This window comes from Kitasatospora sp. NPDC086791 (genome assembly GCF_040685975.1).
Classification (GTDB): Bacteria; Actinomycetota; Actinomycetes; order Streptomycetales; family Streptomycetaceae; genus Kitasatospora.
Window position 1 is genome coordinate 149,689 of sequence record NZ_JBFBOC010000009.1, and the last position, 57,671, is coordinate 207,359.

Here is a 57,671-nt window from a genome sequence, read left to right on the forward strand (position 1 = left end):
ACCAGCGGAAGTGTTTGAGGGTGGCCGGCCCGGCCCAGGAGAAGTAGCGGCTGGCGAGATCGACGGCGTCCCCCGCGACCGGCTGGTCCCAGCCGACGTAGCCGTAACGCTGTTGGTCCAGGCGGCCGTTGACGGGCACCCGGCGGATCCGGCCGCGCGACTGCAGCAGCCCGAGGGCGAGCGGCAGGGTGCTGGTGAGGCCGCGCTTGCGGCCCGCCTCGCCGAGCGGGCGGACGGCATCGCCGACCGACTCCCGGATCGTGGTCGGGTCCAGCGGTTCGTCCCGCGACAGCACGCGCTCGATGGCCAGGCAGAGCTTCTCCACCTCGTCCCGGCCGACCCCCAGGTGCTTCTCCGCCGCGGCCAGTTCGCCCGCGGACGAGGCCGCGCCGACGGCCAGGCCGAGCGCGAAGTCGGCGGCCGGCAGCACGTAGGTGCAGCCCCGCGCGGACGGCAGCTCGTGCACCTCCAGCCCGGCCACCGCCGCGTCCACCGCCGTCCGTCCGAGCCCGGCCCGGGCGAACAGGCCCAGGTACGGCGCCGCGCCGCCCACCGAACGGGCCCAGCCGGTGGCCGCCAGCACCTCGGCGGCGGACCGGCCGGTGTGCGGGCGGTCCAGCCACTGCCGGTGCGCCCACCAGGCCCGCAGCTTCTCGACACCGACGGCTGCCACCGCTTCCACGTGGGGATCGTGCTCCATGGGGCCCAGTATCGGCGGCCGGGCGGACCCCGGAGCGGAATTGGCTCGCCCGGCGCGGCCGGTTCCGGAGAGGATGCCGGTACCCGTTCCGCAGCCCGTCCGGACGCCTTCCGGGAGGAGACCACCCGTGCCCGCAGCCACGCCCGGCGCCGTCCTGCTCTCCGGCATCGTCGGATCCACCGCGTACGGCTTCGCCCACGCCGGCTCCGACCTCGACCGGCTGGGCCTGTTCGCCACCCCCACCGAGGAGTTGCACGGCCTGCACCGCCCGGCCGAGTCGCACGTCAGCACCGCGCCCGACCTCACCCTGCACGAGGCCGCCAAATGGTGCCGGCTCGCGCTGACCTGCAACCCGACCGCCTCCGAACTCGTCTGGCTGCCCGACGACCTGTACGAGACCCGCACCCCGCTCGGCGAGGAACTGATCGGCATCCGCACAGCCTTCCTCAGCGCACCGGGCGTGCGGAAGGCCTATCTCGGCTACGCCGACCAGCAGTTCCGCAAACTGCTGACCCGCGACACCACCGACCAGGCCACCCGCCGCCGGGCCGCCAAGCACGCCCGGCACCTGGTCCGGCTGGTCGAGCAGGCCGTGCGCCTGCACGAGACCGGCCGCAACCTGATCCGGCTGCCCGACCCCGAACGGATCCGCGACCTCGGCGAACGCATCGCCGACCGCCCGTCCGTCGCCGAGTCCCTGCTCGCCGACGCCGCCGACCGCCTGACCGGCCCCGGAGTCCTGCCCGCCGCCCCCGACCCGCGCCCCGCCGAGGCCTGGCTCCGCCGCGTCCGCGCCGCCCACTACACCCCGCCTCAAGGACCGCTGCACAGCCCCGGCGCGCCCGCGCAATCCACTGGCGGAGCCCTGGGCCCCACCGGGTAGGATCGCCGTGGCTCTCCCCGCCAGGCACCACAGGGGACCAAGAGCCTCGGGGCACTAGCTCAATTGGCAGAGCTGCGGACTTTTAATCCGTAGGTTCAGGGTTCGAGCCCCTGGTGCCCCACCGCGAACAGCAAGGCCCCCACCAGGCAGGACGCCGCTGGTGGGGGCTTTGCTGTTGGCGTGCGTGCCGGAGTCGGCCGCCTGTGCCGGCTCGCTGCCGGCCCGAAGGCGCGGACGCAACTGCCGACCGCACCGCCGTGCGGCCGGTCGGGGAGCCGCGCTACTCGCTCTGCGGGTTCGGCGGCGGCTGTGGGCCGCCGATGCCTCCCGACCCGCCGGACGTCGGGGTCCGAGCGTCGTCGCTCATGGTCTCCTCCATCTCCTCGACCGCCGGGGCCTCGTCCGGCAGGGGCATCACGGGGTGCATCGGTACCCGGGTCGGGCCTCGGGAACCGCGGCCGCGCTGGCCGCGCCATTGGCCCTGCTCATGTGGGTGGACCGTGCCGCTCATAGGGTCGTCTCCTCTGCTTCGGGACCCACCATCGTTGCGCGGAGGCCGGCCGGGCGGGGCGCATTCGGCCGGCAGTGCTGCACGAGCGCGATACCGGCGGTCAGATCATCGACCCACGGACCCCACCCCCAACCGCCGCACTCAACGCACTTCCCGCGCTCGACCGGGGCGACCGGAATGCCCCCGACCGCGGTCACCGGGTGGCCGGGACGTACGGCATGACGCGGTACCCGGCGAGATTGACCCGACCGCGGATCCACGCGTCGGCGGACTCCCGGATCGCGAACTCCAACGGGCGCACCCCGCTGGTACCGGCGGACACCAGGCCGCCGGTCTCGGCGTCGCGGATCACCCACGGACGCCTACCCCGGTCGTCGGCCGGCAGCTCCTCGACGGAGTAACGGGATGCGACGCGCTGGGCGGCCGTCAGGCCGTCGGCGTAAGACACCCGCACGATGGCGCGACTGCCGTCGGCCAGGCCGACCGTGATCGTGGTGGCACTGTCGTCGCCCATCCACCGTTCGAGGTCGGCGGTCGAGCCGCTGCCCAGCATCAGCGCCATGCCGCGCCGCTGGCAATCGTCCATCGGCAGCGCGCGCACGGTCTGCCAGAGGGTGTCGAGCGCGGTCCGGGGCGTTTGGGTGACGGGCTCCAGGTAGCCGTCCACCGATACCGTCAGGTCAGTGCGCAGCATGCGTCGTCTCCTCGATGCACTGCGGGTGGGCGACGACGGGCCAGCCGAGCGGGGCTTGGCCCTCGCCGGTCGGCGTGTATACGTGGCCCGCGGGGATCAACTCGCTGCCTTCGCGATCACAACGGATACAGGCCGTGGCCTGCAGCTGGTTGCGGGTGTACCGGGCAAGTGTCACAAGACCAGAGTCGTCTGATTGACCATCACAGCCGATCCCCGGTCGGTAATCTCACTGTGAGATACATCGCCAAGTGCGAAGGAGCTGACCGTGGGTACCGCCCTGCAGCCGATCAGACTTCCGGATCTCGCATGGCAGAACGCCGAGGTGCGCGACGCACTCCGCCGCCGGGACGTGGCTACGTTGTTCCGCTACGTCCAGCACCACAGCGGCGCCAGCCAGGCCCGCATCGGGGCCCAGACTGGTATGACCCAGAGTCGCGTCAACGAGATCATCAACGGCAGGAGAGGCGTCACCCAGCTGGACGTCTTCGAGCGCATCGCCGACGGCCTCCAGATGCCTGACCCCGCCCGCCGCCTGCTCGGCCTCGCCCCACGCGCCGAGGGCCAGCGCACCGTCGGAGCGGCTTTCGATCTGGCCGCGTTCCCGGAGATCGTCCGGGTCTACAACGACCAGGCTTCGGCGACGGCTGAGATCCAACGCGCGGCCCGGTCCGCGGGGGAGCTGGACGTGCTGGCCGTACGCGGGCTCGGCCTGCTCGCCCTTCGGGACTCGTTGCTGCGGCAACATCTCGACCGCGACGGAGACCCCGGGCCGCGGCTGCGGGTGCTCCTCCTCGACCCGGAGTCGCCGGCGGCTGTTCGGCGGGCGGAGGAGATCGGCGAGTCCCCGGAGTCGCTCTTCAACGGAATCCTCCTCGCGGAGGCGCGGCTGCGGGAGCTCGCGGACGTCTGGCCCGTCGAGGTGTATCGGTACACGTCGGTGCCGGTATGGCGGCTCATCAGGCTGGATCGCACCCTGTACGTGGGGGCGTTCGACTCGGATTGGGAAGGCCACAAGTCGGCGACGTATAAGGTGCTGCCCACTCCCAGCGGGCCTCTGTACCGGGGCTGGCTCAGGCAGTTCGAGGTGTTGCTGGACAGCGCGGAACGCGTGATCTGACGGAGGGAACAGGATGGCGATCGAAGCCGAGCTGAAAGCGGTGGTGCGCGACCCCGAGAGCGTCCTCGCGCAGTTGAAGGGCCGGTACGGCACCGGCCGTGCCGAGGTATACCAGGACACCTACTACGACGCGCCGGACGGCAGCCTGATGGGCGCCGACCGGGAGCTGCGGATCAGGACCGTTCACGGCCCGGACGACACCCGTACCGTGCTCACCTACAAGGGCGCCCGGGTCGATGAGGCGTCCGGGTCGAAGCCGGAGGCAGAGACCCGCGTGGAGGATGCGGATGCCGCGCACGCGATCGTCCGGGGCCTCGGCCTTGTCCCGCGCATCCGGTTCGAGAAGCGGTGCCGCAACTACACGTTCGAGCGTGACGGGCGGTCGTTGCTCGCCACGCTCGTCCGGGTCCCCGAGCTCGGCGCGACGTTCATTGAGGTCGAGACATCGGCTCCTGGCCAGGACGATCTCGGACTGGCGCTCACCGTTGTCCGGGCCGTTCTGGCCGACCTCGGGATCGCCGAGGACGACCTGACGACTGAGCTCTACACCGACGCCGTCGCGGCCGCACGGCCCTGACGCGACGAACCGCCCCCGCCCGGGCGCTCGCGATAACGGGCGACCTGCACGAGGCGTGCGACATCGCGCGCGGGGCCCTCGAACTGGCGGCGCCACCGTGGTGCAGCCGCTGGTCCTACGGGCTCAGGTGCTGCAGAAGTCTCTCGCGCCATGGGCCCGGGAGAAGCCCGTGCTGGAGCTCGGCACGCGCGTGAGAGAGTCGGCGGCGCAGCTGGTTCACGCGTGAGGAGGCCGGCCATGGAGTGGGAGACGTTCGGGCGCAGGCAGGTGTACGGCAGCCCGTGGGTGGAGGTGTGGCTCGACGACGTCGAGGTGCCCGGCCTCGGCCGGATCGATCACCACGTCGTCCGCTACCCCCGGGCCTCGACCACATCCGTCGTGACCAACGAGCGCGGCGAGTACCTCCTACTGCATCGGCACCGGTTCATCACCGGCCGCTGGGGCTGGGAGGTGCCGGCCGGGTGGGCCGAGCCCGGCGAAGACCCGGCTGTCGCGATCGCCCGCGAGGTCGAGGAAGAGACCGGTTGGAGGGCCGGCTACATCGAGCTGCTGACCGAGTACGACGCCATGGCCGGCATCTCGGACGCGCACTTCCGCTGTTTCCACATCACCGGTTGCACGCAGGTCGGCGCCCCGGAGGACGTGGCCGAGTCGACGCGTATCGAGTGGCTGTCCGAGGCCGAGGTGGTCAAGCTGCTGACGGGCGGCGAGATCAACGACGGTCCCTCGCACGCGGCGCTCTCCTACTACCTCGGCCCGCACCGCCTCTCCCGGAAGCCCTGACTCCTGATCCGACGAAACGCCCCCGCTCGGCTGAAGCCGAGCGCGGGCGTCGGGGGGTCAGGGGTGGGTGGGGAGGAGTTCGACGCCGGGGGTGAGGTGGAAGGGGGTGGGGTCCTCGATGGGGTGGCGTTCGGTGGCGGGTAGTTGGTCGCGGCGGTCCAGCCAGGTGGTGAGGCGGGTGAGGGCGCTGCGGTCGCGGGCGGCCGGGTCGGCGTCGGTGGGGCCGGACTCGCGGAGCAGGACGCGGGCCGGACGTCCGGTGGGGTCGGCCGGGGTGGTGGCGAGGACGGTGAAGGTGGTGCCCGGGGTGAAGGTCACCCGGGGCTCCTCGGTGGTGCCGGAGCCGAAGACGGCGGTGCGCCGGGCGGTGGCCGACCAGATGAAGAACTCGACCGTGGCGCCCGGGAGTTCGACGGCGGTGGCGGCCAGGCCGGTGACCGGGGCTGGCTCGGTCAGCCGTCGGCCGACGCGGTAGTGGGACAGCAGGTCCGCCGGTTCGGGGCCGGGCGGGGCGCAGAGCAGGACCGCGCCGTGGTGGCTGGGGAGGCGGCGCAGGCCGGAGCCGAGGCAGCGGAGGAAGGGGGCGAGCGCCGGGTCGCCGGAGCGGGCGGCCGCGACCAACTCGGCCCGGGGGACGGGGATTCCGGTGTCGCCGTGGTGGAGGAGGACGGCGGCGAGGTCGGGCTTGATGTCGTCCTTGGCGGTGGAGCGCAGGGCCGGCAGCCGGGTGGCGACCTGGTCGACCCGGGCCGAGCAGCGCTGGTAGTGCTCGCCGAGCAGGGCCCGGACGGCGTCGCGGTCGTCGGGGCCGCTGACGGGGACGGGGACGGGGGCGGGGGAGGACTCCGGGTCCGGGGTGAGCAGGCGGGTTTGGGGGCGGGCGGGGGGCGCCTCGGTGGTGTCGGGGGCGTCGCCGGTCGGGTCCGGGTCGAGGGGCGGGGCGGGGTCGCCGGTCGGGTCCGGGTCGAGGGGCGGGGCGGGGTCTTCGTCGGGGGTTTCGGCGGGGACGGGGAGGAGTTCCTCGGTCGGTTCCTCGTCCGGGGGTAGGTCCGGGGTCAGGGCCGGGGCCGTCTGGGTGGGCGGGGTGGGGGGTGCGGTGGTCGGCTCGGCGGGTTCGGCGGGCGGTTCGGGTCGGTGGCCGCCCTCGGCAGCGGTGCGGGCGGGTGTCGAACCGTACGTGGCCGGGGCGGTCGGCCTGCGGGGCCCCGCGATGGGTTCGTCCGGTCCGCCGCTGGTCGAGGTCCGGACGGGTGGGCCCACGGCGGCGGGTACCGGCCTGGGGATCGGGTCGGGGAGGGGTGCGGGGAGCGGGTCGGTGGCGGGGGTGGTCGGCACCCCGGCTTCGGCTTCGGCGTCCGGCGCGGGTTCGTCCGGGGCGGCGCCCAGGGACCCGGCGGTGACGGCCGGGGCCGCCGGGGCCGTCGGGGCCGCGATGGCCGCGGGCGTGGCGGCGGGCGTGACCTGGGCGGGGGCCGGCACGGCGGTGGGCATGCCCTGCGGCACCACCCCGGGCCGGGCCGCCGGGCCGATCCCGTACGCCACCGGCGCCACGCCCGGTACGGCTCCGGCGGGCTGTTCGGGGCCGAGCCAGTCCAGACCGTGCATCCGGGCGACGAAGCGGGCGATCCGTTCGGTCGCGGGCTCCAGCAGCCCGTGGACGAGGAGCCCGAATCCCTGGGCGCCGGCCGCCGGGAGCCGGTCGAGCAGGGTGCCCAGCTCTTCGAAGACCTCGGCGTCGACCGGGCGGTCCCGCTCGCCGACGATCAGCAGGGGGCGGGCCGACTCGGGCCGGCGGAAGCGCGGGGTGAGCACGTGCGGGGGCTCCGGCCGCAGCCAGAGGCCGGCCGGGACGGCCTCCAGCGCCCAGTACGGGAACGCGTCGAAGACGGCGGGACCGGCGGTGTGCCAGGCCGCCCCGCCGTTGCGCCAGGCGGAGGGGACGGTGCCCTGGCCGGGTGCGGCGGCGAGGCGCAGCAGGTAGGGCTCCCAGCAGGCGTGGCCTCGGGAGTCGAGGACGTAGGAGGTGGGGCCGCCCGGCCCGATCACCGGCAGGCCGATCGCGGCGTTCACCGGGTGGGCCAGCCGGGCGGACAACGCGCCGGTGAGAGTGGAGAGTTCGGCGGGGGTGGCCCAGGGCGCGCTGACCAGCAGCCGGGCCGAGCCGACGGGCAGGGCGGCCACGACGTCCGCGAAGTCCTCGGGCAGCAGGACCGGCAGCGCGGGTGTCCCGACGACCAGGACGACGGTGCCGGGCGGGGCGCCGGCCAGCGCGAGGTCGGGGAGCGGGTCGGCGGGCCGGGCGGCCGGGTGGGTGAGCCAGTAGCCGACCGGCAGCCGGTGCACCTGGACGGCGGGCGCGCCGGACACGCCGGACACGGCGGGTACGGCAGGAACGACAGGGACGGTGGAAACCGCAGGGACCGCAGGGACCGCAGGGACCACGGGCACGATGGCGGTGGTCGGCGCGGCGGCGTGGTGCGGATCGATCGGGGCGGTGGCGCCGATGGTCTCGCGCACCCGGCGCGGCGCGGCCCCGGGGGCACAGTGCCACCAGGAGGCCCCCTCGGGGGCGCCGACGGGGGTGGTGACCTTGAGGTTGCCGTCCTGGGTGATCTCCACCAGGCCGTCCGGCGCGACCACCGGCAGGCCCGCCCGGTCGGCGACGACCTCGGCCGGCCGGCGGCCGTTGGGGGCGAGGGCGGCGAGGCCGGAGGCGGCGAGCACCAGGCTGCCGGCGCCGCGGGAGCGGGCGATCACGCCGAGGTCGGCCATCCGGTCGCGCAGGACGGGGGCCGAGTCGGGAGCGGCGGCGACCACGATGATGCTGTCGGGCACCGGGCGCAGCGCCCCGACGGCGGCGGACAGTTCGTCCTCCCCGGCGGTGGCCGGCGCGATGACGAAGTGCGGTCCGACCGGCCGCAGTTCGGACCGGACGGCGGTCGGGGCGGTGCCCCCGGGCCCGGCGCCCCGGGGCCCGGCGGCTGCGGGTCCGGCGAGCGCGGGCACCGGGGCGTTCGGGTCGGCGCCGTTCGGGCCGGGGGGCAGCGCGGCGGCCGCGCCGCGCCGGCGGCCGAACCGGCGGCGGGGCGCGGCGGGCGACTCGGGATCGCCGGTGGGGCGGCCGCTGCGGGAAGGACTCATCGCCGGGGTAAACGGACCCGGCTCGGCCACGGGTTCAGCCGCCCGGTGGTCGGTGCGGCCGGAGGTCGGCCCGCTTGGCCCGCCCGGCCCGGTCGGTGTGCCCGGCCCGCCCGGCCCGCCCGGCCCGCCCGGTGCGGCAGGCAGGCCCGCCCGGCCCCGGTCACCCCGCCGAGCCGCCGTCCGGCTCCTCCGGCCCCGGCATCAGGCCCGTCTGCACCTGGACCGTCCGGCGCCGGGTGATGTGCAGGGCGCGCCCCGGCGGCAGTTGGCGCGGCTTGACGCTGCCGAACAGGGTGCCCTCGCTCGGCGGACAGGACAGCAGGGTGACCGGCGTGTTGACGTCCTGGAGCCGGCGCAGCAGCTGGTCGGAGTAGGCGCGGCCGATGCCGTTGGCCGAACGGGCGACGATCAGGTGCAGGCCGAGTTCGGTGCCCTGGGCGAGGTGGTCGAGGATCGGGCCGAACGGGCTGGCGCCGGACTGTCCGGGGATGAGGTCGTAGTCGTCGACGACGATGAACAGCTCCGGCCCGGTCCACCAGTCGCGCAGCCGCAGCCGGGCCGGGGTGATCTCCTCGCCGGGGAGCCGGGCCTCCATGGCGCGGGCGGCCCCGTTGACCACCTGCCGGAGCACGTCCACCGCGACGGCGTAGCCGAGCCGGTACTCCTCCGGGACGCTGTCGTACAGCCCGCGTCGGAAGTCGACGAGCATGATCCGGGCCTCGGCCGGGGTGTAGGCGGTGGTGATGGCGTCGACCATCAGGCGCAGCAGGTTGGTCTTGCCGCTCTCGCTGTCGCCGACCACGAGCAGGTGGGGGGACTCCTCGAAGTCGTGCCAGAGCGGCGAGATCGCGGTGTCCTCCAGTCCGATGGCGACCCGCAGCCGGCCCTCGGGCGCGGGCAGCGACGCGGCGTCGAGCTGGAGCGGCAGCATCCGCACCTCGGGGGCGCGCGGGCCGGTCCAGTGCTCGTTGACGGCGTCGACCAGGTCGGCGACGCCGTCGGCCAGGCTGTCGCCGTCGCCCTGGCCGTCGATCCGGGGGAGGGCGGTGAGGAAGTGCAGCCGGTCCTGGGTGAGGCCGCGACCGGGGACGCGGGGGACGGTGTCGGCGGCCCGCATGTTGATCATGGAGTCGATCGGGTCGCCGAGCCGCAGCTCGAACTTGGTGCCGAGCTGGTCGCGCAGCCCGCTGGAGAGTTCGCCCCAGCGGGCGGCGGTGACGACCAGGTGGACGCCGTAGTTGAGGCCGCGTCCGGCGATCAGGGTCAGGGCGGGCAGGTAGTCCATGAACTCCTGGCGCAGGGTGCCCCAGCCGTCGACCACCAGGAAGACGTCGCCGTGGCGCTCGTCGGCGAGTGCCGGGTCCCCGGCGGCCCGGCGGCGGCGGAAGGTGGTGACGGAGTCGATGCCGAGCTGGGCGAAGCTCTGTTCGCGGCGGGCGATGATGCCGTTGATCTCGGCGAGGGTGCGGCCGACCCGCTCCGGCTCGTGGCGCCCGGCGACGCCGCCCAGGTGCGGCAGCCCGCGCAGCGCGGAGAGCGTCCCGCCGCCGAAGTCCAGGCAGTAGAACTGCACCTCGCGCGGGGTGTGGGTGAGCGCCAGGCCGGTGATGAGGGTGCGCACCAGGGTGCTCTTGCCGCTCTGCGGGCCGCCCGCGATGCCGACGTGGCCGCCCGCGGCCGAGAGGTCGGCGGTGAGGAGCTCGCGCAGCTGCTGGAAGGGGCGGTCCACCACGCCCACCGGGACGGTCAGGGTGCCGACCGCCGCGCGGTCGTCGGGGGCCAGGCCGTGCCGGGGGGTGGGCGCGAGCGGCGGCAGCAGCTCGTCCAGGGTGGGCGGGGTCTCCAGCGGCGGCAGCCAGACCCGGTGGGCGGGCGGGCCGACGTCGAGCATCCGGGCGGCCGCCAGCTCCAGCAGGGTGACGGTGTTCTCCTCCTCCTCGGCGCGCCGGGCCTCCTCGGCGGCCACCGCCTCCGGGTCGGGACGGCGCGGCGCGGTGTACTCGGTCTCGTAGCGGACGATCTGCCCGGCCACCGCCGCCTGTCGGGCCGCCCCGCGGCGGCGCCGGTACGGCCCGGAGACGTACGCCGCCTTGAAGCGGGTGAGGGTGGCGATGTCGCTGCGCAGGATGCCGTTGCCGGGCTGGGAGGGCAGTTGGTAGGCGTCCGGGACGCCGAGGACGCCGCGGCTCTCCATCGCGGAGAAGGTGCGCAGGCCGACCCGGTAGGACAGGTGGGACTCCAGGGCGTGCATCCGGCCCTCGTCCAGGCGTTGCGAGGCGAGCAGCAGGTGCACGCCGAGCGAGCGGCCGAGCCGGCCGATCATGATGAACAGCTCCATGAAGTCCCGGTGCGCGGACAGCAGTTCGGAGAACTCGTCGACCACGATGAAGAGCGTCGGCATCGGGTCGAGCTGGGCGCCGGCGGCCCGGGCGGTCTCGTAGTCCAGCAGCGAGCTGTAGTTGCCGGCCGAGCGCAGCAGCTCCTGGCGGCGGTTCAGTTCGCCGTGCAGGGCGTCGCGCATCCGGTCGACCAGGGCGGCCTCGTCGGCCAGGTTGGTGATCACCGCCGAGGTGTGCGGGAGTTCGTCCAGACCGAGGAAGGTCGCGCCGCCCTTGAAGTCGACCAGGACGAAGTTCAGCGTCTCGGAGGAGTGGGTCAGCGCGAGTGCCAGCACCAGGGTGCGCAGCAGTTCGGACTTGCCGGAGCCGGTCGCGCCGATCAGCATGCCGTGCGGGCCCATGCCGCCCTGCGCGGACTCCTTGAGGTCCAGCTCCACCGGGTTGCCGTCCGCGCCGACGCCGATCGGCACCCGCAGCCGCTGCCCGCGCGGGCGGTCCGCCCAGCTGCGGCCGACGTCGTGTTGGTGCAGGTCGTTGATGCCCAGCAGGGCGGTGAGGTCGAAGTCGGTGCTGAGCGGCTCGGCGGTGTCCAGCGAGTCGCCCAGCCGGTACGGGGCCATCACGGTGGCGAGCCGGCGGGCGGCCGGGACGGCCAGGGCGTCCGGGCGGCCGAGCGGGGTGGCCTCGTCGCGGCGGTTGCGGTCGGCGGCGACGAGGTCGAGCCGGTCGCCGCTGATCCGCAGCCGCAGCCGGAACGGTGCGTGCTGCCACTCCACGGCCCCGGAGAGGTCCAGCAGGACGGCGTTGCGGTAGCCGGCCAGCAGGGCCCGGCTGCCGGCGGGCAGCTTCACCCCGTCCAGGACGATCACGGTGTACGGCTCGTCGCGGCCCGGCTGGGCGTCCGGCTCGTACGGCGGTCGGTCGGTGAACTCCGGCCCCAGCAGCTGCTCCAGCTCCAGGACGGACTCGGCGACCAGGCGCACCGGCCCGGCGCCGTCGGTGTCGGTCGGGTGCAGGGCGTGCGGCAGCCACTTCAGCCAGGCCCAGTCGGCGCGCCGCTCGGGGGCGACGGCGGCGGCGATGCGCAGCTCGTCCGGGGCGTGGAAGAAGGCGAGCTGGGCGAGCATCGCGCGGGCCAGGGCGCGGGCCGGCTCGGGGTCGGCGGCCGGGTCGTCCTGGCCGGGGGGCCGGGTCCGCGCCGCGGCGGTGCCGTCCTCGTCCTCGGGGTGCTCGCAGCGCAGCAGCACGTGGGCGTAGCCGCGCACGTGGACCGCGATCGGCTGGTCCGCGATCGAGCCGTAGGCGTGGATGAACCGGCGCAGCGCGTGCGCGCACAGCGGTTCCAGGTCCTCCACCGGCTGGGTGGACAGCGGCGCCAGCTTCACGGCGAGGCGCTGGGTGCCGGTGGCGATCCGCACGTCGCCGAAGTCCGGGTGGGCGGTGCGCCGCTCCCACAGCCGCGAGGTGCGCACCAGCGAGGCGAGCGTGCCCGGGCCCGGGTGGCGCCAGGCCAGGGCCTGCCGCTGGTCGACGATGTGGCGGCGGACCTGGCGGCGCATCTGGGAGAGGTAGCGCAGGTAGTCGCGGCGCTCGCCGCGCAGTTGGCGCTTGCGGTCGCTGGCGCCGCGGATCAGCTGGGTCACCAGCATCCCGACGGCGGACAGGCCCATCATGCCCATCGCCACGTAGGTGAGCGGCCCGCCGGAGGACTGCGGGTTGAGGAAGATCATCACCATCGAGAGCGAGCTCAGCGCCATCGGCGCCATGGCGATCATGTTGGACATGCCGTTCTGCTGCTCCGGCAGCACCGGCGGCTCCTGCAACTGGAGCTCGCCGTCCGGCATCACCGGTCCCGGACGCCGGGGCGGGCGGTCGACCACGACCACGCTCAACGGGCTTCTCCTCTCACGGCGCCGGCGGGGTCGCCGGTGGCGGTGCGGGCCCGGCGGCCCGGGCCGGTCGCCGGTGGCGGTGCGGGCCCGGCGGCCCGGGCCGGTCGCCGGTGGCGGTGCGCCCGGCGGCCCGGACCCGCGTCGCACCCGGACGTACGGCCCGCGGGGGGCCGCGGGTTCAGCGGGGGCGGCCGCGGGCGCGTTCCTTCGGACGGGCCCCGGGCCCGGACGCCCGGGGGCGACGCCGCCGGCCGGCTGAACCGCCCGCGCGCCGCCGCCCGTTCCTGGAACGGGAGACCGGGAAGTCCGGCCGCAGCGGAGGGGCGCGACAGGTGAGCGGTACCACGGTGGCGTCAGGGCTGGTCCGGCTGCGGTTCCGCGCCCCCGAGGCCGCGTTCGAACTGGCCCTTCCCGGTGACGTCGTGCTGGCCGACCTGCTGGGCGCCGTCCTCGACTACGCCGGTGCCGCCGTCGAGGAGAACGGCACCGAGCACTCCGGCTGGGTCCTCCAGCGCGCCGGCGGTGCGCCCCTCGACGAGGAGCGCACCCTGGAGGGCCTCGGCCTGCGCGACGGCGAGGAGCTGTTCCTCCGCCCGGGCCAGGAGGCGCTGCCCGAGGTCCACTTCGACGACCTGGTGGACGGCGTGCGGGCCGGCACCACCGCCCGCGGCGACTCCTGGCGGCCCGCCGTCACCCACCACCTCGCGCTGGCCCTCGCCCTGGTGGCGCTGGCCGGCGGCCTGCTGCTGCTCGCCCTGCCCGGCCCGGCGGGCCCCCGCTGCGCCGGGGCGGCCGTCGTCGCGGCCCTGCTGCTCGCGGCCGGGGGCACGGTGACCAGGCTGGTCGCCGACCCGCCGGCCGGGATCGCGCTGGGCGCCGCCGGGGTGGGCTACGCGGCCGCGGCGGCCGCCCTGCTGCCCGGCGTCACCGGGCCGGCCCGGCTGCTGGCGGGCGGTTCGGCGGCGGTCGGGGCGACCGTGCTGGCGCTGGTCGTGGTCGGGGCCGGACCGTTCTTCGCCGGGCTGGCGGCGGCGGCCGTCCTCGCGCTCGGCGCGGGCGTGCTGGCCGTGTACGGGGTGCCCACGACCCACTCGGCCGCGGTGATCGCCGCCGCGGCGGTGCTGTTCGGCGCGTTCGTGCCCGGCCTGGCCTTCAAGCTGGCCGGTCTGCGACTGCCCGCGCTGCCCCGCAACGCGGACGAACTCCAGGAGGAGATCGAGCCGTTCCCGGCCGAGGACGTGTTCGCCCGCAGCCTCGTCGCGGACGGCTACCTGTCCGGCTTCTTCCTCGCCGTCGGCGCCGTGTGCGCGGGCGCCCTCGCCCTGCTGGCCACCGCGCGGGACGGCGGCTGGGGCGCCACCGCGATGTCCGCCGACCTGTCGTTGCTGCTCCTGCTGCACGCCCGGGACATCGGCGGCATCCGCCAGCGGCTGGCCCTGCTGCTGCCGGGCGCGCTGGGCCTCGTCCTGCTGGCCTGGCGGACCGGGCAGGACGCCGGACCCGTCGGCCGGTTCGCGCTGTTCGCGGTGCTGATCGCCGCCGCGGCCGGGCTCGCCGTCGCCGCCTGGACGGTGCCGGGCCGCCGGCTGCTGCCGTACTGGGGCCGGGCCGGGGACCTGCTGCACTCGCTCGCCGCGCTCGCCCTGCTGCCGTTCGCGCTCCAGGTGCTCGGCTTCTACCAGATGATGCGCGGCCTGGCGGGCTGAACCGCCCGGCCGGCGCGACCGCGTCCGACGGCCGGCCGGCCGGCCGGCCCGCCCGTCCGCCCGCAGGCAGCCTGCTCGCGGGCAGCCCGCCCGCTCCGCACCCCGCTCCGAGGAGGACCACCGTCATGCAGTCCCGACGCGACCAGGTCCAGGCCCACCTGTTCGTGATGAGCCGGGTCGCCGCGGGCATCCTGCGCGCCGAGCCGGACGCCCCCGACACGCCCGTCGGCCGGACCAACCGGGGCGCCGTGCTCGGCCTGGCCGTCGCCCTGCTGATCGGGGCCGGCGCCGGCGTCTACGGCCTGATCAAGCCCGGCGGCGCGACCGGCTGGCAGAAGCCCGGCACCCTGGTCGTGGTCAAGGAGAGCGGCGCCCGGTACGTCTTCGCCGACGGCCTGCTCCACCCGGTGCTCAACGAGGCCAGCGCCAGGCTGCTGGCCGGGGACCAGTTGAAGGTCGACCAGGTCTCCGCCCGCTCGCTGGACGGCGCCGCGCGCGGCACCCCGATCGGCATCGTCGGCGCCCCGGACGGGCTGCCCGGCCCGGCCGCCGTCGGGGCCGCCGACTGGCTGGTCTGCACCGTCCAGACCGCCAGTGCCGCCGCGGGCCCGGGTGCGGCCGGCTCGGGCGCCGCCCGCAAGGCCCCGCAGCTGTCGGTCGCCGTCGGCACCCGCCCGGGCGGCCGCGCCGCCGGCGACCAGGCCGTCCTGGTCGGCACGCCCGACGGCGCCACGAGCCTGCTCTGGCACGGCCGCCGGTTCACGGTGGACACCGCCGGCGGTGCCGTCCGCGCCCTCGGCTACACCGCCGCCACGCCCGTCCCGGTTCCCGCCGCCTTCCTCGCGGCCTTCCCCGCCGGGCCGGACCTGCGCGCCCCCGAGGTGCCCGGGCGCGGCGGGCCGGGCCCGGTGCTGAGCGGCACCCCCACCCGGATCGGCCAGCTGTTCACCGGCACCGGCGAGGAGCGCTACCTGCTCGCCGAGCAGGGCCTCGTGCCCGTCAGCGCCACCCAACTCGCCCTGCTCCAGGGGGATCCGCTCACCCAGCAGGAGGCGTACGGCGGCGGCCGGGTGACGCCCGCCCAGATCGGCGCGGCCGACCTCGCCGCGCACTCCGCGCCCGCCGCCGCGGCGGCGGCCTTCGGCCAGACCGGCCTGCCCGGCCGGGTGCCGGCGCTGCTCGCGCCCAGGGGCGAGCAGGCGCTCTGCGCGGCCCTGCGCCCCGGCTCCGACGGCGGCGAACTCGACGTCGTGGTGCCGGACACCACGGCCGTGCTCGGCCTGCCGCCGACCCTCCAGCCCGGTGTCGTCCCCAGCTGCACCCCGGCCGACCGGATCGCCGTCAGCCCGGGCGGCGGCGCCCTGGTGCGGGCCCTGTCCGGAGGGGGCTTCGGCACCACCCTCTACCTGGTCACCGACACCGGGGTGAAGTACCCGCTCGCCTCCGCCGCGGTCGCCGACCGGCTGGGCTACGGCAAGGCCGTCCCGGCGGCGGTGCCCGGGCGGCTGCTCTCGCTGCTGCCCACCGGCCCCAGCCTCGACCCGGCCCCGCTGGCGGGCGGCGTCGTCCAGCCGCAGGCCGCCGCGGAGGGCCGCTGCGCACGCTGATCCACGGCCGCCCGGGACGGTGAACCGCCGTCCGGCAGAGGCCCGTTCCACCTGAGGGGCCGACTCCCGTCGGCCCGCGGCAACCCTCGCCGGCCGGGCCCGGCCGGTGCTACCGGAGGAGGTACTCGCGGTGACCCAGCAGACGACGATCGACCAGAACGTCCTGGCCGGCATCAGGACCCAGGTCGAGGAGCGGTACGCCCAGATGACGGCGACCGCGGCCTACATCGAGGACATCAACACGGCCGTCCGGGACAGCTTCTCCGGCGCGGCCAGCACCACCTTCCAGAACCAGATCGGCGCCTGGCTGGAGCAGTACGCGCTGGTCAAGCGGGACTACGAGTCCTTCCACGCGAAGCTCGGCGACGGCGGCACCATCTTCAACACGGCCGACGACCACACCAACACCATCGCCACGGGCGCCCTGGGCGGCGGCCCCGGGCAGCACGTCGAGGCCGTCCTGAACCCCCGCTGACCGACGCCCGTCTCCGTACCGCCACTCCTCCCGAAGGGATCGCACCATGGGCAGCATGTCGCTCCACTACGCGGGCATCGACAGTGCCATCACCGACCTCGAAGCACACTCCAAGACCATGCACGACGCGATGACCTCGCTGGCGGAGTACCTCAAGGGCAAGATCAACGTCGAGCTCCAGGGTGACTTCTCGGTCGCGGCCGGCCAGCTCGCGACCACGCTCCAGAACGCCGACGGCCAGATGACCGGGAAGATCGTCGCGGCCCACCAGGCCCTCACCGAGATCCGCAACGTCATCAAGGACGCGGACATGCGGGCCAGCAGCCACTTCGACCACGTGCAGGGCTGACCGTCGTGGGAACGCCGAACGACGGCGAGAACGGCGGTGACCACGGCGGCGGCAACGTCACGATCACCGACAACTACCTGAACGACTTCGCCACCAAGAAGATCGAAGAGCTCATCCGCACCATCAACAAGGAACCGACGGTGGTGAAGCTCCGGCAGTTCGGAACGGGCGCGGTCCCGTTCCTCGCCGGGACCGACTCCGAGCGGTTCAAGAGCCCCGGCGCCCTGTCCGAGGCGGTCAAGGCCTACAGCGCCGCGATCGACGGGATCCTGACCGCCTTCAGCAAGCAGCTGAACACGCTGTCCACCGATCTCCACATGGCGGACCTGTACCTGAACAACGCGAAGGACCAGGCCCTGGAGTACGCGCAGTTCATGAAGCTCGCCGAACGGACCCTGAACCCCGGTACCACCGGCAAGCCCTGACGCTTCGTCGGGAAACGCTCGTCACCACCGCGGAGCCGGTCCGGCCACGGGCCGGCCCCGCCTCACGTCCGGTCGTGCCCGGCCGAAGAAGGGTCCGTCATGGGCTACACATGGGAAGACGCGATCACGTTCATCGGTTCGGCGGACGGCAAGACGCCGACCACCGCGACGGACGTGCACAAGGACGAGAAGCCGTGGTTCAAGAAGGACGGCCGGCAGGCCGGAGCCATGTGGGAGTGGCAGACGAAGGACTACAACCCCCAGGGGCTCGACGCCTGGGTCGCCTGGTACTTCAAGTTCCAGACCGCGAACGACCACGTCACCGCGAAGGGCAGCTACGTGGTGGGTTGCCACATCGACTACCCGAACCTCGACGGCGCGGGTGCCAAGCTCGGCGGGTTCACCGGGAGCGTGGGGCCGCTCAAGGCCCTCAAGGCGGCCACGACGAAGAAGTACGGCCGGATCGACGCCACCCAGTTCACCGAGGTGTCGGCCCTCCTGACCGACGTGGTGACCAAGCTCGACACCTGGCTGAAAGATGTCGAGGGCTGGGCGAACGAGGTCGCCACGAAGGACAGCGACTGGCAGGGCAGCGCGGCGGGGGCCTTCCGCGCGGTGCTGATGGCGCTGCGGAACGAACTCGACGGCGGCAAGCGCAACATCGCCCAGGGCGACCTCGGCTCGTACCTGCTGACCTGCAAGACGCAGCTCGAAGGGGCGATCGACGACCTGGACAAGGGCTGGGAGGCCTGGTTCAACTCGTACCGGGCCTGGCCGACGAACTGCACGAACGACGCGCTCATGGAGGGGCTCAAGGGCGCGACGCTGGAGGTGAGCCAGGCCGCCAACAACGTCTCGTTCAGAAGGGAGGTCGACGAGACCCAGCTGGGGGGAATCGCCGGCAACGTCAGCAGCCTGGGCGGCCTGACGTTCACCCTCAAAGGGGCGGCGTTCGGGGATCCGTCCGCGAACCCGGACGGCTTCTGGGCGGCCGTGGAGAAGCGGTCGCGTGACATCTGGCTCCAGCACGTCGTCGACGTCCTGGACGCCGCTGCCGACACGGCGCTCGGGAAGATCGCCACGGCCTACGGCACCGCCGCCGGGGTGCTCAAGCCGGATCCCTTCCCGCTGATCATGCCGACGCCCAAGGCCCCCGGCACGGGCGACCCGGGCGGCAAGGACGACCCGAACAAGAAGGACGAGAAGGCCCCGGACCCGAAGATCGACAACCTGGGCCTGGGCGGTGGCGGCGGCGGCCCCCAGAACAAGGGCCTGGGCGGCGGCCCGGACCTCAAGAGCCTGGGCCTGGACGGGAACGGCAGCGGCACCGGCGGCAAGGGCGGCAAGGGCGGCCTGGACCTGACCGGCGCCGGGGGCGGAGCGGGCGGCTCCGGCAGCCACAGCGGGACCAACGGGAACGGCGGGCTCGACCTCATCGGCGGCCCCGGCCTCGGCGGCGGCGGGCTGAACGACCTCTTCCCGGGCGGCACCGGCTCCAGCCGCCCGGTCACCGTGCCGCCGGGGTCCGTGATCACCAAGGACGGCCGGGTCGTCGACGAGAACGGCAAGCCCGTCCTCGACGCCAACGGCAACCCCATGGTGGCCGGCCCCGGCTACACCGTCGGCCCGGACGGCACCCTGCGCGACGAGAAGGGCAACACCGTCTCCCAGTACCGGCAGCTGCTGGCCGACCGGTTCGCCGACGGAGGGGACGGAAGCAGTGGCGGCAGCGGGGACGACCTGCTGACGCCCGGCCACTTCGGGGCCGGCGGCTTCTCCTACAGCACGATGGGCCTCGGAGGCTCCTCCGGGGAGGGCTCGGGAGGCCTGCTCACCCCCGGCGGCGCTCCGCTGATCACCGGCATGGGCGGCGGCATGAGCAGCCGGGCCCTGGCCTCCGGCGGCGACCCGAACGTCATGAAGGCCGCGGTCGACCAGGCCAACGCCGAGCGCGTCGCCGCCGAGAAGGCCGCCCGGGCCGCGGCCCAGGAGCAGTCCCTGCTGACCGGCCGGCAGACGGCCACCAGCTCCGGTGGCATGCCCCCGATGATGCCGCCGGGCGGTGCCGGCATGGGCGGTCAGGGCGGCCCCAACGACAAGGACCGCCGCCGCACCACTTGGCTCGCGGAGGACGAAGAGGTGTGGGGCACCGAGACCGGTGCCGTGCACGGCGTCATCGGACGCTGACCGCGCCCGGGTGCCGCCGCCGGGCCGGCGGCGGCACCCGGATGGTGCCGCAGGAACACGAAGAGACGGGAACCGCACATGAGCAACTTCTTCGCCGAACAGATCGCCCAGGCGATGACGGAGATGCAGAGCGAGCTGGCCAGGGCCGAGGAGCTGCAGAAGGAGATGTTCGAGCTCACCGCCTCGGTCACCTCCAAGGACCGGATGGTGACCGTCAAGGTCGGCTCGCAGGGCCAGGTCGTCTCGATGACCTTCCACACCGACGCCTACCGCGAGATGGCCCCCGCCGGGCTCGCCAAGGTGCTCACCGACATCCTCAACGAGGCCAGGGCGAAGGTGGGCGAGGACATCGCCGAGCGGCTCGGCCGCTTCGACGGCCTCGGCGAGACGCTGCGGCTCAACATGACGGGCGGCACCGAGCTGGACGAGATCCTCGCGCCGCTCTGGGAGATGAAGCCGGACCACCAGCCCGAGGACCAGAAGAAGAAGGCCGAGCGTCAGGAGGAGTTCCGTGGCTGACCACGGCACCACCGCGAAGACGGATCAGCTCAAGGCGAGCTTCGGCAAGTTCTTCGACCTGAAGGAGATGGTCGCGACGGTCATGGCGGAGACCGACCACATCAACGATCTGAACCTGAGCGTCGGCGGCAGCGACGAGATCGGCAAGCAGTACCACAGCCAGGTGGACGAGGGGACCAAGAACCTGACGGACCTGATCCTCAAGATCCACACCACCATGGCAGCGGTCGGCGAGAACGGCGAGGCGCTGGCCGACACCCTCGACCAGGCCGACGAGCACGCCGGCAGCATCGCCAAGGGTTTCTGAGCCGGCGCCCCCCGAACCGCCCCCGAACCGCCCCTGGACCGACCGGAAACGGCAGGCAGCACGTGTCCCACTCGTCGATCGAGGTCAGCGCCTCGACAGCGCGCTTCTTCACGATCATCACCGGCATGCCCTGGCCGGAGATCAAGGAAGGCGACCTGCGCGACATCCGGGACGCCTACGAGCAGTTGGCCGAGGACCTGCCCAAGCTGCGCGACCTGATCTCGACGGTGGCGGCGAGGTGTTCGAGGGAGTTCCGCGGCCAGGCCGCGCAGACCTTCGCCCTGCGGATGAAGTCGTTCATCGGCGAGGCGGAGGGTGGTGGCGACGACTACGTCTCCGCGGCGACCAGGTCCGCGAAGGAGCTGGCCGACTGCGCCGGCGACGTGGCCAACTCGGTCGAGTACACCAAGTGGATGGCGATCGCCCAGCTGGTGCAGCTGATGATCGAGATCGCCCTCGCGATCTTCTGGTCGCCGTTCAGCTTCGGTGCCAGCCTGTCCGGGCTGGTACTCAAGAAGCTGCTCACCAAGGTCGCGCTCAAGGCCCTGATGCTGTACCTGCTCAAGACCATCCTGATGCACACCTTCTCCGGTGTGGTCGGCGGTGTCGTCCTGGACCAGATCCTCCAGAAGATCCAGATCGACCAGGGCAACCGCAAGAACTTCGACAACGACCTCACCAGGCAGGCGGCGCTCTTCGGTCTCATCGGCGGCGTCCTGGGCGGCCCGCTGGACCTCCTCGGCATGGGCCTCGGCAAGCTGCTCGGCCGGCTGCTCGGCAAGAGCGGCGGCCGGCTGCTGGCGGACAAGCTCAGCAACTTCCTGGTCCACGGCGACCTGGAGGGCCTCAAGGGCCTGCTGGAGGCCGCCGCCAAGGGTGCCGAGAAGACCGAGGCGGGCTCGCTCGGCAAGATCGGCAAGGAGGCGCTGGAGAAGTCCGAGCAGGAACTCGCCAAGCTGCCCTTCGACAAGAAGGAGGCCAAGGCCTTCGCCCGGGAGCTCGGCGGGCTGATGGAGGCGGCCTCGGAGCAGCTGCGGCACGGCTTCGGGAAGACCGGCAAGGGCACGCTCTCCGAGATCTTCGTCAAGGACATGGAGCGGATCTTCGGCAAGCACCTCGCCCAGAGCCTCGGGGGCAAGGAGATCGCCGGGAAGCTGGGGCGGGAGTTCGGCGAGGCCTTCGCAGGTCACTGGGGATCCAACGAAGCCGCGCGGGCCGGGGTCAAGGACGCGCTCTCCGGGGTCTTCTCCAAGGAGGCCGGGGAGAAGCTCTCCGCACGGCGGGTCGCCATGCTCACCGAGCACCTGCCCACGTTGGCAGGGGAGTTGACCGATGGGAACAAGAAGTTCCTGCTCGGCATGGCGCTCGGCAACTACCTCCGCAGCGGTGTGCAGAACATGTTCACCGAGGGGTTCTACAACCTCATCTTCGACGACCGGCACGAGTTCTCGGTCTCGGCGGGCAGTTTCGTCGGCGGGGTGATGACCGGGGCGATGGGGCACCTCATGCACCTCGGCGCGCACCCGGTGATGACGAAGTACCACGCCTGGGTGCAGGAACACCAGGCCAAGCTGGTCTCGGAGGGGGAGTCGAAGTACTTCCCGCTCTACCACCCGATCAACTTCGCGGCCCTGGCCTGCCTGGCGTCCGGCAAGGTGGTCCCGTTCCCGGTGCCGCGGATGGGCCACCCCGGCGCCTTCGAGATCGCCAAGCTGCGCGGCTCCTCGCTGGACGACATCGGCAACACCATCAACAAGTTCGCGGGCGTGGAGCACGAGTCGCCCAAGGCGGATCCCGAGGTCGCCGAGCTGGTGCAGAAGCTGCTGGACCACGTCGACCTGACGCCGGGGGGCCACGGCGACCCCGAGGCGATCGGCCTGGCGGGCCTGCACTTCCTCGGCGAGAACCAGAACACCCACACCGACACCCACGTCGAGCCCGCGCCGCCGCACCGGAAGACCCCCGGCACCGGGGAGCCGGTCCCGCCGAAGACCGAATCCGGCGCGGACGGACACGCCGACAGGCGGACCACGAAGGCCGGTTCGGCCGCCCCGACCCCGCCGGTCCGGGTGCAGTCCGACGATCCGCTGACCGGGCCCAAGCCGGACGCCCCGAAGTCCGGGGCGCCGAAGCAGGAGGCGCCGAAGAGCGGCGAGCCCGGCAGGCCGACCCCCCGCCGCACCCAGTCCGACGACGAGCAGCCGGTCCAGCGGCCGGTCCAGCAGCCCACGTCGCGCGAGAGCACGCAGGAGAGGGCCGCGGCGGCGACCGCGAGCGCCACCGCCGCCCGGGTCCCGACCTCCGCCGACCACCCGTCGGCCTCGAACCCGGCGCCCGTGCCGCCTGCCCCGCGCCGCGAGGGGCCGGACCCGCGCACCGAGCAGCCGCCGTCCGTGAACGTCGCGTCGGTCCTCCTGGGCCAGGAGCACGGCCAGGAGCGCAGTCAGGAGCACACCCGGGACCGCCGCACCCGGGCCCAGGAGGAGCGGGATCCGGAGCTGCAGTACCTGGAGGTCGACGGCGACGACGACGACCTGCCGCTGACGCCGCCGCACCACGACACCGCCCGCAGCACGTCCTCGGCGGACGAGTTCCCCCGGACGCCGCATGACGGAACGGACGGAACGGACGGAACGACGGGCGGCCACACCCAGGCGGACGACACCACGGTGCCGCTGCCGCTCGTCCAGCAGCAGTTCCAGGCGGCGGACCCGGCCAACTTCCCCGGCTGGCAGCCGTACGTGGACGCCAACGGGGCGGCGGCCGCTCCGCTCCGCCCCGACCGCACGCCGCGTCCCGGCCCGGGGCCGCTGACCGACCCCAACGGGGTGGTGCGCGACCACGACGGCTGGCAGCTGAAGCCGGGGGTCGTCCCGGGGTCGCCGATCACGGCGTTCCCGCGGGCCTGGCAGCGCCCGGCGGGCGCGCCGGAGCGGGTGTACTACCCGGAGGGATGGAGCGCCGGCACGGTCGCGCGGCACGTCGCGGAGGTGGTGGGCACCACGCAGGGCCACTGGCGGCCGGACGGCCTGATCGGCGTGGTCGGCCGGGCCGGGGACGTCTGGATCGAGGCGGTCCTCGACCCGCAGGGCCGGCTGCTGTACCACCGCCCGCTCCCCGACGTTCCCGTTCCCCCGGCCCCCCACCAGGCATGGAACGAGTCGGCCGTGGCCGGCCGCGGGGCCGCGACGGAGCTCTTCGGGTACGAGAAGGTGAGCCTCCAGCGGGTGCGGTTCGACACCGGGCAGGAGGGCTTCGAGTTCACCGTCCGGGTGCACCTGGAGCCGTCCGCCGGGATGACCCACGCCGAGCAGGAAGCGGTGCGGCAGAAGGTGCGGACGCTCGCGGCCGACTACACGGCCGGTCAGCAGGTGGGCGCTGATGAGGGTCAACTGCTGAACGTTCGGGTGGAGTTCACCGACCAGGCGGGCGCCGACGCGATCACCCTCCCGGTTGCGCCCGGGACGGAACCGACGCTACGGGACGTGCTGCCGCAGCAGTTCCGGGAGGCGGCGGGCCGGCACGACCTCGACTTCGTGATGGGGACCCAGACCCGCAAGTCCCCGCGGGTGACGGAGGTCCACGTCACCGAGACCGGCCCGGGCGGCCCGCGGTCCTCCTTCACGGACGCCGCCTGGAACAACCCCCGACGTGGCCTGCCCACGGAGTGGAACGACGCCGAAGCCCGCATCGCCGCCCACCACGTGCTGCGGACGGGCACGGCCGAGGTCGTGGGCGAGGCGACCGGGGACCGCACCGCCCCGCGTGTCCACCGCGGCGAGTTCGCCGGAGTGCGGCTCAACGTCCGCGTGGAGGACGGCGTCATCACCGACGTCTGGGGCGAGCCGCACCAGACGCTGCGCCCGCAGACGACCGCCCCGGTGCACGAGCCGGAGGTGGTGCTCGTCCCCACCAAGGAGATCAGGCCGCCCCGGGACGCGTTCACCCGGGCCGTGGCCGACCGGAAGTGGGAGTCCTTCGACGCCCGCCGGGTCCGGCTGGCCGACGGGGACACCGAGACGGTGCTGACCGTCCGGGTCCACCTGAACCCCGCGGCGGACGTGGATCCCGCGGATCCGCAGACCGCCGCGTCCCTGGAGGCGCTCCGGCAGCGGGGCAGGGAAGGGGTCGACAAGGTCTACAACCTCGGGCAGCGGCTGCCCAGCGGCGACCTGCTGCGGGTCGAACTCGAATTCGTCGCCGACGCGGCCACGGCCCACCACACCGTCTCCGTCCTGGAGCACTCGACCCGGGAGAACCTGGGGGAGTGGGGCCTGACGACCGAGTCGCGGGTGATCGCCCACGAGATCGGCCATGCGCTCGGCCTGCCCGACGAGTACCGGGAGGCGAAGTCCAGGCGCCGGGCGGTCCACCCGGACACCGGGATCATGGCGAGTCGCTACACCGACGACTTCGGCCGTCCCTGGCTGGACATGGACCGCCGGCCCGGCGGCCCGATGGAGGCCCTCCCGCACACCCCGCCGGCCGTCCGCAACCTGCGGCAGCTCGGTGGGGTGGTTGACGCGGCCTTCGGCCGGGACCGCGGGCCGGCGCCGGACGGCGACCGGCCGGGCCGGGCCCGGTTCCGCGAGGACGTGCTGCGCCGCGCCCTGTACGGCGGGCCGGACGGACTGGACGGCCACCTGGTGCCGCCGCCGGGCTCCGGGCGGCCCCGGCCGCAGCGGGTGCCCGGGTCGGAGCAGCCCAACGGCACGTTCAAGGTGGTCGGCGGTCCGGCCGCCGCACCGGCGACACACGTCGGGGAACTGGCCGACCACCGGCCGAGGTCGACGGGGAGCCGGACGGTGTTCCCCGAGCACTGGACGGCGGACGACGCCTCCTACGCCGCCGAGCAGGCCTACCACCACGCCCGGCGCACCGGGAAGGTCACCGAGACCGGCATGTACGCCCACCACTGGGTCGGCGAGTACGGCGGCGTGCGGATCGAGGGCGAGATCAAGGCGGGGGAGTTCACCTCCTTCCGTCCGTCCGACGACCAGAGCGGCCTGGACACCCCGGCGTACGTGCCGTGGCGCTCGACCGGCGGCGCCTTCGACCTGAGGGTCGAGGACCTGGTCCGGTACGGCGACCGGCAGACCCTGAGCGGGGTCCACCACGAGCCCACCACGGCGGCCGCCACCGCCCACGGCATCAAGGTGGACGACCAGCCGCTCCTGACCAATGACAACGGCACCTACCGGGCGGGCGTCCGGTTCCTCGACCCGGTCGTGACCGTCGGCGCCCCGATGTCGACGGTCGAGTCCCGCTGGCACCGGCGCGCCGACTGGGAGACGCACACCTTCTACCCCAAGGCGTGGCAGCCGCACGACGTCCTCACCGCGGTGGAGAAGGCGTACGCGGCGCGGCACACCTCCGAGACCCTGGCCTCCGGCGCCGTGCGGTGGGTGGGCGAGGCGGACGGCGTGCGGATCGAGGGGATCACCCGGGACGGCCGCCACCTGACGCACCGGCCGACCGCCGAGCAGCCGCTCACCGGGTGGCGCGAGGTCCCGGTGGAGGCAGGCTCCACCAGGCCGCCGCTGACCGCCCGCAACGTCCGGCTCCTCGACGGCCGGCTGGGCCTCGACCTGAGGGTGCCGGTGCACCTGGCCCTCCCCGACGGGGCGACGGCCGAGCAGATCGCAGCGGCCCGGGCGGCGGTGCGGACGGCCTCCGACCGGTTCTCCGCCGGCGATCCGCCGGTCCGGGTGACGATCGACTTCACCGACCGCGAGGCCGACGCGCACCCGGGCGCCGTGCTCCGGACCGGATCGGTCGACGAGGACGCCGACCTGCCCGCCCTCCTGCCCGGCCTCACCGCCTCCCTGACCCCCGGGTTCACCGAGGCGGTCCGTCGCGCGGCCGGACCGGCCCCGGCCGGGGACGTGTCGTGGACGGCCCCCGGGGGCCGTCGGCTCGTGGAGCCGGCGCTGGTCGAGCCCGGCACCCCGGGGACCGGCACGCGGCCGGCCACGACGCACGAGTTCGACTACGACCCGCTGACCTCGGACTCCTTCTCCGCGAACCTGCGCACCGACGCGGGCCGGAACCTCCCGGACGGGTGGACCGCGGCGGAGGCCCGGCACGCGGCGCTGAAGGGCGCCCAGGTCGGGTCGGAGGTGCGGGACCCGGAGGACAACCTCGTGCTGGTCCAGCGGGTGACGTTCAACGGCGTCACGATCGAGGTCCGGCGGGACTGGCGCGAGTACCGGATCATCGACTTCTACGGGGTCGGCGACAAGGAGGCCTTCCCGGCGCAGTTCAACAAGCCGGTCCCCGCCCCTCGCGAGTCGACGACGCGGCCGGGGCCGTCGGCCGAGGAAGCGCCGGCGACCGCCTCGGACGCGCCGCCGTTCACTTCGGAAACCTCCTCCTCGTCCTCCTCGTCCTCGTCGTCCTCCGCGCAGCCCGAGCCCGTCCCGCACCCCGGGGTGTTCGCGCACCTGGCGCAGGACATGGCGACCGCACTGCAGCCCGGGCACGAATCGGCCGAGGTCGCGCTGGGCAGCGGCACGGCGCCGCAGCGCTTCGAGCTCCGGCGCGGCACCACCACGCCGGACGGCGAGGACGTCACCGTCCTCGTCCTGCGCACCCACCTGGACGCCTCCGGCCTCACCGGGCCGGACGCCCAGGACGGGGTGGCCGCGCTGCAGGCGCGGATCAGGGACGCCGCCGCCCTGTTCGACACCGGCAGCAGGCTCCCGGACGGCAGCCTGCTGCGGGTCCGGGTGGAGTTCGTGGACGCCACCGGCGACCCGCACCGGACGGTGCGCCTGCACGAGCGCAGCGTCAGCCAGAACGGTGAGAACTGGCACCTGTCCATCTCCCGGGACGCGCTGGTCCACCAGCTGGGCCAGGCCTTCACCATCTCCTCCGCCGAGCACACCGGCGGCGGCACGGACCGGGTCGTCCCGGTGTTGTCGCCGCACGTCCTGGACTTCCTCGGGGGACTCGCGGACGACGCGCTGGGCCCCCTCGGCCACGACACCGGGAACGGGCTCGTGGCAGCCCCCGTCCGGGAGCCGGGCGTCATCCTCGAAGAGGGCGGCGTCCGCCGGATGGGCGTCGGCGAACTCGACCCGGCGAGCCGAGGGCATCTGCACTACCCCGGCCACTGGACACCGGCGGACGTCGGGGAAGCCGTCGCCCGGGCCTTCGGCAATCCGGTTCATGCGATCGAACTGGGGGGCGGCCGGACCCGGTGGATCGGAATCCACGACGGGGTGCTGATCGCCGGGATCTCGCAGGACGGCCACGTCGTGGCACACGGCCCGGCCGAGACCCGGCCCGACGGCGCCCCGCTGTCGGAGCGGACCCGGATCCTCCACACATCGCTCCCTGCGGAGCTCGGGGGCGAGGGCACCCCGGACCTCCGCATCCGGTGGACCCTCCTCGACAGCGGCCACGAGCTGCACGACGTCGCCCTCACCGTCCACCTCCGGCCGGAGGCCGGGATGTCGCACCAGGAGGTCGCCAGGGCGGCGGCGCGGCTGCGTGCCCAGGCCGCGGCCCACTTCGGCGAGCTCGACGGCACGCGACTCCTGCGGTTGACCCTGGACTTCACCGACCGGCCCGGCCCGGGCGTCATCGACATCGCCGTCCGTCCCGACGCCGAGCCGGTCCTCGCCGACCACCTGCCGGAGGGGTTCGACCGCGAGAACGCCGAGGACGTCGCCGACCTCGTGTTCGAGAACACCGAGGAGGAGCGGGCGGGGGCCGACGCGGGTCACGCCCCGCTGTTCCGTCTGCACGACCCGGAGGCCTCGGGCGAGCTGAGAGATTCGTTCGACCACCAGGCCTGGCAGCGCCGCGGCGCCGGTCTGCCCCGGGAGTGGACGCGGGAGGAGGCCCGCTACGCCGCCCACCGGGTCTTCACGGACCAGAACGGCCCGGTGCGGGGCCGACCGGAGGAGATCCTCACCGGCGAGTTCGGCGGGGCCAGGCTGCGGCTGCGGGTCCGCAACGGGCGGATCATGGACGTGTGGGCCGCGCCCGGCGGTCGGCACCCCGACGACCCGGTGCCCGCCGGCCGCGTGCTGGTGACGGCGGAGGTGCGTCCGCCCGTCGACCCGTTCCTGCGCTCCCAGCAGGCCCAGCGCATCCAGTCCTACGAGGCCCGGCGGGTGCAGGATCCCGGCGGGGACACCCGGACCGTCCTGACGGTACGGATCCACCTGGAGGCCGAGGGGCTGGCGGGCTCCGACGCCGTGGTCGAGCAGGAACTCGACCGCGTGCGGCTCAACGCGGAGGAGGGCGTCCGGGACGTCCTCAACCAGGGGCAGCGGCTGCCCAACGGCGACCTGCTGGAGGTCGCGGTCCGGTTCGTCGACCAACCGGAGGACGCCCACCACGTCGTCGAGGTGCAGTCCCACACCTCGCAGGAGCACGCCCAGCACTGGGGCGTGGACACCGAGCCGCGGGTGATCGGCCACGAGGTCGGCCACCTGCTCGGCCTCGGCGACGAGTACCGGCGGCAGGACGTCGGCCCGCGGGCCGTCTACCCGGAGTTCGGCCTGATGACCTCGCCCGGGCGGGACGAGTTCGGCCGGGTCTGGTACGACGCGCAGCGCCCCGTCGAGGCGGACCACACCCCGCCGGTGTCGCTCAGGCCGCACAACCTGAACGAGCTGGGCGCGGTCCTCGACCGGGTCTTCGGCACCGCCCCCCGGCCGGTGCCGGCGGGCGAGTTCCCGGTGCGGGCGGCCTTCCGCGAGGACGCCCGGCGGATCTCGCTGTTCGACGGGCCGGACCGCCTGGGCGGGCACCTGACTCCGCCGCCGGGCGCCGACCGGCGCCGGCTGCCCCGGGCCCAGGGGCCCGAGAACACCGGCCCGGAGCCGGTGAACCCCAACGGCACCTACCGCGCCGACGCCGGCGAGGCGGCGCTCCAGCGGTTCCGGACGATGTTCCCCGAGCACTGGACCGCCGAGGACGCGGTGTACGCGGCGCAGCAGGCCTACCTGGACGCCCGGCGCACCAACGGGATCACCGGGCGCGGAAGCCTCTCGCAGCACTGGGTCGGCGAGTACGCCGGGGTGCGGATCGAGGGTGACATCCGGGCGGGCGAGTTCACCTCCTTCCGCCCCTCCGACGACCAGACCGGCCTGACCGCGGCGCACTTTGTCCCCCAGCGGCCCTCGCACGAGTACGGCCACCGGGTCGAGGACCTCACCCGTTACGGCGACCGGCACACCCTCACCGGCCTCCACCAGCACAGCGAACGCCGGCCCGTCGACCCGGCCGTGCACGGCGTGCACATCGGGACGGCTGTGCGGAACCCCAACGAGACCCGGCGTGCGCCCGCCCACTTCCTGGACCCGACGGTCGCGCCGAACTCGCCGCTGAGCGACTTCCCGTCCCGCTGGCACCGCCCCGCCGGCCAGGAGCTGCGCACCTTCTACCCCGATTCCTGGGCGCCCGAGGACGTCCTGGAGGGTGTCGGCCGGGCGTACCGGGCGCGGGTGTTCGAGGAGGTGCTGCCGGACGGCGGCCTGCGCTGGATCGGGACGTCCCGGGGCGTGCGGATCGAGGGCATCACCCGCGACGGCGAGCACCTCGTGCACCGCCCCACCGACTGGCAGCCCTCCCACCGCGGGGACGGCGAGGACGGGCCGCTCCCGCTGTGGGAGCGCCCGGTGGTGGACGGTGACGTCGACTTCTCCATCGGTTACCGCCGGGTACGGCCGCAGGGTGACGATCAGCCGGACACCGAACTGGTGGTCCAGGTGCGGAGCCGGGAGGACCTGACCGGGTACGAGCGGCAGGCGCTCCAGCAGATCGCCGACGCCCAGGTCCGCGAGGTGTTCCCGCCCGAGGCGCAGCCGGGGGGCCGGCCGGTCCGGGTCAGGCTCCGCTTCGTGGCCGGAGCGACCGGTCCGGACGCGATGCCGCCGGTGTCGTCGCACCTGATGGCGTTCACCTCCCAACTCGGGTCGCGCCTCCAGAGCGCCCGCGAGCCGATCGCCGAACTGCACCGGGCGGCCGCGCCGGAGCCGCCGCTGAGCACCCCGGTGACCCCGGGCGCCGGCCACCGCCCGCCCACCCGTACCAAGCTGGCGGACCTGGAGGCCGCCGGCCTCACCGCACCGGCGCTGCACCCCGCCCTCGCGGAGCACCAGGGCCGGGGCCTGCCCGGCGAGTGGACGGCTGCCGAGGGCCGCTACGCGGCGCGCCGGGTCGCGGAGCTGTTCGCGACCGATCTCGGGGAGGGCGCGACGGCGTCCGTCGTCGGCCGGTTCGCCGGCGTCGAACTCCGGGTGACGCTGGAGAACGGGCAGATCACCCACTTCGAGGGGACCCCGGGCCAGGTCTTCGCCGACCAGCGCCGATCGCGGGCCGAGCGGCAGCAGCCCGCCTTCCTGGCGCTGCACCCGGACGGCGGTCAGGCCGACGACCTCGGGGGGCCGGTCCACCCGCAGCCGGAGGACGGGGGCCGGTTCCAGGCGCCCGCGCACGACGGACTCGCGGAGCCGCCCCTCCTGGAGGCCGGCGGGCGCTGGCAGTGGCTCGACGACGGGAACGGCACGCCGTACGAGCCGGTCCGGCCGGCCGCCCCGTGGCCCGCCGCCGAGCACACGGTGGACGACAACGGCGTGGTCCGGGTGCACACCTGGGAGACGGTCGACGGCGTCCACCCGCAGTCGCCGGAGGCGGACTTCCCGCAGAACTGGCGCCGGCCGGCGGACTCCCGGGGCAGCGCGGTGTACTACCCGGCGCACTGGTCCGCCGAGGAGACCTGGCATCGCGTCCAGGAGGCCTACGGGAACCGCACCTCCGAGGCGCTCCTCCCGCCGGACGCACGGCGCGTGCGGACCATCGGGGCGGACGGCGGGCCGCAGGTCCTGGATCTGACGGGCGGCGACGCGTGGCACTGGGTGGGTGAGGCCGGCGGGGTGCGGATCGAGGGCGTCTTCTACGAGGGCACGATCTACCTGCACAGTCCGACGCTGGTGCAGCCGCACGTGCGGTACGGCGAGGAGCGGCCGGTGGACGGGGATCCGTTCGGTGTGCCGGTTCGGGTGCGGCGGATGGTGTTCGAGGACGGTGCGGAGGGGGTGGAGCTGTCCGCCGGGATCCGGGTGGGCCGGGCCGGCGGGGTCGGGGAGGAGGTCGTCGCGGGGACTCAGCGCCGGTTGCAGGCGCTGGCGGACGAGTTCGTGGCGCGGAACCAGGTGCCGGGGGCCCGTCCGTTCCGGCTGCGGCTGGATTTCGTCGAGGCACCCGACCCGGTGGACGTCCTGGTCGGCGGTCATGAGCCGCGGGACCTGGGCGAGCTGCTGCCGGAGCTCGTGGCGGAGGTGCGCACCAGCGGCCTGCCCGACCTGGCGGAGGGCCTGCTGCTCGACGCGCCCGAGGTGCCGCCCGCGCATCCGGCCGGTGCGTGGGTCCACGGTGCGGCGGAGGACCTGACCGACCGGTTCGCCGCGGACCTCCCGGTCAACGCGGGCCGCGGCCTGCCGCGGACGTGGACGCCGGAGCAGCAGCGCTACGCGGCCGATTGGGTCGCGTCCCACGAGTACGGCCGTCCCGTCGGCGAGGTCGCCCCCGACGGGACGCCGGCGCCGACCGTCCACCGCGGCAGCTTCGGCGGTGTCCGGCTGAACGTGCTGACCGAGGGCGACCGGATCGTCGACTACTGGGCCGCGCCCGACGGCGGGCCGCGACCGCTGGTGCACGAGTCCGGGGGCCGCTGGCAGCGGCTGGAGGACCCGTCCGGCGCGGGGCCGTACGAACCGCTGCGGCCGGGCGCGGCCTGGCCCGCCACCGAACACTCGGTGGACGACAACGGCGTGGTGCGGGTGCACGCCTGGGAGACGGTCGACGGGGTCGAGCCGGGATCGACGGAGGCGGCGTTCCCGCAGAACCGGCGCCGCCCGGCGGACTCCCCGGGCACCGGCGTGTACTACCCGAGGTCCTGGACGGCCGAGGACACCCTGATCCGGGTCTGGCAGGCCTATGGCAACGCCCACCACCGGCAGGAGTTCGTCGCGGCCGAGCGGGACGTGTGGATCACCGGGCCGGACGGCGAGCCGCAGCTCGTCCCGCTGGCGCAGCTGACGTCGGCGGAGGGCGACGGCATCGCGGAGCACTGGGTGGGTGAGATCCACGGGGTGCGGATCGAGGGCATCCGCCTGAACGGTGAGATGGTCCTGCACAGTCCGACGCTGGTGCAGCCGCACGTGCGGTACGGCGAGGAGCGGCCGGTGGACGGGGATCCGTTCGGTGTGCCGGCGCGGGTGCGGCGGATGGTGTTCGAGGACGGTGCGGAGGGGGTGGAGCTGTCCGCCGGGATCCGGGTGGGCCGGGCCGACGGGGTCGGGGAGGAGGTCGTCGCGGGGACTCAGCGACGGTTGCAGGCGCTGGCGGACGAGTTCGTGGCGCGGAACCAGGTGCCGGGGGCCCGTCCGTTCCGGCTGCGGCTGGATTTCGTCGACGCACCCGACCCGGTGGACGTCCTGGTCGGCGGTCATGAGCCGCGGGACCTGGGCGAGCTGCTGCCGGAGCTCGTGGCCGAGGTGCGCACCAGCGGCCTGCCCGACCTGGCGGAGGGCCTGCTGCTCGACGCGCCCGAGGTGCCGCCCGCGCACCCGGCCGGTGCGTGGGTCCACGGTGCGGCGGAGGACCTGACCGACCGGTTCGCCGCGGACCTCCCGGTCAACGCGGGCCGCGGCCTGCCGCGGACGTGGACGCCGGAGCAGCAGCGCTACGCGGCCGATTGGGTCGCGTCCCACGAGCAGGGCCGTCCCGTCGGCGAGGAGGCCCCCGACGGGACGCCGGCGCCGACCGTCCACCGCGGCAGCTTCGGCGACGTCCGGCTGAACGTGCTGACCGAGGGCGACCGGATCGTCGACTACTGGGCCGAGCCCTTCGCCCGGAAGATCTCCGGCGATGAGGACCTGGGGCCGGTGCTCGTGGCGGTCGAGCCGCCCAGGGACCGCTTCCTCACCCGTCTCGACGACCGGCTCATCCAGCGGTTCACGGTGCACCGGGTCGAGCGGCGGGACGACTCCGGCGCGGTCGTGGACCACGAGACCGTGCTGACCGTCCGGCTGCACCTGAACACCGACAAGCTGGACCTGACCGACGGCCAGACCAGGCGCGAGCTGGCGGAACTGCGGAAGCGGACGGCGGAGGGCGCCGACCGGACCTTCAACCTGGGGCAGCGGCTGCCGAACGGCGACCTCCTGCGGGTGCGCACGCAGCTGGTGGACCGCCCGGGCGAGGGCGTGTCGACCGTCCTGGTCGACCCCCAGGAGATGCGCGAGGGCCACGTGACGTGGCACCTGCGCACGGCCTCCTACTTCATCGGGCACGAGCTGGGCCACCACCTCGGCCTCCGGGACGAGTACCGGGAGGCGGGCGACCGCCGGGCGGCGTACCCGGACGGCAGCCTGATGGCCACCCACCTGACCGACCGGCAGGGCCGCTTCGCGCTGGACACGGCCGACAACTCGGCCGGGGACCACGGGCCGCACGTCACCGACACCGTCCTGCAGCCCCGGCACCTGCGGCAGCTCGGGGCGGTCGTCGACGGCGCGCTCAAGGCCCGCGGCCTCGACGCCCTGGCGGCCAACGTCCCGCACGCGGACGACGGCCTGCCGGCCAGGGTCACGCTGTCGGGGGACGTCGTCCGCCGGGCCCTGTTCGGGGGGCCGGACGGCCGGGGCGCCCAGCTGATGCCGTACCCGGGATCGGACCGTCCCGCTCCGGAGCGGCTGCCGGGAGCGGTGAACCGCAACGGCACCTTCCTGGTGCGGGACCGGGCCCGGATCGAGACCCACAGCCTCAGGACGGCGGGTGACGTCGAGGGGAGCAGGGCCGGGACCAGGGTCATGTTCCCGAGCCACTGGACGCTGGAGCAGACCGTGTACGCGGTCGAGCAGGCGCACCTGGCGGCGCGTCGGGCCGGGACGATCGACCGGCCGCCGACGGCGTCGGACGGTGGGGCGTCCACCGGCCCCGCGAACCTCACGTACCGCTGGACCGGCGAGTACGCGGGGGTGCGGATCGAGGGCGAGGTGCGGGGGGACCGGATCCTCTCGTTCCGCCCGTCCCGCGACCAGGGCGGGCTGGACATCCCCGCGCACCTGCCCTGGCGCGCCGGTGATCCCGCCTTCACGCAGGCGGCCGAGGACTACACCCGCTACGGCAACCGCCACCTGCTGGAGGGGGTCCACACCGCGTCCGGGGCCGGGAGCGGGGTCTTCCGCGGAGTCCGGGTGCGGGAGCTGGAGGGCAGCGCGAACGCGAACGGCACCTACCAGGCCAAGGTCTGGTTCCTGGACCCCATGGTGAACCCGGATTCGCCCGAGGCCTGGATCTCCTCCCACTGGCACCGGCGGACCGACGTGCCGACCCACACGATGTACCCCCGGGACTGGAAGCAACCCCGCATCGAGCAGGCGGTCGAGGAGGCCCACCGGAACCGGCGGACCCTCGAGACCGACGGCCGGACCGAGCGGTGGGCGGGCGAGGCGGACGGCGTGCGGATCGAGGGGATCACCCGGGACGGAGTGCACCTCGCCCACCGCCCGGCCGCGGAGCAACCCGCTCCCTCCCGGCACGAGCCGGGCGAGGTCGTCACGGTGTCGCCCGCCCGAGAGGTACCGATCGGGCCGGGCGGCCGCCTGCACGGAGCGCTGCGCGAGCTCGTCTCGGCCGACGGCACGCGCGAGCTCGAACTGACCGTCCGGGTCCACCTGGACCAGGCCGAGGCGGCCGCCTACCAGGGCAACCTCCGGGCCGACCTGCAACGGTCCGCGGACCGGCTGCTGGCCGGGGCCGGGGGCGAACCGCGGGTGCGGCTGCGGCTGGCGTTCACCGCCCGCCCCGAGCAGGCCCACCCCCGCGGCGAGGGGGACCTGCCGTCCCTCGTGCACGCCCTGAACGACGGGAGCGCCGACCCGCACGACGGGGTCCTCGACGCGCTGTTCGCGCTGGCCCCCGGCCTCATGGAGTCCGCGGAGGCCGAACTGCCCACCCACATCAGGGCGTTGGCCCTGCAGCACCCGGCCCTCGACGTGCCCGAGCTCCGGGTGCCCGGCCCGCCCGGCACGGGCACCCGGCCGCCGGCCACCGGCCTGACCCACCAGATGGCGGACGACGCCGGGGCCGTGGCGGCCGGCATGCCCGGCCTCCACCCCGACGCGGGCCGCGGCATGCCCGCCTACTGGACGCCCGAGCAGCGCAGGAGTGCGGCCCACAACGTCCTGCTCGCCGCGCGCGAGAAGGGCATCACGACGGACGGCTTCCGCTGGGGGCTGGTCACCTTCGTGCTGGGGATCCGCACCGAGAACGGCAAGATCGTCGACTTCTGGGGCGAGCCCCCGGCAGCGCAGGCGAACCACGGCGCACCGGCCAACGCCCCGGTCCGGCACCGCGCCCCGGAACCGCACGAGTCGGCGGCCGGCCCGGAGACGCAGCAGGAGGCGGTGCCGCAACCGGCGCCGGAACCCCTGCCCACCGCGCCGATCCTCGGGGCCTCGGCCGCCTTCCCGAACGGCTCCGCACGCATCCCGGTCGGCCCGCCACCCGGCGGGGTCTGGCACCGGGCCGGCGCCGTCGGCGCCCCGCCGCCCGAGCCGGTGCGGCCGAGCAGTTGGCCGGCCCCCGACCACTCGGTCGGCCACAACGGCGTCGTCCGGGTCCACGACTGGACGCCGGTCCCCGGGGTCGTGCCCGGATCGCCGGAGGCACAGCTGCCGTGGAACCTGCGCCGGGCGGCCGACGCCCCGGCCAAGGCGGTGTACTACCCGCTGGACTGGACCGGACCGACCACCCGGCAGCGGGTCGAGGAGGCCTTCGCCAACGCGTTCCACAGCGAGCGGGTGCCCGACGGCACCCTGCACTGGGCCGAGTCGCCGACGGGCGCCGGCGGCCTGCTGACGCTGGGCGCCGGCGAGGCCCGGTACTGGATCGGCGAGGCGGGCGGGGTGCGGATCGCGGGCATCTCCCTGGACGGCCGGGTGATCCTCCACAGCCCGACGCCGGACCAGCCGCACACCGCCCACCCCGCCTGGGCCGAGGACCACGTCGTCCACCACGGCGCCCTCCACGACGCGGGCGACGAGCACGGCGTGCCGCTGCGCGTGCGGCGGGTGCTGTTCGACAGCGGCCAGGAGGGCGTGGAGATCCTCGCCGACCTCGAACTGCTCCACCCCGGCGGCCCGAACCACCCGGACGTCGCGGCCATGGAACGGCACCTGCAGGACCTGGTCGACGCCCACCTCGGCAACGCCCCGGGCGCCGGTCTGGTCCGGCTGCGGCTGGACTTCGTCGACGGGACGGAGGACGCGCCGCAGCTCGACGTCGTCAACGACACCGTCACCTCCTTCGCCGAGCTGTTCCCGGACCTCGCGGACGCCCTGGACGCCGCCGGGCCGGCCGCCCTGGCCGGCGAACTCCTCAACGGCGCACCGCCGTTGGACCATCGGGCGCGGCTGCTGGCGGTGTCCGAGAACCGGCCGGCGAGCACCGGTGAGCCGGCCGCCGGCTGGGTGCACGGACAGGCCCAGGACATCGCGCAGGCCTTCGCCCCGGCGCTCGCCCCCGACGCGGGCCGCCGGCTGCCCACGGACTGGCCGCAGGACGCGAAGCGGTACGCCGCGCACTGGGTCGCGACGCACAACGAAGCGACGGCCGCGCACGAGGCCACGCCCGGCGGCGCCCCGGTCCCGCGGATCCACCGCGGCGACTTCGGCGGGGTCCGGGTCGCCGTCCGGGTCGAGGGCGGTCTGGTCACCGACTTCTGGGGGGAGGCCCACCACCGGAAGGTGTCCGTCACGGAGGACCTCGGGCAGCCCCTGGCCACGGCGGTGCCGCCGCGCGACGACTTCGTCCGGGGGCTGGAGGCGCGCGCCGCCCAGCGCTTCGAGATCAACCGGGTCGAACTGCGCGACGGCAGCGGCCGGGTCGTCGACCACGAGAAGGTCCTGACGGTGCGCCTCCACCTGGACACCCGCCGGCTGGACCTGCAGCGCCCCGACGTCCGCGAGGCCCTGGAGGCCCTGAAGTCGCGCGTCACGGAGGGCGTCGACCAGGCGTACAACCTCGGTCAGCGGCTGCCCGACGGGGACCTGCTCAGGGTCCGCGTCGTCCTCGCCGAGACCGCCGGGCCGGCCGCCCAGACCGTGGCCATCCACCCCGAGCCGGGGCGCGAGCACCACCAGGCCTGGCACTTCGGCACCTCCGCGGAAACCCTCGGGCACGAGATCGGCCACCACCTCGGGCTCCCGGACGAGTACCGCGAGGCCAGGCACGGCCACGGGCGCCGCCCCATGTACCCGGACGGCGGCCGGATGGGATCCCGGATCGTGACCCCCGGCGGACGCCTGCACAACGACGGGGACCACCTCCCCGGCAGCACCATGCGGAGGCTGCCCGACACCGCGCTCCAGCCGCGCAACCTGCGCCAGCTGGGTGCGAGCATCGACCTGGCCCTCGGCACGCCCTCCAGGGTGCCCAGGACGGACGGCACGACGAAGCCGGTCCAGCACGGCGGCTTCGCGCCGGACGGCCTGCCGAACCGGGTCACGCTCGGCGGCGACGTCATCGAGACCGCGCTGCACGGCGGCCGGAACGGCGGGGGCGGCCACCTGTACCCGACGGTGGGCTCCGGACGGCCGCGCCCGGCCGAGGTGGCGGGATCGCTGAACCGCAACGGCACCTTCGAGGTGGCGGCCGCCACCACCGGGCGGGTGATGCGCTCCGGCCGGACGGCCGGTGACGTCGACGAGATCGGCGGCTCCCGTACGACCCGGACGATGTTCCCCAGGCACTGGACGACGGAGCAGGCCGTGTACGCGGCCGAGCAGGCCCACCTCGCCGCCCGCCGGGCCGGCGACGCCCCGCAGCCCGGCCGCCCGCCGGCCGGGACGGGCCTGCCCGCCGGCCCGCGGCCCGGCGAGCACCCGCTCACCGCCCGCAGGGCCGTGGGCATCGAGCGTTCGGGGGACGCGACCTACCACTGGCTGGGCGAGTACGACGGCGTGCGGATCGAGGGCGAGGTCCGGGGCGGCCGGATCGTCTCGTTCCGTCCCTCCACCTGGCAGGACGGACTGGACACCCCCGCCCACGCGCCGTGGCGCCCGGTCGACGGCACCTTCGGCCAGTCGACCGAGGACCACGTCCGCTACGGCAACCGCCGCACCCTCGACGGCGCCCACCACGTGCAGAACCCCGCGGCCAACCAGTTCCGCGGCGTCCGGGTCGACCAGCCGTGGAAGACGAACGACAACGGCACCTACCGGGCCGGCGTCTGGTACCTCGACCCGAAGGTCCACCCGGACTCGCCCGAGGCCCGGTTCCCCGGCAACTGGCACCGGCGCGACGACTGGCGGACGCACACCCTGTACCCCACCGCCTGGACACCCGCCAGGGTCGAACAGGCCGTGGCGCAGGCGTACGCGAACCGCAGGACGCAGAGCCCGCCCGGTGCGCGGCCCGAGCACTGGATCGGCCTGGCCGACGGCGTGCTGATCGAGGGCGTCACCGCGGACGGCCGGCACCTGACGCACCGTCCCGCCACCGTGCAGCCGCACCGGCAGTGGAGCGCCGCGGACATCGTCGCGCAGTCCCCGGTGTGGACGGGGAGCCTCGGCACGACGATGAACATCCCGGCGGCCTTCCGTCACGTGCGCTTCGACAGCGGGCAGAACGGGGTCGAACTCGCACTCGGCGTCCACCTGGGCGGCCCGTCGGACACGCCGAACAACCGGGCCGAACTGCAGCGGAGGCTGGACGACCACTTCGGCCGCGCCGGCGGGGAACCCCTGGTCCGGGTGCGGCTGGACTTCACCCCGGACCCCGGGCAGGCCCTGCGCCGCCGCCCCGGGCTCGACCCGGTCGCCGTGGTCATGGAGGCGGACCGCCAGGCCGGTCTGCGCACGGACCCCCGCCAGTCCGCCGCGACCAGGGACAACGGCCTCCTGAGCGCGCTCGACGTGCTGGCGCCCGACGTCCTCCAGGCGGCCGGCCGCGACCTCCCGGCGTTCGCCCGCTTCCTGGCGGCGCACAACCCCGCCCCGCTCACCCCGGTGGCCGCCGTGCCGCACGCGCAGCCGCTGCGGGAACCGGGCGCGCCGTGGACCGGCACCCGCCCTCCCGTCACCGACATGGCCGCGGAGTTCGGGCCGCGGGTGGACCGGGCCATGCCCGCCCTCGCCGCGGACGCGGGCCGGGGCATGCCCGCCGCGTGGGCGCCGGCGGACCGCCGCAGCCTCGCCTACCACCTGCTGGAGGACGCGCAGCAGCGACTCGCCCGGGGCGGTGCGCCCGGCGCGGTGCTGCCCGCCGAGATCGTGCACGACTTCCCGACCCACCGCGTGACGGTCCGTCAGCACGACGGCCTGATCACCGACTTCTGGGCCACTCCCCGGCCGGCCCCGGGCGGCGCCGGGGCCGGGCACTCCTTCCCGCTGCACACCATGGGCCACGACGGGCGGGAAGAGCGCCCCGACGCCCGGGAGTTCGGACCGGCCGGCCCCCGGGTGAAGGTCCCGGGCAACGGCCTGTGCCTGCTGAACGCGGTCGCGCGGAGCGCGCCCCATCTGGTCGCCGACCCCGTGAGCGGGGTCAACGAGCTCCGGCGCGCGGTCGAGAACCACTACCGCGACCTGGCGCCGGAGGACTTCCCCGGCGAGGTCCTGCGCGGCCTGCGCGGACAACAGCTCGGCCGACTGGATGAGTTGAGCGAACGCCAGCTGCTTTCGTACATCCCCGCGGCGGACCGGTCCGCCTTCGCGGGGATGCCCCGGAACCAGCTGGAGGGCATCGTGGCGCAGTACATCACCGACGGGCACAGCCCCGCGCTGCCGCACGAGCGCGAGGCGCTGCTCCGGACCGTCCGGAACTGGCGGAGCCAGTGGGGGACGAACGCGGGGGAGATGCTCCCGGCGGCCCTGGCCCACGCCCTGGGCATCCGGCTGCGGCTGATGCACCACGACGGGATCCACGACCGCGGCGTCCTCGGCCCGGCGGGCGGGCAGCCGGTCACGGTGTACTACAACGGCGTCAACCACTACGACGGCAGCCGGCCCCCGGAGCCGGCCGTCCGGGAGCGGCAGCACGAGGACGGCGGCCTCTCGCGGCGGGAGACCCTCACGGAGGGGCCGAAGGAGCGCGCCGACGAGGAGGCGCTGCCCAGGAAGGACTCCGAGGGGGAGAAGCCCGAGAAGGAGGCCTCCGAGGGGGATAAGCCCAAGGAGACCCCTGAGCAGGAGAAGCCCAAGGAGACCCCCGAGCAGGAGAAGCCCAAGGAGGCGGAGCGCAAGGAGGCGGAGCCGAAGGAGGAGGGACCCGAGGAGGCCTCCGAGCAGGAGCAGGAGCCGCCCGTCAAGCCCGAGCCGCCCGTCAAGCCCGCGGCGATCGCGGGCACGGACCTCATGATCGGGCTGACCGAGAACGAGGCGGCGGTGCGCGACAAGGTCATCGACGTCCTCGCCGGGATCACGCCGAACGACCGGGCGGCGATCCGGTCGTTCGCCGACGCCTACTTCGGCCCCGCCACGCTGCGGCCGGTGCTGGCCGCGCTCTCCCGGGGCGAGGTGTGGACGGCCCCGTTCGACGGCAGCGGCTGGAGCGGCAGCGTCTCGCTGCGCGGGGAGGTCCTGGAGCGGACGTTGCTCCGCCAGGAGAAGATCGAGATCGAGAACGGCGCGGACCGGATGGTGCTGACCGGGACCCGCGGGGACCTGCGCCGGCAGTACAACGTCGGTCTGCAGGGCAAGCACGCGAGCGGCACCGGTGACCTCGCCGAGCTGGTCGGCTACTTCCACGACCGCGGCAGCAGCGAGGTCCGCCTGGACGCCGGCGGCATGGTGGCGCGCTCGAAGACCTCCACGGCCAACGACGTGTACGCCACCCGGCTGAAGCTGGAGATCGACTTCGGGGACCTCCGGCACGAGAGCGCCCCGCTGCCCCTCTCGGACGGCCGGCGGACCGCGACGGTGGAGGTCGGCACGACCGTGGGCGTCCCGGTGCACGAGCCGGCGGACGGGACGCCGCGGGTGCCCCCGAAGCGGCTGCTGGACGGCCGGGTGGGCGGCCAGGAGATCGTGCTGGACCTCTCGCCCCGCGGCGACCGGCACGGTCTGCGGCCGGTGGAGGCGCTGCTGCGCGGCGTGGAGGCGAAGGCGGCGGAGGAGTTCGGCGAGCACTGGCCCGCGCTGCGCCGCAAGCTCCTCGCCGAGGTCGACTTCGGCCGGCTCCACCGGGACCTGAAGAGCATGACGGCGGACGAGCCGGTCACCGTGGTGCTGACCGACCGGCGGGGCCGGACGCTCGCCTCGGTCGGGATCACCGCCAGGGTGGTGGACCCGCACCAGGTGGGCACCACCAAGGAGACCGAGTTCAACATCGGCACCGTGCACCAGCAGGTGCGCAGCAGCGTCACGGACCGGGCCCACGCCACCCAGTTCCCGATCGTGCCCACCTTCGGGCCGAAGACGGACGGCGTGCTGGTGAACGGCGGGGCCACCGGCCGGCTGGGGCGTGAGCACGTCGAGGTCTCGGGCCACGCCCGGCTCTCCCAGCTGACCAGCAAGTCCAAGGTGCCCGGCGTGCTCTACGACGGCACCGTCCGGTTCGACCTGACCTTCAACGGCAAGGACGAGAAGCACCGGGCGGGCGAGGCGGGGGTGCGGTTGCTCGTCGACCGCGCCGACACCTCGGCCCCGGAGGCGCCGGGGACCGACGGCGGCGCTCCCGGCACCGCTCCCGGGGGTGCTCCCGGAGGCGCGTCCGCGTCGGAGCAGCCGACGCCGGTGCCGGTACCGGCCAAGGCGCCGCCCGGGCGGGTCTGGACGGAGGGCCTGGACGAGACGGTCGTCCTGCGGGACCTGGAGAGCACCGCGGACCTGCGCAAGGCGGTGGACGCCAAGGGCCTGCGGCTGTTCGGGGACGGCTGGAGCTCGGTGCGGGAGGAGGTCATGCACGTGCTGGGCCAGCCCAAGCTGGCCTCCCGGCTCACCGCGATGACCCGGGGCGAGCCGCTGGAGCTGAAGCTGCACGGCAAGGACGGCACCGTCGTCACCGTCACCGCCGAGGTCGCGAGGATGACCTACCGGCGGGAGGACGCCAAGGCGGAGCTCAACCAGGTGAACGAGGCCGGTGAGTTCTCCGCCGACCGCCGGCTGCTCAGCCGTACCTTCGCCGCTCAGGGCCAGCTCGGCGGGGCCGTCCGCAAGGAGGCGCCGGGCATCGAGCTCTCCGGCACCGGCGGCGGCCAGCAGCGGGACCGGTTCGCCTGGCGCGGCCGGGACGCCGACCGGTCGTACGCCAACGGCAAGCACGGGGTCGCCCAGGCGATCTACGGTGCCGATCTGCTGCTGAAGGTCTCCTTCGGGGAGCCCGGCGGCAACCCGGGGGACAAGCCCGGCGGCACGTCCGGCGGCAGGTCCGTCAGCGAGCACGTGCGGGTCGAGGTCGGCCTGGACAGCCGGGAGACGACGGACGTCACGGTCCACCGGAACGCCGACGGCGAGCCGGAGTTCACGGCCGAGACGGCGAAGGCGGCGGAGGACGCGGCGAAGGCGGCGGAACCGCAGAAGGCCCCGGCGGAGTCCGCCGGGGACGGGGCCAGGACCGGGGAGTACCGGGCGCCGCGGCGGATGGCCGAGCGGCACCAGTTGAACGCCTCCTACGTGGTGCACGGCCTGACCGGCGCCGCCCGGGTGCGCGAGACCGTCACCGACGCGGTGTGGGCGAAGTACGGCGACTTGTCCGACGAGGTGCGGTTCCGGATCGGGGAGGCCTTCGGCCGGGTCGCGTTCAAGACCCAGCTGTCCCAGCTCACCCGGGGCGGGCGGATCACCGAGTCCGTCTCCGGCAGGACCTGGCAGGCCGACATCACCGTCACGGCCAAACTGGGCGCGTCGACGTACCACTCCACCACGGAGAAGTACGAGTTCGAGTCCGGCACCCAGACGTCGAGCGGCCAGGGCTACGCCCGGGACCGCCTCCACCGCTACACCGGCGGCGTCCTGGGGAAGATCAAGACCAAGTTCGTCGACGTCACGGCCGGGTACACGCACCGGATCGACCGGACCTACGGCGGCGCCGCGGACACCATCGCCTCGGTGTCCAACCGGGGCAAGCACACCGAGCCGGCGGTCTTCTTCGACACCGCCACCACGTACGAGGTCGAGGTCAGGTTCAGCCGGCTGGGCCTGCACGACGGCACCTTCCGGGACCAGGTGGACGGCAGCGCCCGGGTGGCCGTGCCGAGGCGCGACGCCCTGCCCGTGGCCGGCGAGGCCGGGCCGACGGCCGCCGCGAAGCAGCCCGCGGGCTTCCTGGACCACCGGCGGCTCGACTCCTCGACGATCGTCAGCGACGTGTACGCGCTCCCGGAGGAGGCCCCGGCGGGCGGCAGGCCGGCGGGGGCCGAGGCGGTGCGCAGGACCGAGTCGCTCGGGGAGTCGGTCCTGCGCCGGCTGGAGCGGCCCACCCGCGGGCCCGCCGCCGGGGCCGCCGCCGGGGCCGCCGACGGTTCGGCCGAGGGTGCGGCCGCCACCGGAGCCGCGTCCGGCCCGGGCCGGGACAACCCGTTCGGGAGCGACCGCGACGGCATCGTCCGCAAGCTGACGGACGAACTGACCCCGATCAGGCTGCAGGCGCGGCTCAAGGCCATGACGGCCGGGGACGCGATCGTCGTGCGGCACGGCCGCACCACCGTGCGGATCGACGCCGTCCTGCTCGACCGGAGCGACCACCTGGGCGGGACCGGGACGACCGAGTTCAACGCCGGCACCCAGGTCCAGCACAGCTTCGCCAGCTCCGACGGCGTCACCAACTTCGGTGCGGGCCACGGCAAGAACGTGACCGTCGGGGTGAACGCGACCGTCCCGGTGGCGGGAGCCGTGCCGGTGACCCTCGGGCTGACGGGCAACGTCGGCTGGGGCAAGGACCACGTGGACATCCTGAGCCGCAGCACCGGGGCCGGGATGGCCACCAAGGCCAAGGTGTCCGGCAGCGCCTACGACGGCGACGCGGAGCTGCGGGTCCGGATCACCCGGAGGCCGCTGTTCGGGGCCTCCACCACGGTGGTGCGCACCGCGCGGATCGGCTACGAGGCCATCGTCGAGACGAGCGAGACCCGGTCGGCCCCCGCGCCGAGGACGACGACCGAGACGACGGCGGAGGCCAAGACCACGACCGAGCCCAAGCCCGCGGAGGAGCGTACGGCCGCGGAGGAGAGCAAGGCCGCCGCCCCGCCCCCGCCCCGCACCGTCCCGGTGGTGGTGCCGGAGCAGGTCGCCGTCCCGGTCCCGCCGGCCCGGGTCTGGACCGGGCTGCGCGACACCGACGTCCTGCGCTGGCTCGGCGACGTCGGCGGTGTGCAGGACCTGGTGCGGCTGCGCGGCCGGGAGTACTTCGGCGCGCGGGCGTGGCGACAGCTCGGCACGGCGGTGGAGAACATCACCTCGCACAGCCACCTGTCGGCGCTGTTCGGCACCGCGACCCGGGGCACCGAGATCGCCACCGCCTCGCCCGGGCGGTGGCTGCTGGGCCAGGACAAGGGCGTGGAGGTGCGGGTGAAACTCCTGGAGCTGGTGCACCGGACCAACGACACCGCGGTCGAACTGAGCCCGGCGAACACCGTCGCCTCCGGTTCCGTCCTGACCGAGCTGAACGCCCGGCAGGTGGGCCTCCAGGCCCAGGCCGGCGTCAAGCTCGCCGGCGACATCACCCACACCCCGGGCATCACCGGTGGCGCCCAGCGGCTGTGGCGGGACGGCGGCGCCCTCGGCGACAACGGCCCGTTGGTCAGCAACGGCAAGGGATCGGTGCACATGGCCCGGTACGCGGGTGCCGCCGAGATCGAGGTGACGTTCTTCGACGGGAGCCGGAAGTCCGTCACCGAGCAGGGGGTGGTGCCGTTCACCGTCGACCTGCCGCTGGCGGAGACCCACGAGCGGCAGGTGCCCGCGGACCACTACCTGACGTTCAGCGAGGCGGCCGGGGAGGGGAAGCCGCGGTTCGGCGAGGACGCGCTGGCCCTCGACGACGTCCGCCGGACGCTGGAGGAGGACGGCAGGCTCACGCCCGCCGGAGCCACTCCGCCGCCCGCCGGGACCCCGTCGTCCGCCGCCGAGCAGGAGCGCTTGCAGAACACCGTCCGGTGGGGACGGGCGGCCTACGGCCGGGAGTTCAACACCGTCACGCCCGAGGGGCTCGCGCACGTCCGGGCGGTCGACCGGCTGGTCGAGCTGGCCGGGGGCACGTCGACCGGCACGGTGGCCCTGGTGCGGGAGCTGCTGGGGACTCCGGAGGGCAGCGAGCCGATGTCCGACGGCCTGCGGCGGGTGGCCGACTTCGTCGTGCGCCGGCAACAGCGCGGGGAGCCGTGCACGCTCGCCGACCTCCGGGAGTGGTTCGGGCTCCGTCGGCCGACCCCGCCGCTGTTCTCCCCGGAGCAACAGGAGCGGCCGGCCCCCCGACCGCTGCCCGACGGGCCGTCGGCCCCCGAACCGCCGCTGCTCCTGCCGGACCTCGAAGCCGGGTTCGGGAAGAAGTTCGAGGTGTCGATCGAGGACGAGATCGTCAAGGCGCTGAACCTGTAGGCCGGTTCCGGGGTGCCCGCGGCCCGGCCGGCCCGGGGCGCCCCGGAAGAAGGGTGAACCCCCGGGCCCGGCCGGGCCGTGGGTACGGAGTGGGGACGTCCGCAGACCTGTCGTTCGGGCGCTCCCGCCGACAGGGACTGCAAGTGGAGCCGAGGAGCTGCGGTGGGCACGAGCACGGTTGGGAACCGGTCTCAGAACGGGGCGGCGGCGGGCATTCAACTGCCCTCGGTGGCCTGGGAGATGGAGGAGGCGGCCGGAGGGTCCGCCGGGGCTGCGGCGCCCGCACCGCCGGCCGCACAGCCTGCCGCACCGCCGGCCGTGCCGCAGTACGGGCAGGTCGCCGCCGTCCCCGCGTCGCTGCCCGACCCGGGCCCCGGCCCCGATCCGCGGGCGGCCGAGGCCGAGGCCGAGCCCGCCGGTCCCGCGCCGGACGGGCGCCGCGCCCGGCTGAAGCGGCCCGTGATCATCGCCGCCGCCACCGTCGGCGTGGTGCTGATGGGCCTGCCGTTCCTGGTCACCGACGGCGGCCGGTCCGGCCACGGCGGCTCCGGGAACGCCGGCCGGAGCACGGCGGACCAGCCCCCCGCCGAGGGCCCCGAGCTCGACGACCCGGGGCAGCCCCCGGCCCCCGCCGACCCGGTGGTCCCCGTCCCCGGCGTCCCGGGCGCCGACCCGACGCAGGGCCGGCCGGCCGGCCCCGGCGGGGACCCGTCCGTACCCGGGGCGCAGGACGTTCCGGGCGGCGTGCCCGGGACGACCACCGGGACCGCCCCCGGCGCCGGTACCGCCCCGGGCGCCACCGGCCCGGTCACCCGTCCCGCGAACCCGGGCGGCCCGGCGGCGGGCAGTAGCGGAGGCAGCGGCGGCGGGACCGGGGGCGGCGGCAGCACCGGTCCGGGCGGCGGCAGCGGTGGCAGCGGTGGTGGCGGTGGTGGCACGGGCGGCACCGTCCCCGGTCCCGGTCCCGCGCCGCAGCCCCCCGCCCCGCAACCGCCCGCCCCCCAGCCCCCGGCGCCCAACAAGCCCGCCCCGCCCAGCTTCAGCGCCATCGGCGGCAACGGCTGCGGCAGCTCCGCCGTCGGCTTCGCCAAGAACGGCTGGTGGACCCAGGGCACGACCGGCTGGCTGACCAACTCCGCCGGCGGGTTCACCGGTTCGGGCTGCAACGGCTCGTACGTCTCGCTCCCGATGTCCGGCGCGGCGAACACGGACGACTCGGGCAACTCCGCGGTGTGGACCTTCTCCACGGCGCCGGTCACCAGCGGCACCTGCCGGATCTCCGTCTACGTCCCCAACAACGGCGACCTCAAGGCGGTGGGCGGCAAGCCCTCGCTGTACACCGTGAGCAACGCCTCGGGCAGCGCCGGCTCCTTCAACCTCGACCAGCCCGCGAACCGCGGCACCTGGTACAACGCCGGCAGCTACGCGGTCACCGGCGGACGCATCGCCGTGACGCTGCACTCCCGGGGCATCGACTGGGGCGGCAGCGCCGACAAGGCCCACCACGTGGCCGCCGCCATGCGCGCCGACTGCACCGGCTGACGGTCCGCACCGGCCGACGGTCCACCAGGTCGTCGACGAGTCGACGAACCGACGAGTCAACGAACCAATGAGTCAGGAAGAGGGAAGGCCACGCCATGTCGCGCCACGTGCTGACGGTATGCCCGGACCAGCGGGACGGCCGCTACCGCACCATCGGCGACGCGCTCGCGGCGGCCCGCAGCGGGGCGGTGATCTCGGTGCGCCCCGGGCGCTACGAGGAGAACCTGGTGATCAACAAGCTGGTCACCATCACCGCCGCGGAGGCCCGGGGCACGGTCCGGATCACCGCCCGGCGCGGCTGCGTGGTCCAGGTCACCGCCGAGGCGGTGCAGCTGACCGGCCTGATCCTCCAGGGGCAGGACGAGGAACTGCCCGCCATCGACGTGCCGCGCGGCCAGGCCGCCGTCCAGGACTGCGAAGTGGTCGGCAGCTCCTGGACGGCCCTGCTCACCCGCGGCGACGGCACCCTGGCGATGCGCGGCTGCCGCGTCACCAACCCGGCCGGCGCGGGCATCGTCGAGACCTCCACCGGCAGCAGCGTCATCGAGGACTGCGTCATCGAGCACCTCGGCAGCTCCGCCGTGGTGATCGGCGAGCGCGCCAACCCGCTGCTGCGCAACTGCGTGCTGCGCGACGCCCGCGGCAACGGCATCTGCGCCAACGGCGAGGCCCGGGGCACCTTCGAGGGCTGCGAGGTCTCCGTCACGGACAAGCCCGGCGTCGCGCTGGAGGAGAACAGCACCACGCGGCTGCTGCGCACCACCGTGCGCGACACCACGATCGGCGTCTACCTCAGCTCCACCGCCCGGGTCACCCTGGAGGACTGCACCGTCACCGGCACCTCCGGCCACGGCTTCGTGCTCGCCGGGGGCACCGACCCGCTGCTGCGCCGCTGCCGCGCCTCCCGGACGGCGGGCCACGGCGTCCACGTCACGGCCCGCTCGCGCGGCACCTTCGAGGACTGCGAGATCGACGGGGGCGAGACCACCGGCATCTGGGTCGGCGATTCCTCCGGCCCCTCGCTGGCCCGCACCGTGGTCCGCGACTGCGCCGACGGGGTCGAGCTGACCGGCGGCAGCGCGGCCGATGTCGACCGGATGGAGGTGCGGGACGTCACCGGCACCGGCGTGCTGATCACCGACGGCGCCAACCCGAGGTTGCGCCGGGTCGCCGTCCACCGGGCGAAGGGCGACGGCGTGGCGGCGCTCCGGGACGGCCGCGGGCAGCTGGAGAACTGCGAGGTGCTGGACGCGGGCCGGGCGGGCGTCCGGATCGCGGAGGGCGCCGACATCCGCCTGGGCTCCACCGTGGTGCGCGGTGCCGGCGGCTCCGGGGTGCTGGTCGGCCGGGTCGGCACGGCGACGCTGCGCGACTGCGAGGTGTCCGGGGCCGCCGAGGACGGGGTCACGGCCGAGGACGGCGCCGAACTGACCTGCACCCGGGTGCGGGTGACCGGCAACCGCCGGCACGGCGTGCGGATCGGGGCCGGCGCGCGGGCCGTCCTGGCCCAGCTCACGGCGAGCGAGAACACCGGCGACGGGGTGCGCACCGACTCCGTCGAGGCCGTCCGGCTGACCGGCTGCACGCTCTCCCGCAACCGGGGCTCCGGCCTGCGGCAGAGCGCGCCGAGCGAGCGGCTGTCGGTGGAGGAGCTGGTCAGCGAGGAGAACGGGCTGCCGGACGCGCACGGCACCGCCACCGCGGGCTCGGCGCCCGCCCCGGCGGCCGCGCCGCAGACCGGGGCGGCCTCCGGCGCGCCGGGCGGCGCCGCGGGGGAGCCCGCCCCGGCGAGCGGGCCGGCGCCGGCCGCCCAGCCCGGCCCGTTGGAGGTGTTGGAGTCGTTGGTCGGTCTGGCCGGGGTCAAGGAGCAGGTGGCGACCCTGGTGAACCTGAACAAGCTGGCGCGGCGGCGGGAGCTGGCGGGCATGCCCGCGCTGCCGATGAGCCGGCACCTGGTCTTCGCGGGCCCGCCCGGCACCGGCAAGACCACGGTGGCCCGGCTGTACGGCAGCATCCTGGCCGAACTCGGCGTGCTGCGCAGCGGGCATCTGACCGAGGTGGCGCGGGCGGATCTGGTGGCGTCGGTGATCGGTGGTACGGCGCTGAAGACGACGGAGGTGTTCACCGAGGCGTTGGGCGGGGTGTTGTTCCTCGACGAGGCGTACACGTTGTCGGCGGGTTCCGGTGGCGGTGGTCCGGATTTCGGGCGGGAGGCGATCGACACCCTGGTCAAGCTGATGGAGGACCACCGCGAGGACATCGTGGTGATCGTGGCGGGCTATTCCGCGGAGATGACCGATTTCCTGGCGTCGAACCCGGGTCTGGCGTCGCGGTTCAGCCGGACGGTGGAGTTCGCGAACTACGCGGTGGACGAGCTGGTGACCATCGTGGAGCGGGCCGCGGCCGGGCACGGCTACGAGCTCGCGGCGGGGACGGGGGAGGCGCTGACCGGGCTGTTCGAGCGGATGCCGAAGGGCGAGGACTTCGGCAACGGCCGGGCCGCCCGCAAGGTGTTCGAGGAGATGGTCGACCGGCAGGCGACCCGGCTCGCCACCCTGGCCGACATCTCCGACGCCGATCTGGCCCTGCTGGTGCCCGCGGACGTCGCCCCCGAGGAGACCCCGCGGGCCGCGCGCAGGGACGGCACCGAACTGCTCGCCGAGCTGCGCGCGATGGTCGGTCTGCCGGCGGCCAAGGAGCAGGTCGAGGACCTGGTCAACCTGATCCGTCAGGTGCGCCGGCGGGAGGAGGCCGGGTTGCCCACGGCGACCATCGGCCATCATCTGGTCTTCGCGGGGCCGCCGGGTACGGGCAAGACGACGGTGGCCCGGTTGTACGGGCAGTTGCTCGCGGAGCTGGGTGTGCTGCCGGGCGGGCAGCTGGTCGAGACCGCCCGCGCGGATCTGGTCGGCCGCTACGTCGGGCACACCGCGCAGCTCACCAAGGAGGCCTTCGACCGGGCCCGGGGCGGGGTGCTGTTCATCGACGAGGCGTACACGCTCACCCCGCGCCACGGGGGTGGCGGGGACTTCGGTCAGGAGGCGGTGGACACCCTGATGAAGCTGATGGAGGACCACCGGGACGAGGTGGTGGTGATCGTGGCCGGTTACGAGGACGAGATGCGTCACTTCCTGGCCTCCAACCCGGGCCTGGCCTCGCGTTTCTCCCGGCAGGTGGAGTTCGGCCACTACACCGACGGGGAACTGGTCACCATCGTGGGCCGGCTCGCGGAGAAGGCCGGGTACACCTGCGCGCCCGAGACCCTGGAGGCGCTGGCCCGGGTGTTCGCCGCGATGCCGCGGGACCGTACCTTCGGCAACGGCCGTACCGCCCGGCAGACCCTGGAGGGCATGATCACCCGGCAGGCGGGCCGGCTCAGCCGGCTCGACTTCGCCGACCTGTCCGAGCTGAGCCTGCTGCTGCCCCAGGACATCGCGGTGGAGCGGCTGGGCAGCTCGGTATGACGCGCCCGGACGCGGGCCGGCGCCGGGAGGCGGCCGGCCCGGAGGGGGCGACCGTCCGCCGTGGGCGGCGGGCGGTCGCCGGGGCGGCGGCGGTGTGGGCCGCCGCCGCCCTGCTCGGCCCGGCCGGGCCGGCGTCGGCCGACACCCCGGGGGCGTCGGCCGGGCCCGGCGCGGTGACCGTGCCCGGTACAGCGGCCGTGCCCGGCAAGGGGGCTGCACCCGGTACGGCGGTCCTGCCCGGTGCGGCCGCCGCGTCGCCCTCGGCCGCCGACCTTCCGGCGATGAGCCAGACGCTTCCCGACGTCCGGGAGAACGGCTGCCGGAAGCCGTCCACCCGGACGACCGTCGACCGGGCGCCGTGGGCCCAGGTCTACCTGCGGCCCGAGTCGGTCTGGCCGCTCGGCCGCGGTGCCGGGGTGACCGTCGCCGTGCTCGGCTCCGGGACGGACGCCTCGGCGGGCACCGGCTCCGGGGTCCTGGCCGGGCGGCTCACGTTCGGCCCCCGGCTGCACGGGCAGGGCGACGCGGGCCGGGACTGCGTGGGCCACGGCACCTTCCTGGCCGGACTGGTCGCCGGCCGTCGCACCCCGGACAGCGGCCCGGCCGGGATCGCCCCCGAGGCGACCGTGCTGGCCGTCGCGGTGACCGACGACGCCGGGACGACCACGCCCGACCTGCTCGCCCAGGGCATCCGGGCGGCGGCCGACGGCGGTGCCCGGGTGGCCGTGGTGGGCGTCCCGGTGCCGGCGCCGAACCAGGCGCTCACCGACGCCGTCGAGTACGCCGCGGCGAAGGGGCTGCTGCTGGTCGCTCCGGCCGGCTCGGACGGGCAGTCGGCCAAGGGCGGCGCGGTCTTCCCGGCCGGCTACCCGGGCGTGCTCGCGGTGGCCTCGATCGGGCCGGGCGGCGGGCCCTCGCCGGGCGACACCGGCGCGGGCCCCGGCGGTACGGGCGGTACCGGCGGTACGGGCGCGCGGGTGGACCTGGCGGCGCCCGGCGAGGGGCTCCAGGCGGCCGGGCCCGGCGGCGGCTACTTCACCGCCTCGGGGCCCAGCGGCGCCGCCGCCCTGGTCGCCGGCGCGGCCGCCCTGCTGCTCTCCCGGGAGCCGGGGTGGACGCCGTCCCAGGTCGCCGAGCGGCTCAAGTCGACGGCGTACCGCCCGGGTTCGGCGCTCCCGGACCCGGTCGTGGGCTGGGGGACGCTGGACGTGGTGGCCGCCGTGACCGCCCCGCCGCCCGCCACCGGCGCTCCCGCCGCCCCCGCCGAGCCGGTGACCGTCCCGCCGCCCCCCGACCGGACCGCCCTCACCCGGGCATCGGCGGTGGCCGGAGCGAGCGCCGCCCTGGTCGCGGTGGTCGCCCTCGCGGCCGCGGTGGTCCGGGCGGGCCGCCGCCGCACGGCCGGCCGACCGTCGCAAAGCTGACCGCCGAGCCCCCCGGCCGTCGAGTCAGGCCGGCGGCGTCCCGTTGGGCCAGACACAGGGCGAGCTGACGTTCAGGGAGACGTTGCGGCTCGCGTCGGAGACCCCGTCCAGGACGGCGAGGAAGCTGTCCGAGGGGTTCTTCAGCTTGATCCAGTCGGGATGGAAATCAGGGGCATCCGCCACCGATTGGAAACCGCGCTCGATCATGAGAGTACGGAATGCGCCGGCCGCTTCGGCCCTGGTGGCGGACGGAACGTCCCCGAAGTCGTACCCTCGGCTCGTCTGTGTTCTGCCATGCGGACCGACATCGTTGGCGTCGCACTCCAGGTCGCTGAAGTCGCCCGAGCTTGCCGTGGGCTTGATAGGCAGCTTGGCCAGGATATCGGCGAGGTAGTTGTCGATCTGTTTCTTGGCCTGGTCCAGTGTCATCGTGGGCTTGGACCGCTCCTGCAGCGTGTCCATTCCGCAAGCGTTAAGTGTCAGCGAGGTGATCGCCAGTATGGCTGCGACCACAGACCTTTTGGCCAGTGGCAACGCGGAGGCGTGCATCGCGGTCCTCATGAGATCGGCTTTCCCGCGATGGCCTGACCCATCGCGATCAGGGAGGCGGAGTTCTTTGCCCAATATCCGGAGTGATCTGTTCCCGGGTCGGTGGGGATTATCCGCGCGCCGAACTGTGGGACGCTCGGGTCGCGGCCGAAAGCCACGTGATGGTCGGGGTTGTCGGTGTACCCGAATTCAGCAGCGGCGTTGTTGACGATATTACTCACAGCATTGTCTGGGTCTTCGGGCAGGGCGAATTTGATGGCGTCCTTGTCGCCCTGCGCTGCGAAGACGTGGGACGGGTCGACACCCAGATCACGGGCGTGTTCGACGCCGGCGCCGGGGCTGGCGATCAGGACCACGTTGTCGACCGGCAAGCCCTTGTCGCGCAGTGTGTACCCGACGGTCGTGGTGCCGTAGCTGTGGGCGAGGATGGTGTTGTTCGATGCTTTCCCCTCATGTGTGGCACGGAGGCCTGTCTCGAAGTTGTGAAGGTCTTTCTCCGCGGCCTTTGCGAAGCCGTCCCATGCGGCTTCGGGGACGATCGACTGTGGTGCTTCGTAGCCGACCCAGGTGATGGACGATGTCGTGCTGGGATCTCCGGCCTTCTTGTTGGCCGCGTTCGCCGAGGCGACCATCAGGTCCGATCGCTCGATGTCACCGGCGAGGCTGGCACCGACTCGGGCGCCAGTGCCAGGGACGTAGGTCGAGACGTTGTCGGCGGTGTCCGGGTTGTTGACCGCGATGATGGCACGGCCCGTTCCCTTGGTGTCGAATCCGAGCAGGTACGTGGGCGGGTGGTCGGCGTCGACCGGCTTGCTGAGCCGGTCCTCTATGGCATCGACGCCCTTCAACTTGTCCTTGAGGGCATCGTATTTGCGTTTCCACTCCGTGTAGGCGGGGTTCTGGGCGGCCCCGCCGTTGGCCTCGGCGACGCTCAGGTACTTCTTCGGCTCGGGTCCGAGGCCGTCGAGCTGGCGCTGGAGGTCCTCCTTCCCACGCTGCAGGTTGATCAGGTTGGCCTGGTTCCGGGCAACGGCGGGAATGCCGTCGAGGGCCCCGACCTTGTCGTGGTCGGTGAGGATCATCCGCTGCTGCTGAGCATCGGTGAGGCTGTTCCACCACGTCTTGACGCTGTTCGGGTCGGTGCCGGCGGCGGGGATCCGGCTGAGGGCGTTCGCGGCGTCCTGGTCGCTCTTCGCCGTGGCGGCGTCGAGCCCGGTGCCGTTGGTCGCGTTGGTGGAGAGGTGCCCGAGCCGCGCGCTGATGGTCTGGTCGGCGTGGTCTGCCTCGGTGAGCGCGGCGGTTATCCGTGCGCTGATCGCCTGGGCGGTGGCATCAGCCTTGTCGCCGGCGTAGTTGGCGGAGTTGGGGTCGTTGTCCCAGGTGATGCGGCCGTCGGGGGCCACGGTCATCTTGTTGGTCTTGGCGTCGTCCAGTGCGCTGATCAGGTGGGACTGCGCTGCCGCGATGCCCTCGGCAGCATCGGAGAGCGCCTTGCTGATGAGACCGAGTTCCTGCTTCGCCGCCTGGAGTTCGGTACCCAGGAACTGGATTCGGGCATGGGCGTGGCCGGACGCGGTCCCGGTCCAGTGCGAGTTGGTCAGGCGGTCGACGACCTCGTGCTGCCAGGACTCGATGTGCTGGCCGAAGGCGGTGAAGAGGGCGTCGTAGGCGTTCTTCGCGACGGTGATGTTGTTGATGTTGGCGTCGTAGAGCGTCTTGATGTCCATCTCCTACTCGGCCGCCTTCGGGCTGTAGGGCTTCACCGGGCCCGGGACGACGACGGTGCCGAAGGGGTCCGGCTCGTCCGTGGCCGGCGCGTTCGGGTCCTTGAGGCTCGCGTGGATGGCCTTTTCCACCTGGCGGTAGTAGGTGGCCGACGAAGCGAGCTTGGTGCCGACATCCCCCATATCGCTGCCGAGCCTGTCCAGCAGGGTCTTCCAGTTCGTCCCGCAGTTCCGGATGGCGGCGGCCATCTGCCAGCCGGTCAGGGTCGCGGCGGCCTGATTCGACGGTTCGGTGATCTTCGAGGTCTCGCCCGGTATGAGTCCCCCGAGGTGCTGGGCACTCTGCCCGCAGCCGTCCAACTCGGCCGGATTGACCTTCAACTCCAACGCCAGATCAGGATCTGCCACGTGTTCCCCCTGCAGTCAGGCCAGGCCTCCGGGTGGCAACCCCGGGGCCGACCATCCGAAAGCACTCTGCTGTCGGATGGTAATCGACTGCTTTCCATTCGCGATCGGCGAGCCGTGTGCGGTGCCAGTACGCCGGTAACGCGGTGAGAGGTCGTTGCGGAGGTGGACGCAATACGGCCACGCCGTTGAGGGGAGGTCTGGGTCAGGCCTCGGTGGTGGCGGCGAACTGTACGAACGCTTGCCAGGCGGCCGGTTCGAAGGTCAGCTGGGGGCCGTTCTTGTCCTTGGAGTCACGCACGTGGACGACGCCGGGGGTCTCGGCGACCTCGACGCAGTTCGCGCCCTCGTTTCCGCTGTGGCTGCTCCTGTGCCAGGCGATCTCGACGCAGGCGGTTCCTTCGTTTCCACTGTGGCTGCTCTTGAACCAGGCCAGTTCCATACTGTCTGACGGTACGCCAACGGCCCGCCGCCAGATAGACGGTGGGCCGTTGAGGGGAGGTTCGATCAGACCTCGGCAGTGGCGGCGAACGTCACGAACGCCTCCCACGCGGCCGGTTCGAACGCCAGCTGGGGGCCGCTCTTGTCCTTGGAGTCACGCACGTGGACGACGCCAGGGGTCTCAGCGACCTCAACGCACTCCGCGCCCTCGTTGGTGCTGTAGCTGCTCTTGAACCACGACAGTTCGGCCATGTTCACCAATCTCCCAGGATCGTTTCGATCAAGGCCAGGGACTCCCTCATGTCGAGCGCCTGCGCCCGGAGGGTGCCGTACCGTGCGTCCATCTTACGGACTTCCTCTGGGTCTGTGATGAGCCTGTTGACATGCTGGACTTCCACATACGCGATCTGCGGTCGTCCGGGCGGGGTCAAGAGGGTGAAGGGTCCGCCCATGCCCGCGTTCTGGGCCCTGTCGAGGGGCATCACCTGCAGTTCCAAGCCTCGGATCCCACCGACCTTGAGCAGATGCTGCAACTGTTCGCGATGCGTTTCCCCGCCGCCCAACGGGCGCCTCAGTAGGCTCTCATCGAGAACCCAGCTCATGGCTGGCAAGGGCCACCGAGTCAGGATCTCCTGTCGCTGCAACCTGGCAGTCACCCACTCGTCGATCTGCTCCGTGGAAAGCCACGGCCGGCGCATCTCGTAGAGCGCCCTCGCGTGAGCCTCGGTCTGAAGGAGCCCCGGGATGGCGAACAAGCTGTAGCTGTTGATCTCCACGGCCCGCGCTTCCTCCGCCGTGAAGGCCCTGTTGAACGCCGGGTGCCGCGTGGCCACCCGGATCTTCGCCTTCATCACGTCGTCCGCGACGGCCCGCAGCACCCCGCCCGCGTTGAGGAGGTCGTCGGCGATCGTCAGGAACTCGATTCTCGGCGTCCGCACGCCCCGTTCCATCGCGCCGATCAGGTCCTCGCTGTAGCCGGTCAGCTTGGCCAACTGCTTCTGCGTGATCCCTGCCCGCTCCCTGAAGAGCTTGATCAGCTTCCCCACCGCGCTGTAGAACTCCGCGACCCCGTCGGAGTTCTCCGCCGTCTCGCCGTCGTCGAAGACCGTGCGCTCGACGCCACCCACGGCAATCACCCGCCCTTTCGATCGAATGATCCGGGCCGCCCGACAGGCGAACTCTCCGCATCCGTACATGCACACTGAGTGCCCATCGAATCCATGGTCAGGGTACGTTCGCGCCGTCACGCTTTTGCCCATGACGACCGAAATCCCGCTCGACAACCCCCGCCGCCACACCACCACCCTCGCCGCCTCGCCCAGGGGTGCGGCGATCTGCCGGCGGCTCGCCAGACGTCAACTCACGCTCTGGGGGCTGAACTCGACGCACACCGAGCCGTTCTACTCCGCGCTGCTCATCGTCGCGGAGCTCGCCGCGAACGCCATCACGCACGGACGCGTTCCGGGGCGCGGCTTCGAATTGCACCTGGCGCTCACCACCACCGCGCGCCGGGGCACCACCCTTCGCATCGCCATCAGCGACCCCAAGGGCGACAAGCTCCCCGTCCTCCCCACCGTCCACACCCCCAACGCCCAGTCCGGCCGGGGCCTCACCCTCATCGACGCCCTCAGTGACCGCTGGGGCACCATCCCCCGCCACCCCAACGCCAAGACCGTCTGGGCCGAGCTCGACCTGACCGGCGCCCCGTGACGGCCGCCATGGCACCCGCCATAGGAAAGGAGTGGGAAGTCGGCCCCGTCGACTTCCCACTCCTCCGCAACCGAGGCCCCTGCGCAGGCCGAGGCCGGGGCCGGGCGGCGTCCTCCGCCGCGCCGCGCCGGCCACCTCGCGCCCCCGCCGGAGAGTCGCAGTGGCGTAAGTCACGTCGGAATCGGGTGGTTTCGGGTGTTCTGCCTGGTGGATGCTCGGGTGCCGGTGGGTTTGCCCGCACACCGGAGGTCCGTGACCGTGTCGGGCCTAAATATGATCGGAAGCCACGATCGTCGGTTGTGCCGACGGTCGTATGTGCAACCTGGGAACGGCTGGGTCCGTCTCTCTGTGTGCGGTGCGCCAGATCGTCCGGGGCGTCGCTTCCGTCGGTGAAAGGTACGCGCATGTCAGGTCAGTGGGGCAAGGGCCCGGCCCGGGGCGAGGACGCGCCCGGTGCGCTCACGACCGAGGGCGCCGAGAACGGTGGCGCCGTGCCGTCCCCGCGTTCCGGCGGACGGGCCGAGGCCCGGCGTGCCGCTTCCCAGGGCAAGGGCGGCCGCGGCGGCGGCCAGGACTCCGGGGCCGGCGGCCGGGCGGCGGCGCGCAAGAGCGCCAAGCCGAAGAAGAACGTGAAGAAG

At 74.2% G+C, this 57,671-nt stretch carries 29 protein-coding genes and 1 tRNA gene (2 of these 30 only partly in view); 19 read left to right on the top strand and 11 right to left on the bottom strand.

Features of this window, described 5'->3' with window-relative positions; all coding sequences use genetic code 11:
- A protein-coding gene (locus AB0Q99_RS15705) for a crosslink repair DNA glycosylase YcaQ family protein (RefSeq protein WP_363571952.1) crosses the window boundary here: on the bottom strand, positions 1–700 show its 5' portion. It extends 614 nt beyond the left edge of the window; the window shows 700 of its 1,314 coding nt (coding positions 1–700); the start codon lies at positions 698–700; its stop codon lies beyond the left edge, outside the window.
- 127 nt (positions 701–827) lie between these two features.
- On the opposite strand from AB0Q99_RS15705, the gene AB0Q99_RS15710 reads away from it, so the two are divergent.
- Together AB0Q99_RS15710 and AB0Q99_RS15715 are read left to right on the top strand one after the other, a co-directional pair.
- On the top strand, positions 828–1,583 hold the full coding sequence (locus AB0Q99_RS15710) for a nucleotidyltransferase domain-containing protein (RefSeq protein WP_363571954.1): 756 nt from the start codon (positions 828–830) through the stop codon (positions 1,581–1,583).
- Positions 1,584–1,631: 48 nt separating this feature from the next.
- A tRNA-Lys gene (locus AB0Q99_RS15715) sits at positions 1,632–1,704 on the top strand.
- Between the two features lie 159 nt (positions 1,705–1,863).
- On the opposite strand, the gene AB0Q99_RS15720 is transcribed toward AB0Q99_RS15715, so the two are convergent.
- On the bottom strand, positions 1,864–1,998 hold the full coding sequence (locus AB0Q99_RS15720) for a hypothetical protein (protein WP_363571956.1): 135 nt from the start codon (positions 1,996–1,998) through the stop codon (positions 1,864–1,866).
- Positions 1,999–2,287: 289 nt separating this feature from the next.
- Positions 2,288–2,788 carry a hypothetical protein gene (locus tag AB0Q99_RS15725; protein WP_363571958.1) on the bottom strand — a complete coding sequence of 167 codons (501 nt, stop codon included), beginning with the start codon at positions 2,786–2,788 and terminating at the stop codon, positions 2,288–2,290.
- 265 nt (positions 2,789–3,053) lie between these two features.
- Here AB0Q99_RS15725 and AB0Q99_RS15730 point away from each other — a divergent pair, with 265 nt between their 5' ends.
- From AB0Q99_RS15730 to AB0Q99_RS15740, 3 genes are all read left to right on the top strand, one after another.
- A complete protein-coding gene (locus AB0Q99_RS15730) occupies positions 3,054–3,905 on the top strand; it encodes a helix-turn-helix transcriptional regulator (protein WP_363571960.1) in 852 nt (283 codons plus the stop codon).
- A gap of 13 nt (positions 3,906–3,918) precedes the next feature.
- Complete coding sequence (gene cyaB, locus AB0Q99_RS15735) at positions 3,919–4,482, top strand: class IV adenylate cyclase (RefSeq protein WP_363571962.1); 564 nt, start codon at positions 3,919–3,921, stop codon at positions 4,480–4,482.
- A 237-nt stretch (positions 4,483–4,719) separates the two neighbouring features.
- Complete coding sequence (locus tag AB0Q99_RS15740; RefSeq protein ID WP_363571964.1) at positions 4,720–5,265, top strand: NUDIX hydrolase; 546 nt, start codon at positions 4,720–4,722, stop codon at positions 5,263–5,265.
- A gap of 57 nt (positions 5,266–5,322) precedes the next feature.
- On the opposite strand, the gene AB0Q99_RS15745 is transcribed toward AB0Q99_RS15740, so the two are convergent.
- Together AB0Q99_RS15745 and eccCa are read right to left on the bottom strand one after the other, a co-directional pair.
- Entirely contained in the window at positions 5,323–8,406 is a 3,084-nt protein-coding gene (locus AB0Q99_RS15745) for a hypothetical protein (RefSeq protein ID WP_363571966.1), read from the bottom strand.
- A gap of 160 nt (positions 8,407–8,566) precedes the next feature.
- Entirely contained in the window at positions 8,567–12,589 is a 4,023-nt protein-coding gene (gene eccCa / locus AB0Q99_RS15750) for a type VII secretion protein EccCa (RefSeq protein ID WP_363572100.1), read from the bottom strand.
- Between the two features lie 380 nt (positions 12,590–12,969).
- Here eccCa and eccD point away from each other — a divergent pair, with 380 nt between their 5' ends.
- From eccD to AB0Q99_RS15810, 12 genes are all read left to right on the top strand, one after another.
- On the top strand, positions 12,970–14,343 hold the full coding sequence (gene eccD / locus AB0Q99_RS15755) for a type VII secretion integral membrane protein EccD (protein ID WP_363571968.1): 1,374 nt from the start codon (positions 12,970–12,972) through the stop codon (positions 14,341–14,343).
- Between the two features lie 125 nt (positions 14,344–14,468).
- A complete protein-coding gene (gene eccB, locus AB0Q99_RS15760) occupies positions 14,469–15,950 on the top strand; it encodes a type VII secretion protein EccB (protein ID WP_363571970.1) in 1,482 nt (493 codons plus the stop codon).
- A gap of 130 nt (positions 15,951–16,080) precedes the next feature.
- Entirely contained in the window at positions 16,081–16,425 is a 345-nt protein-coding gene (locus AB0Q99_RS15765; RefSeq protein WP_363571972.1) for a hypothetical protein, read from the top strand.
- A 46-nt stretch (positions 16,426–16,471) separates the two neighbouring features.
- Positions 16,472–16,774: a hypothetical protein gene (locus AB0Q99_RS15770; RefSeq protein ID WP_363571974.1), complete on the top strand. Its 303-nt coding sequence runs from the start codon at positions 16,472–16,474 to the stop codon at positions 16,772–16,774.
- 5 nt (positions 16,775–16,779) lie between these two features.
- Positions 16,780–17,199, top strand: coding sequence for a hypothetical protein (locus AB0Q99_RS15775; RefSeq protein ID WP_363571976.1), 420 nt, complete (start codon positions 16,780–16,782; stop codon positions 17,197–17,199).
- Positions 17,200–17,298: 99 nt separating this feature from the next.
- Positions 17,299–19,386, top strand: coding sequence for a hypothetical protein (locus AB0Q99_RS15780; protein ID WP_363571978.1), 2,088 nt, complete (start codon positions 17,299–17,301; stop codon positions 19,384–19,386).
- 78 nt (positions 19,387–19,464) lie between these two features.
- The gene (locus AB0Q99_RS15785; protein WP_363571980.1) at positions 19,465–19,905 is read left to right on the top strand and encodes a YbaB/EbfC family nucleoid-associated protein; all 441 of its coding nucleotides are present in this window, start codon (positions 19,465–19,467) and stop codon (positions 19,903–19,905) included.
- Complete coding sequence (locus tag AB0Q99_RS15790) at positions 19,898–20,212, top strand: hypothetical protein (RefSeq protein ID WP_363571982.1); 315 nt, start codon at positions 19,898–19,900, stop codon at positions 20,210–20,212. The genes AB0Q99_RS15785 and AB0Q99_RS15790 overlap by 8 nt, the downstream gene beginning before the upstream one ends.
- 62 nt (positions 20,213–20,274) lie before the next feature.
- Entirely contained in the window at positions 20,275–45,774 is a 25,500-nt protein-coding gene (locus AB0Q99_RS15795; RefSeq protein WP_363571984.1) for an EndoU domain-containing protein, read from the top strand.
- Positions 45,775–46,002: 228 nt separating this feature from the next.
- The gene (locus AB0Q99_RS15800) at positions 46,003–47,316 is read left to right on the top strand and encodes a hypothetical protein (protein WP_363571986.1); all 1,314 of its coding nucleotides are present in this window, start codon (positions 46,003–46,005) and stop codon (positions 47,314–47,316) included.
- Positions 47,317–47,411: 95 nt separating this feature from the next.
- Positions 47,412–50,780, top strand: coding sequence for a right-handed parallel beta-helix repeat-containing protein (locus AB0Q99_RS15805; protein WP_363571988.1), 3,369 nt, complete (start codon positions 47,412–47,414; stop codon positions 50,778–50,780).
- Complete coding sequence (locus tag AB0Q99_RS15810; protein ID WP_363571990.1) at positions 50,777–52,204, top strand: S8 family serine peptidase; 1,428 nt, start codon at positions 50,777–50,779, stop codon at positions 52,202–52,204. Before AB0Q99_RS15805 ends, AB0Q99_RS15810 begins: the two co-directional genes overlap by 4 nt.
- Positions 52,205–52,228: 24 nt before the next feature.
- On the opposite strand, the gene AB0Q99_RS15815 is transcribed toward AB0Q99_RS15810, so the two are convergent.
- From AB0Q99_RS15815 to AB0Q99_RS15840, 6 genes are all read right to left on the bottom strand, one after another.
- The gene (locus AB0Q99_RS15815) at positions 52,229–52,666 is read right to left on the bottom strand and encodes a hypothetical protein (RefSeq protein WP_363571992.1); all 438 of its coding nucleotides are present in this window, start codon (positions 52,664–52,666) and stop codon (positions 52,229–52,231) included.
- A gap of 95 nt (positions 52,667–52,761) precedes the next feature.
- Positions 52,762–54,480: an alpha/beta hydrolase gene (locus tag AB0Q99_RS15820; RefSeq protein WP_363571994.1), complete on the bottom strand. Its 1,719-nt coding sequence runs from the start codon at positions 54,478–54,480 to the stop codon at positions 52,762–52,764.
- 3 nt (positions 54,481–54,483) lie between these two features.
- Complete coding sequence (locus AB0Q99_RS15825) at positions 54,484–54,885, bottom strand: hypothetical protein (protein ID WP_363571996.1); 402 nt, start codon at positions 54,883–54,885, stop codon at positions 54,484–54,486.
- Positions 54,886–55,087: 202 nt separating this feature from the next.
- Entirely contained in the window at positions 55,088–55,324 is a 237-nt protein-coding gene (locus AB0Q99_RS15830) for a DUF397 domain-containing protein (RefSeq protein WP_363571997.1), read from the bottom strand.
- A 65-nt stretch (positions 55,325–55,389) separates the two neighbouring features.
- Positions 55,390–55,575 (bottom strand): DUF397 domain-containing protein, encoded by a 186-nt coding sequence (locus AB0Q99_RS15835; protein ID WP_363571999.1) that lies wholly within the window; start codon positions 55,573–55,575, stop codon positions 55,390–55,392.
- A 2-nt stretch (positions 55,576–55,577) separates the two neighbouring features.
- Positions 55,578–56,450, bottom strand: a complete 873-nt coding sequence (locus tag AB0Q99_RS15840; RefSeq protein ID WP_363572001.1) for a helix-turn-helix transcriptional regulator — start codon at positions 56,448–56,450, stop codon at positions 55,578–55,580.
- Between the two features lie 130 nt (positions 56,451–56,580).
- On the opposite strand from AB0Q99_RS15840, the gene AB0Q99_RS15845 reads away from it, so the two are divergent.
- The gene (locus AB0Q99_RS15845) at positions 56,581–57,033 is read left to right on the top strand and encodes an ATP-binding protein (protein ID WP_363572003.1); all 453 of its coding nucleotides are present in this window, start codon (positions 56,581–56,583) and stop codon (positions 57,031–57,033) included.
- Between the two features lie 404 nt (positions 57,034–57,437).
- Positions 57,438–57,671 carry the beginning of an LCP family protein gene (locus AB0Q99_RS15850; RefSeq protein ID WP_363572005.1) on the top strand. It continues 1,515 nt past the right edge of the window, so the window shows 234 of its 1,749 coding nt (coding positions 1–234); its start codon is at positions 57,438–57,440; its stop codon lies beyond the right edge, outside the window.

Excerpts from the sequence above, each read along its gene's own strand:
- AB0Q99_RS15845 (WP_363572003.1), top strand. The coding sequence starts at position 56,581 with ATGACGACCGAAATCCCGCTCGACAACCCCCGCCGCCACACCACCACC.
- AB0Q99_RS15820 (WP_363571994.1), bottom strand. The coding sequence starts at position 54,480 with ATGGACATCAAGACGCTCTACGACGCCAACATCAACAACATCACCGTC.
- AB0Q99_RS15720 (WP_363571956.1), bottom strand. The coding sequence starts at position 1,998 with ATGCCCCTGCCGGACGAGGCCCCGGCGGTCGAGGAGATGGAGGAGACC.
- AB0Q99_RS15805 (WP_363571988.1), top strand. The coding sequence starts at position 47,412 with ATGTCGCGCCACGTGCTGACGGTATGCCCGGACCAGCGGGACGGCCGC.
- cyaB (WP_363571962.1), top strand. The coding sequence starts at position 3,919 with ATGGCGATCGAAGCCGAGCTGAAAGCGGTGGTGCGCGACCCCGAGAGC.
- AB0Q99_RS15810 (WP_363571990.1), top strand. The coding sequence starts at position 50,777 with ATGACGCGCCCGGACGCGGGCCGGCGCCGGGAGGCGGCCGGCCCGGAG.
- AB0Q99_RS15725 (WP_363571958.1), bottom strand. The coding sequence starts at position 2,788 with ATGCTGCGCACTGACCTGACGGTATCGGTGGACGGCTACCTGGAGCCC.
- AB0Q99_RS15780 (WP_363571978.1), top strand. The coding sequence starts at position 17,299 with ATGGGCTACACATGGGAAGACGCGATCACGTTCATCGGTTCGGCGGAC.
- eccCa (WP_363572100.1), bottom strand. The coding sequence starts at position 12,589 with ATGCCGGACGGCGAGCTCCAGTTGCAGGAGCCGCCGGTGCTGCCGGAG.
- AB0Q99_RS15830 (WP_363571997.1), bottom strand. The coding sequence starts at position 55,324 with ATGGAACTGGCCTGGTTCAAGAGCAGCCACAGTGGAAACGAAGGAACC.
- AB0Q99_RS15815 (WP_363571992.1), bottom strand. The coding sequence starts at position 52,666 with ATGGACACGCTGCAGGAGCGGTCCAAGCCCACGATGACACTGGACCAG.
- AB0Q99_RS15770 (WP_363571974.1), top strand. The coding sequence starts at position 16,472 with ATGGGCAGCATGTCGCTCCACTACGCGGGCATCGACAGTGCCATCACC.
- AB0Q99_RS15835 (WP_363571999.1), bottom strand. The coding sequence starts at position 55,575 with ATGGCCGAACTGTCGTGGTTCAAGAGCAGCTACAGCACCAACGAGGGC.
- AB0Q99_RS15745 (WP_363571966.1), bottom strand. The coding sequence starts at position 8,406 with ATGAGTCCTTCCCGCAGCGGCCGCCCCACCGGCGATCCCGAGTCGCCC.
- AB0Q99_RS15740 (WP_363571964.1), top strand. The coding sequence starts at position 4,720 with ATGGAGTGGGAGACGTTCGGGCGCAGGCAGGTGTACGGCAGCCCGTGG.
- eccB (WP_363571970.1), top strand. The coding sequence starts at position 14,469 with ATGCAGTCCCGACGCGACCAGGTCCAGGCCCACCTGTTCGTGATGAGC.
- AB0Q99_RS15785 (WP_363571980.1), top strand. The coding sequence starts at position 19,465 with ATGAGCAACTTCTTCGCCGAACAGATCGCCCAGGCGATGACGGAGATG.